This is a genomic window from Rhodoblastus acidophilus, from assembly GCF_009720655.1.
GTDB lineage: Bacteria > Pseudomonadota > Alphaproteobacteria > Rhizobiales > Beijerinckiaceae > Rhodoblastus > Rhodoblastus acidophilus_A.
Genome location: NZ_WNKS01000001.1, coordinates 394361 through 449406 on the forward strand (window position 1 = coordinate 394361; position 55046 = coordinate 449406).

Annotated in this window: 57 protein-coding genes (1 of these 57 cut by a window edge); 29 read left to right on the forward strand and 28 right to left on the reverse strand. The window is 63.2% G+C overall.

The genetic code is table 11. The annotated features are described in order from the left end of the window. The first annotated feature begins 345 nt into the window (after positions 1-345). Positions 346-1158 (forward strand): uridine kinase, encoded by an 813-nt coding sequence (locus tag GJ654_RS01835; protein ID WP_155444378.1) that lies wholly within the window; start codon positions 346-348, stop codon positions 1156-1158. A gap of 12 nt (positions 1159-1170) precedes the next feature. Beyond that, complete coding sequence (locus GJ654_RS01840) at positions 1171-1992, forward strand: molybdenum storage protein subunit alpha (RefSeq protein ID WP_155444379.1); 822 nt, start codon at positions 1171-1173, stop codon at positions 1990-1992. Positions 1993-2362: 370 nt separating this feature from the next. Here GJ654_RS01840 and GJ654_RS01845 read toward each other — a convergent pair whose 3' ends face one another. From GJ654_RS01845 to GJ654_RS01860, 4 genes are all read right to left on the reverse strand, one after another. Continuing rightward, the gene (locus GJ654_RS01845) at positions 2363-3109 is read right to left on the reverse strand and encodes a M15 family metallopeptidase (RefSeq protein WP_155444380.1); all 747 of its coding nucleotides are present in this window, start codon (positions 3107-3109) and stop codon (positions 2363-2365) included. A gap of 88 nt (positions 3110-3197) precedes the next feature. After that, complete coding sequence (locus GJ654_RS01850) at positions 3198-3731, reverse strand: cytochrome b (RefSeq protein ID WP_155444381.1); 534 nt, start codon at positions 3729-3731, stop codon at positions 3198-3200. Between the two features lie 28 nt (positions 3732-3759). Beyond that, the gene (locus tag GJ654_RS01855) at positions 3760-4212 is read right to left on the reverse strand and encodes a hypothetical protein (protein WP_155444382.1); all 453 of its coding nucleotides are present in this window, start codon (positions 4210-4212) and stop codon (positions 3760-3762) included. After that, positions 4209-4676 (reverse strand): MarR family winged helix-turn-helix transcriptional regulator, encoded by a 468-nt coding sequence (locus GJ654_RS01860; protein ID WP_246664529.1) that lies wholly within the window; start codon positions 4674-4676, stop codon positions 4209-4211. The genes GJ654_RS01855 and GJ654_RS01860 overlap by 4 nt, the downstream gene beginning before the upstream one ends. A gap of 309 nt (positions 4677-4985) precedes the next feature. On the opposite strand from GJ654_RS01860, the gene greA reads away from it, so the two are divergent. After that, positions 4986-5468 (forward strand): transcription elongation factor GreA, encoded by a 483-nt coding sequence (gene greA / locus GJ654_RS01865; RefSeq protein WP_155444384.1) that lies wholly within the window; start codon positions 4986-4988, stop codon positions 5466-5468. Positions 5469-5778: 310 nt separating this feature from the next. Beyond that, positions 5779-10608, forward strand: coding sequence for a PAS domain-containing hybrid sensor histidine kinase/response regulator (locus GJ654_RS01870; protein ID WP_155444385.1), 4830 nt, complete (start codon positions 5779-5781; stop codon positions 10606-10608). Between the two features lie 24 nt (positions 10609-10632). Here the strand turns inward: GJ654_RS01870 and GJ654_RS01875 are convergent, their stop codons facing one another. After that, a complete protein-coding gene (locus tag GJ654_RS01875) occupies positions 10633-11838 on the reverse strand; it encodes an alpha/beta fold hydrolase (protein WP_155444386.1) in 1206 nt (401 codons plus the stop codon). Between the two features lie 207 nt (positions 11839-12045). On the opposite strand from GJ654_RS01875, the gene panE reads away from it, so the two are divergent. Next, positions 12046-12966: a 2-dehydropantoate 2-reductase gene (panE, locus tag GJ654_RS01880; RefSeq protein WP_155444387.1), complete on the forward strand. Its 921-nt coding sequence runs from the start codon at positions 12046-12048 to the stop codon at positions 12964-12966. A 10-nt stretch (positions 12967-12976) separates the two neighbouring features. Here panE and GJ654_RS01885 read toward each other — a convergent pair whose 3' ends face one another. Further along, on the reverse strand, positions 12977-13246 hold the full coding sequence (locus GJ654_RS01885; protein WP_155444388.1) for an usg protein: 270 nt from the start codon (positions 13244-13246) through the stop codon (positions 12977-12979). 577 nt (positions 13247-13823) lie between these two features. Next, positions 13824-14648, reverse strand: a complete 825-nt coding sequence (locus GJ654_RS01890) for a class I SAM-dependent methyltransferase (protein WP_155444389.1) — start codon at positions 14646-14648, stop codon at positions 13824-13826. Positions 14649-14820: 172 nt separating this feature from the next. Here GJ654_RS01890 and GJ654_RS01895 point away from each other — a divergent pair, with 172 nt between their 5' ends. Next, positions 14821-15816 carry an AraC family transcriptional regulator gene (locus tag GJ654_RS01895; RefSeq protein WP_155444390.1) on the forward strand — a complete coding sequence of 332 codons (996 nt, stop codon included), beginning with the start codon at positions 14821-14823 and terminating at the stop codon, positions 15814-15816. Positions 15817-16301: 485 nt separating this feature from the next. Here the strand turns inward: GJ654_RS01895 and GJ654_RS01900 are convergent, their stop codons facing one another. The 9 genes from GJ654_RS01900 to GJ654_RS01940 form a co-directional block, all read right to left on the reverse strand. Further along, a complete protein-coding gene (locus GJ654_RS01900) occupies positions 16302-16610 on the reverse strand; it encodes a hypothetical protein (RefSeq protein ID WP_155444391.1) in 309 nt (102 codons plus the stop codon). Further along, positions 16597-17670: a YeeE/YedE family protein gene (locus GJ654_RS01905; RefSeq protein WP_155444392.1), complete on the reverse strand. Its 1074-nt coding sequence runs from the start codon at positions 17668-17670 to the stop codon at positions 16597-16599. The genes GJ654_RS01900 and GJ654_RS01905 overlap by 14 nt, the downstream gene beginning before the upstream one ends. Beyond that, positions 17667-19388: a thiosulfohydrolase SoxB gene (soxB, locus tag GJ654_RS01910; protein WP_155444393.1), complete on the reverse strand. Its 1722-nt coding sequence runs from the start codon at positions 19386-19388 to the stop codon at positions 17667-17669. Before soxB ends, GJ654_RS01905 begins: the two co-directional genes overlap by 4 nt. A 7-nt stretch (positions 19389-19395) precedes the next feature. Continuing rightward, a complete protein-coding gene (soxX, locus tag GJ654_RS01915) occupies positions 19396-20037 on the reverse strand; it encodes a sulfur oxidation c-type cytochrome SoxX (protein ID WP_155444394.1) in 642 nt (213 codons plus the stop codon). Between the two features lie 135 nt (positions 20038-20172). Then, positions 20173-20976, reverse strand: coding sequence for a sulfur oxidation c-type cytochrome SoxA (soxA, locus tag GJ654_RS01920; protein ID WP_155444395.1), 804 nt, complete (start codon positions 20974-20976; stop codon positions 20173-20175). Between the two features lie 23 nt (positions 20977-20999). After that, entirely contained in the window at positions 21000-21311 is a 312-nt protein-coding gene (gene soxZ / locus GJ654_RS01925; RefSeq protein ID WP_155444396.1) for a thiosulfate oxidation carrier complex protein SoxZ, read from the reverse strand. A gap of 39 nt (positions 21312-21350) precedes the next feature. After that, positions 21351-21818 (reverse strand): thiosulfate oxidation carrier protein SoxY, encoded by a 468-nt coding sequence (gene soxY, locus GJ654_RS01930; RefSeq protein ID WP_155444397.1) that lies wholly within the window; start codon positions 21816-21818, stop codon positions 21351-21353. A 25-nt stretch (positions 21819-21843) separates the two neighbouring features. Continuing rightward, positions 21844-22545 (reverse strand): DsbA family protein, encoded by a 702-nt coding sequence (locus GJ654_RS01935; protein ID WP_196305395.1) that lies wholly within the window; start codon positions 22543-22545, stop codon positions 21844-21846. A 41-nt stretch (positions 22546-22586) separates the two neighbouring features. Continuing rightward, a complete protein-coding gene (locus GJ654_RS01940) occupies positions 22587-23168 on the reverse strand; it encodes a rhodanese-like domain-containing protein (protein ID WP_246664530.1) in 582 nt (193 codons plus the stop codon). 179 nt (positions 23169-23347) lie between these two features. Here GJ654_RS01940 and GJ654_RS01945 point away from each other — a divergent pair, with 179 nt between their 5' ends. Together GJ654_RS01945 and GJ654_RS01950 are read left to right on the forward strand one after the other, a co-directional pair. Continuing rightward, entirely contained in the window at positions 23348-24145 is a 798-nt protein-coding gene (locus tag GJ654_RS01945) for a sulfite exporter TauE/SafE family protein (RefSeq protein ID WP_264586085.1), read from the forward strand. A 110-nt stretch (positions 24146-24255) separates the two neighbouring features. Beyond that, complete coding sequence (locus GJ654_RS01950; RefSeq protein WP_155444400.1) at positions 24256-24579, forward strand: ArsR/SmtB family transcription factor; 324 nt, start codon at positions 24256-24258, stop codon at positions 24577-24579. A 129-nt stretch (positions 24580-24708) separates the two neighbouring features. Here GJ654_RS01950 and GJ654_RS01955 read toward each other — a convergent pair whose 3' ends face one another. The 6 genes from GJ654_RS01955 to GJ654_RS01980 all read right to left on the reverse strand — a co-directional run bounded on the left by GJ654_RS01955 (position 24709) and on the right by GJ654_RS01980 (position 28102). After that, a complete protein-coding gene (locus GJ654_RS01955) occupies positions 24709-24936 on the reverse strand; it encodes a sulfurtransferase TusA family protein (RefSeq protein WP_155444401.1) in 228 nt (75 codons plus the stop codon). Between the two features lie 25 nt (positions 24937-24961). After that, a complete protein-coding gene (dsrE2, locus tag GJ654_RS01960; RefSeq protein ID WP_155444402.1) occupies positions 24962-25456 on the reverse strand; it encodes a sulfur carrier protein DsrE2 in 495 nt (164 codons plus the stop codon). 157 nt (positions 25457-25613) lie between these two features. Then, positions 25614-26639 carry a YeiH family protein gene (locus GJ654_RS01965; protein WP_155444403.1) on the reverse strand — a complete coding sequence of 342 codons (1026 nt, stop codon included), beginning with the start codon at positions 26637-26639 and terminating at the stop codon, positions 25614-25616. Positions 26640-26735: 96 nt separating this feature from the next. After that, entirely contained in the window at positions 26736-26945 is a 210-nt protein-coding gene (locus tag GJ654_RS01970; protein WP_155444404.1) for a DUF6967 family protein, read from the reverse strand. Continuing rightward, on the reverse strand, positions 26942-27142 hold the full coding sequence (locus tag GJ654_RS01975; protein ID WP_155444405.1) for a sulfur relay protein DsrC: 201 nt from the start codon (positions 27140-27142) through the stop codon (positions 26942-26944). Before GJ654_RS01975 ends, GJ654_RS01970 begins: the two co-directional genes overlap by 4 nt. Beyond that, entirely contained in the window at positions 27143-28102 is a 960-nt protein-coding gene (locus GJ654_RS01980) for a TauD/TfdA family dioxygenase (protein WP_196305396.1), read from the reverse strand. Positions 28103-28249: 147 nt separating this feature from the next. Here GJ654_RS01980 and dsrA point away from each other — a divergent pair, with 147 nt between their 5' ends. The 15 genes from dsrA (at position 28250) to GJ654_RS02055 (ending at position 41467) form a co-directional block, all read left to right on the forward strand. Beyond that, positions 28250-29551 carry a dissimilatory-type sulfite reductase subunit alpha gene (dsrA, locus tag GJ654_RS01985; RefSeq protein WP_155444407.1) on the forward strand — a complete coding sequence of 434 codons (1302 nt, stop codon included), beginning with the start codon at positions 28250-28252 and terminating at the stop codon, positions 29549-29551. 24 nt (positions 29552-29575) lie between these two features. Further along, positions 29576-30655 (forward strand): dissimilatory-type sulfite reductase subunit beta, encoded by a 1080-nt coding sequence (gene dsrB, locus GJ654_RS01990; protein WP_155444408.1) that lies wholly within the window; start codon positions 29576-29578, stop codon positions 30653-30655. Between the two features lie 6 nt (positions 30656-30661). After that, positions 30662-31054: a sulfurtransferase complex subunit TusD gene (tusD, locus tag GJ654_RS01995; protein WP_155444409.1), complete on the forward strand. Its 393-nt coding sequence runs from the start codon at positions 30662-30664 to the stop codon at positions 31052-31054. 1 nt (position 31055) lies between these two features. Then, complete coding sequence (gene tusC, locus GJ654_RS02000; RefSeq protein WP_155444410.1) at positions 31056-31463, forward strand: sulfurtransferase complex subunit TusC; 408 nt, start codon at positions 31056-31058, stop codon at positions 31461-31463. Positions 31464-31470: 7 nt separating this feature from the next. After that, a complete protein-coding gene (tusB, locus tag GJ654_RS02005) occupies positions 31471-31770 on the forward strand; it encodes a sulfurtransferase complex subunit TusB (protein WP_155444411.1) in 300 nt (99 codons plus the stop codon). 20 nt (positions 31771-31790) lie between these two features. Next, positions 31791-32126, forward strand: a complete 336-nt coding sequence (locus tag GJ654_RS02010; RefSeq protein WP_155444412.1) for a TusE/DsrC/DsvC family sulfur relay protein — start codon at positions 31791-31793, stop codon at positions 32124-32126. A 199-nt stretch (positions 32127-32325) separates the two neighbouring features. Beyond that, entirely contained in the window at positions 32326-33054 is a 729-nt protein-coding gene (locus tag GJ654_RS02015) for a respiratory nitrate reductase subunit gamma (protein ID WP_155444413.1), read from the forward strand. A 7-nt stretch (positions 33055-33061) separates the two neighbouring features. Next, on the forward strand, positions 33062-34597 hold the full coding sequence (dsrK, locus tag GJ654_RS02020) for a sulfate reduction electron transfer complex DsrMKJOP subunit DsrK (protein WP_155444414.1): 1536 nt from the start codon (positions 33062-33064) through the stop codon (positions 34595-34597). After that, positions 34590-36548 (forward strand): NAD(P)-binding protein, encoded by a 1959-nt coding sequence (locus tag GJ654_RS02025; protein ID WP_155444415.1) that lies wholly within the window; start codon positions 34590-34592, stop codon positions 36546-36548. Before dsrK ends, GJ654_RS02025 begins: the two co-directional genes overlap by 8 nt. A gap of 137 nt (positions 36549-36685) precedes the next feature. Continuing rightward, a complete protein-coding gene (locus GJ654_RS02030) occupies positions 36686-37105 on the forward strand; it encodes an Hdr-like menaquinol oxidoreductase cytochrome c subunit (RefSeq protein WP_196305397.1) in 420 nt (139 codons plus the stop codon). Between the two features lie 89 nt (positions 37106-37194). Then, the gene (gene dsrO, locus GJ654_RS02035; RefSeq protein ID WP_155444416.1) at positions 37195-37914 is read left to right on the forward strand and encodes a sulfate reduction electron transfer complex DsrMKJOP subunit DsrO; all 720 of its coding nucleotides are present in this window, start codon (positions 37195-37197) and stop codon (positions 37912-37914) included. Positions 37915-37925: 11 nt separating this feature from the next. After that, a complete protein-coding gene (gene nrfD, locus GJ654_RS02040; protein WP_155444417.1) occupies positions 37926-39134 on the forward strand; it encodes an NrfD/PsrC family molybdoenzyme membrane anchor subunit in 1209 nt (402 codons plus the stop codon). Then, a complete protein-coding gene (locus tag GJ654_RS02045) occupies positions 39131-40534 on the forward strand; it encodes a cobyrinate a,c-diamide synthase (protein WP_155444418.1) in 1404 nt (467 codons plus the stop codon). Before nrfD ends, GJ654_RS02045 begins: the two co-directional genes overlap by 4 nt. Positions 40535-40546: 12 nt before the next feature. Then, on the forward strand, positions 40547-40885 hold the full coding sequence (locus tag GJ654_RS02050; RefSeq protein WP_155444419.1) for a TusE/DsrC/DsvC family sulfur relay protein: 339 nt from the start codon (positions 40547-40549) through the stop codon (positions 40883-40885). Between the two features lie 102 nt (positions 40886-40987). Next, positions 40988-41467, forward strand: coding sequence for a GNAT family N-acetyltransferase (locus GJ654_RS02055; RefSeq protein ID WP_155444420.1), 480 nt, complete (start codon positions 40988-40990; stop codon positions 41465-41467). Here the strand turns inward: GJ654_RS02055 and GJ654_RS02060 are convergent. After that, entirely contained in the window at positions 41454-42737 is a 1284-nt protein-coding gene (locus GJ654_RS02060; protein WP_155444421.1) for an NAD(P)/FAD-dependent oxidoreductase, read from the reverse strand. The two genes, GJ654_RS02055 and GJ654_RS02060, sit on opposite strands and share 14 nt — an antisense overlap. 80 nt (positions 42738-42817) lie before the next feature. After that, on the reverse strand, positions 42818-43264 hold the full coding sequence (gene trxA / locus GJ654_RS02065) for a thioredoxin (protein WP_155444422.1): 447 nt from the start codon (positions 43262-43264) through the stop codon (positions 42818-42820). A gap of 143 nt (positions 43265-43407) precedes the next feature. Between trxA and GJ654_RS02070 the strand changes: the two genes are divergently transcribed. Then, the gene (locus tag GJ654_RS02070) at positions 43408-43611 is read left to right on the forward strand and encodes a hypothetical protein (RefSeq protein ID WP_155444423.1); all 204 of its coding nucleotides are present in this window, start codon (positions 43408-43410) and stop codon (positions 43609-43611) included. Between the two features lie 54 nt (positions 43612-43665). Next, positions 43666-44580, forward strand: a complete 915-nt coding sequence (locus tag GJ654_RS02075) for a LysR family transcriptional regulator (protein WP_155444424.1) — start codon at positions 43666-43668, stop codon at positions 44578-44580. Between the two features lie 110 nt (positions 44581-44690). Here the strand turns inward: GJ654_RS02075 and GJ654_RS02080 are convergent, their stop codons facing one another. The 3 genes from GJ654_RS02080 to GJ654_RS02090 form a co-directional block, all read right to left on the reverse strand. Next, positions 44691-45701, reverse strand: a complete 1011-nt coding sequence (locus GJ654_RS02080; protein ID WP_155444425.1) for a DUF2497 domain-containing protein — start codon at positions 45699-45701, stop codon at positions 44691-44693. Between the two features lie 181 nt (positions 45702-45882). After that, positions 45883-47274 (reverse strand): TolC family outer membrane protein, encoded by a 1392-nt coding sequence (locus GJ654_RS02085; RefSeq protein WP_264586086.1) that lies wholly within the window; start codon positions 47272-47274, stop codon positions 45883-45885. A 218-nt stretch (positions 47275-47492) separates the two neighbouring features. Next, positions 47493-48185, reverse strand: a complete 693-nt coding sequence (locus GJ654_RS02090; protein ID WP_196305398.1) for a protein-L-isoaspartate O-methyltransferase family protein — start codon at positions 48183-48185, stop codon at positions 47493-47495. 257 nt (positions 48186-48442) lie between these two features. On the opposite strand from GJ654_RS02090, the gene GJ654_RS02095 reads away from it, so the two are divergent. The 3 genes from GJ654_RS02095 to GJ654_RS02105 all read left to right on the forward strand — a co-directional run bounded on the left by GJ654_RS02095 (position 48443) and on the right by GJ654_RS02105 (position 52771). After that, positions 48443-49000, forward strand: a complete 558-nt coding sequence (locus GJ654_RS02095) for a DUF4337 family protein (protein ID WP_155444427.1) — start codon at positions 48443-48445, stop codon at positions 48998-49000. A 134-nt stretch (positions 49001-49134) separates the two neighbouring features. Further along, positions 49135-50889, forward strand: a complete 1755-nt coding sequence (locus tag GJ654_RS02100; RefSeq protein ID WP_155444428.1) for a B12-binding domain-containing radical SAM protein — start codon at positions 49135-49137, stop codon at positions 50887-50889. Positions 50890-51010: 121 nt separating this feature from the next. After that, positions 51011-52771 (forward strand): B12-binding domain-containing radical SAM protein, encoded by a 1761-nt coding sequence (locus GJ654_RS02105; RefSeq protein ID WP_155444429.1) that lies wholly within the window; start codon positions 51011-51013, stop codon positions 52769-52771. A gap of 163 nt (positions 52772-52934) precedes the next feature. Here GJ654_RS02105 and GJ654_RS02110 read toward each other — a convergent pair whose 3' ends face one another. Further along, complete coding sequence (locus GJ654_RS02110) at positions 52935-54689, reverse strand: reverse transcriptase family protein (RefSeq protein WP_155444430.1); 1755 nt, start codon at positions 54687-54689, stop codon at positions 52935-52937. 83 nt (positions 54690-54772) lie between these two features. Between GJ654_RS02110 and GJ654_RS02115 the strand changes: the two genes are divergently transcribed. Further along, positions 54773-55046, forward strand: the 5' portion of a protein-coding gene (locus tag GJ654_RS02115) for a hypothetical protein (protein ID WP_155444431.1). It continues 224 nt past the right edge of the window; the window shows 274 of its 498 coding nt (coding positions 1-274); it begins with the start codon at positions 54773-54775; its stop codon lies off the right edge, out of view.

Sequence of the window (55046 nt, forward strand, 5' to 3'; positions counted from 1 at the left end):
GTCCATGGAGCGGAGAATGGCGCCGCGCGGCGTAAGGCTTCCATGTGGAAGGCGCCTCCCGCGAATAAGGAAAACGTAAAGATCGAGGCGGGCGCGTTAAAGTCGGCGGCCCGCGGGCTGGTCTGCGCCTGCGAGCGGTTGGCGTGATCCTGTTCCGGCGTCGGGTTCAGGTCGACGCCGGGCGTCTTTCTCCGCTGCCGCCGTCGCAATCGCAGCCTGGACTGTCATTCCTTCCGAAACCGGGAAAAAATACATGGATTTCGCGAATTGAGCGCAGCCCTCTTGAGCTGTACCCATTCGCCCAGCCAAACGCGACTTGAACGGAACACAATGAAAGGCGCAACAATGAGCAACACCAATTCGGAGCTTGAAACGCTCCTGATGCAGCGGTCGCTGACCGACGTCGAACTGCTGGCCGCGGCCAGCGCAGCGTCGAATTATCGCATCCTGCCCGACGCCACCGTGATCAAGATCGGCGGCCAGAGCGTGATCGATCGGGGGCGCTCCGCCGTCTATCCGCTGGTCGACGAGATCGTCGCCGTGCGCAAGAACCACAAGCTGCTGATCGGCACCGGCGCCGGCACCCGCGCCCGCCACCTCTATTCGATCGCGGCCGGCTTGAACCTGCCGGCGGGCGTGCTGTCGCAGCTCGGCTCGTCCGTCGCCGACCAGAACGCCGTCATGCTCGGCCAGCTCCTCGCCAAATACGGGATCACGGTTGTCTCGGGCGCGGGACTGTCGGCCATGCCGCTTTCGCTCGCCGAGGTCAACGCGGTCGTGTTCAGCGGCATGCCGCCCTACGCGATGTGGATGCGGCCGGCCGCCGAGGGTGTGATTCCGCCCTACCGCACCGACGCCGGCTGCTACCTGCTGGCCGAACAGTTCGGCTGCAAGCAGATGATTTTCGTCAAGGACGAAAACGGCCTCTACACCGCCAATCCCAAGACCGACAAGACCGCGACGTTCATTCCGAAAATCTCGGTCGACGAGATGAAGGCGAAGGGCCTGCACGATTCCATCCTGGAATTCCCCGTGCTCGACCTCATCCAGCAGGCGACGCATGTGCGCGAGGTCCAGGTGATCAACGGCCTCGTGCCCGGCAATCTCACCCGCGCGCTCGCCGGCGAGCACGTCGGCACCATCATCACCGCGAATTGAGAGACTGAGACCATGACCGACGCCATCAAGCACGTCTCTTCCGCGCTGGCGCGCCAGACCCTTCAGGACGCCAGCCTGACCCGCCCCGTCGCCGGGGTGCTCCCCATCCGCCTGCTGCCCTGGCTGCAAGTGGTCAAGATCGGCGGCCGCATCATGGATCGCGGCGCAAGCGCGATCCTGCCGCTGGTCGAGGAAATCCGAAAGCTGCTGCCGGAGCACCGGCTGCTGATTCTGACCGGCGCTGGCGTGCGTGCGCGCCACCTCTACGGCGTCGGCCTCGACCTCGGCCTGCCCGTGGGGTCGTTGTCCCCGCTCGCCGCCAGCGAAGCCGGCCAGAACGGCCACATCCTCGCCTCGATGCTGGCGCCGGAGGGCGTGTCCTATATCGAGCATCCGACCGTCGCCAGCCAGTTGGCGATCCATCTCGCCGCCGCCCGGGCCGTGGTGGGCAGCGCCTTCCCGCCCTATCACCACCATGAATTCCCGGGCTCGCGCATTCCCACCCACCGCGCCGATACCGGCGCCTTCCTGGTCGCCGACGCGCTCGGCGCGGCCGGCCTGACCATCGTCGAGGATGTGGACGGGATTTTCGACGCCGACCCGAACGGGGCGGACAGCGCCAAGGCGAAGCTGGTCAAGGACGTCAGCTTCGCCGAACTGGCCAAGGTTTCGGGCACGCTGCCGGTCGACCGCGCGATGCTCGATGTGATGGCGACGGCGCGCAACATCGACCGGGTGCAGGTGGTGAACGGCCTGATTCCCGGCCGCCTGACCGCCGCGCTGCGCGGCGACCACGTCGGCACCATCGTCCGCACCGGCGCGCGCGGCGCGTGAGCGCGGGGACTATGACGCCAAATTGGCCCCGCCGCGCTGGCGGGGCCAAGAAGGTCAGAACTTGACCGTCATGCCGCCATAAACCGTGCGCCCCAGGGCGGCGAGCGGCGTGTGCAGCAACGGGTTTGCGCCGGCCATCCAATCCGCGATGTCCACGCCGCCCAGCGGCGCGTAATAGAGCTGGTCGGCCAGGTTTTCGACGCCGACGTCGAAGCGCAGGTTTTGATATTCATAGGAGCTTGCGCATGTTGACGATGGCGTAGGCGGGCGTTTCCGGCTCCAGGCGCAGGCTTTGGACCTCGGTCTTGGCGATGGAGGCGCGCAACTCCACCGCGCTGGCGAGCCTGCCGCCTCGGCGATCAGCCGTGACTCATCGCGGCGGGATTTCGAAATCGAATTCCGACGCGAAGGGCGCATCGCGCAATTCGAAGTGCCACCATTCCATGGCGTAGGGCTTGAAACCGACCGACGCCATCAGCTCGCTCAGGAAGCGCCGATTGTCCGAAGCCGTCCGCGCGACCTCCGCATTGCCGACATTCGCCACGGGATCGAAACAGTCGTAACCCGAGCCGAAATCGATCGTCCCGTCGTCGAGTCGCTCCCCCTTGGGCAGAATGCAGGAGACGGATTTTTTCGCGGTCGAATCGAATGCGGCGCCAACGGCAATGATGCCGACATCCACCGTGCCGCCGAGCGAATGTCTTGATCGCGCGGCGATGTAGCCGAGCGGGACCAGTCGCGTCTTTTCGATGCGGGGGAAGAACTCGGCCTTCATCCGCTGGTCCGGGTCCGTGGTCCATCGCACGAAATCCCGGACGGCGCGCGCGGGCCGATAGCAATCCCAGACGATGAGAGACAGGTTTTGTCCGGCGAGCTTTTCCTGCGCCTTCTTCAGCGCGGCGGCGGCGGGTTCGGCGAGGACGCATTCCGCCGCGTGATAGCCATCGGCGGGACGCGCAAGAAAATTGTGCGAGCCGGCATATCGGATGTCCTGAACGATGCTCGGGTCGACATCGCGCAGATAGACAAAACCTTTTGGCAGGGGGGCGGCGCATCCGGCATCGCCAGCCAGCAGGCCGAACGCCAGTGTCCAGACGAAAGGGTTCTTGGTTTGCATGGAAGGCGCGACCTCAAGCGTCGATCATGGACAAACGCTATCCAACATTTGATCGCGCGCCAAGAAGGGGCGGCGCGCGACCAAAAACTCACCGCGCGAACCAGATGCGCCGGAAGGCGGCGTCGCGGCGAACAAAATGGTGGTAGAGCGCGGCGGCGACGTGGAGGCCGAGAAGCGCGACCAGGAGACGCGCGCCCAATCCATGCGGAACGCGCGGAGGGACGCGCCAGAAGTCGGGCAGGGCGGACACGTCCGTCGAAAAAATTTGCGACGCCGCGCCGGTGGCGACGGTCATGCCGACGCCGCTCGCGACCATGCCGAGAATAACCACATACAGCAGGACATGGACGATGCGCGCCAGTCGCTCCTGCAAGGGGGGGAAGCCAAGCGCCGCCGGCTTGGCGTCGAAGCTCAGCCACCACAGAATTCGAAACGCCGTCAGCGCAAGGACAACAAGGGCGACGGGCAGATGCAGGCGCAGCAGCGCGGCCTTGGCGGCGGGGTCGTGGAGGCCGGCGGCGCGGAACCCTGAATAGAGCAAGACCAGGATCAGCAGCGCGGAGAGCCAATGGATCGAAACCGCGACGGCGCCGTATCGGTCGGACGAACTTTTGATCGCCATGACAAAGATCCTTTGCGTTTGGAGACAATCATTTCACTTGACCCGGCGCGCCGAAGCGCCGGGTCAGCGCAAGACCGTCGCGGATGTTGAGGCCGAGCAGGGTGAGGTTGATCGCGCCGGCCAAGAGTTCGACGCCCTGAACAAGGGCAAAGGTTTGATCGAACACGCCCGCGCTCGCCCGCTGTTGCAGGAAAATCGCGCAGGGAACCAGCACGAGCAGGCCGTTCAAGGCGATGAAGGGCATCCGCCGCCGCTTCCCCGCAATGGTCGGATTCGCCGACGCGCCGCCGAGTTTGAAACCGCTGGCGCCGGCGAAGGCGATGGACGGGATCAGCAAGGCCAGGCCCCAGAGGATGGCGAGCTTGACCGCGGCGATCCTGGCGTGATCGCCGCCGAATTCGACGATGACCGTTGAGGTCCAGAACGCGAGGATGGTGATGAAGGCGATGATTCCGGCGATGGGGTGCAGTTTCCTGATCATTCGGAGCTCCTGTCATGGTCTTCCAGCCGCGCGCGCAGCGCGGCCAGGTTTTCCGTGGTTTGCTGAAGCCGATGCGCATCGAGCCAGGTCAGCAAGGCGTCGGCGACCGGAAGCCAGAGCGCGCTGGCTTTTTCGAAAACGTCCTCGCCGCGCGGCGTCATCACCACCAGCTTGGCGCGCTTGTGGGCGGGATTGGGTGCGAAGCCGACGAGGCCGGAGTCCGCGAGTTCATCGACAATTCGCTGCACGGACTGGCGCGCCAGCCCCATATTGTCGGCGAGGCGGGCGACGGGAAAGGTTCCGCCGCCGTGTGCGATCGACCCCAGGACCTGCCAGCGGGCGCTGGTCAGGCCGAGCGGCTTGACCAGGGCGTCGCCGAATTTGATCAGGGCGCCGTTGAGCCGGAAAATTTCCAGCGCAAGGGCGTTGGCGGGGTGGTCGAAGGGAGGTTTTGTCTCGATCATGACAGCGTACTGCCAAAATGGTAACATGCTGTCAATATGCGCGGCCGCGGATCATGCAGGCGCGGAGCCTCTTCCGCCGCGGCGACGGTCAGACGTGGTCGATGATGTCCGCAATGAATTGCCGCGCGATCGAGACGATCCGCCAATCGCCGGCGGGGCCGAGGACGCGGTCGTCACCGCTGGCGCGGCGCGCAGATTGTGGATCGCAAATCGCGGTGGCAATGAATAGATTGGCTGGAGGAAGCCCATCGAATTTTCTCTGGACCGCTGAAGCCCCATCCGGTTCGGCTGTCCTGAAAGGAGCCTGAGTTGAGCGTCGCCTTCACCAAGGAAGACAGTGCGGAAACCGCCTCGGAAACTTTGCTGCCCGACCGCCCGATTTCACCTCATCCCAACCTCGTCACGGCAAGGGGCTTGGCGGCGCTTGAGGCGCAACTCGAACAGGCGCGCGCGGCTTACGACGCCGCGCAGCAGATCGAGGATGTGAACGAGCGGCGGCGGCAGGCGGCCATCCCCTTGCGCGACATGCGCTATTTCGCGGCGAGAGTGCGGACCGCTCAGGTCGGGGCCGATCCCGTTTCGAGCGAGACCGTCGCCTTTGGCGGCACGGTGACGTTCCGACGCGAGGACGGCCGCGTGCAGACCTATCGCATCGTCGGCGAGGATGAAGCCGACCCCAAGTCCGGCTCCATGTCCTTTGTCGCCCCGGTGGCGAAGGTTTTGCTCGGCAAGAGCGTGGGCGACGAGGTCGGCGCGTCCGGTCAGGAGCTCGAAATCATCAAGATTTCCTAAGCAAACATGCGTTGATCGCCCAACGAATGTTTGCTTGGATTCCTTTGTTTTTGCAGGATTTTCATCCGAAAACCGGGGGCTGCTTTTCGGAAATCCTGCTTAGGGGCGGCGTTTCCGCGCGGCGAGGCCTCTCTTGCCTGTGGCGACAGGTCGCAGGATGGTTGCGGGGGAGACTTATTTCTTCGGTCCCGGAATCGGGTCAAGCTCATGCTGGCGACGCACGCGGGTATAAGGTCCAAATGAATGGAAGCCCGGCCAAGCGCTGCGACCGGTTGCGTTTCAGCAGCCGGGGAGCGGAGGTCCGACGTCCATGACGCTGCGGGAAAGCGGTTTCGAATCGTACTTCGAAGGCGCGCCGACGGGCTTCGCCATCGTGCTGGAGGCGTCGGGGTTCGTCGCCGTCAATGACGCCCTGCGGCGGATGCTCGGCTATGGGCCGGATGAACTCCTCGGCAAGACGTTCGCCGACATCATCCACCCCGACGATTTTGCGGGCGAACCCTGGTGCGGGCTTTTTGCCCCGGACGCGCCTCCCGTCAGGCGGGAGCTGCGCTGCGTCACGAAAAACCGTGAAACGCTGTGGGTCGCTCTGACCGCCTGGACGCTGAGCGGCTCCGCCGGCGCGCGGGGGCGCGCCATGGTCTCCATCGAGGACATAGGCGCGCGCAAGCAAAGCGAGGCTGAACTTGAAACAACGATCCAGCGCCTGAATGAAGCGCAACGGGTCGCCGGCGTCGGCCATTGGGCCGTAAATCTGCAAACCGGTCTGGCCTGCTGGTCGGACGAGGTTTTTCGAATCTTCGGCCGCGACCCCTCGCTCGGCGCGCCGGGAAATTACCGGGATTGCCGCGGCAATTTCGCGCCCGACGACTGGGCGAAGATCGAGAACGCCATTCAGCGCCTCCAGCAAACGGGCGTCCTTTACGAACTCGACGTCGAACTCCTTCGCGCGGACGGCGAAAGACGGTGGGTGACGCTGCGGGGCGAAAGCGACGTCGATGCGGCGGGCCGCTGCATCATGATCCGCGGCGCCGTGAAGGACATCACCCGTAGCAAGCAGGCCGAGCGGTCGCTTTATGAAAGCAGGGAGTTGCTGAAACTGTTCATCGAACATGCGCCGGCCGCCCTGGTGATGTTCGACAAGGAGATGCGCTTTCTCGCCGCCAGTCGCCGCTGGATCGACATCCACGACCTGCGGGGACGGGAAATCGTCGGTTGCGGACTTTACGAGATCATACCCGACATCCCGGAGCGCTGGAGGGCGATCAACGTCCGATGTCTCGCCGGCGAGGTCATGAGGGCGGACCACGATCGCTTCGATCGCGCGGATGGATCCGTTCTGTTCCTGCGCTGGGAGGTCCGGCCCTGGCGTGACGCCGCCGGCGAAATCGGCGGCCTCATCCTGTTCATGGAGGACCTCACCGAGCGCACGCGCTCGCAGGTGCGGCTCAAGCAAAGCGAAGAGCGGCTGGACGCCATACTGGATGCGGTCGACGCCTGCATCTACCTGAAGGACAGGCAGGGGCGCTATCTGTTCGCCAACGCAGCCGTGCGCCGGATCTGGAGCGCTGAACTCGAGGAGATCGTCGGGTTCACGGACGAAAAATTCTTCGATGCGGAGACGGTCGCCCGCGTTCGCGAAATCGACCGCCGTGTGCTGGAAAACGGGGAGACCCTGCGGCAGGAGGAGCCTGTCGCCGTCCTCGGGACCGGCGAATCGGCGACTTATCTTTCGTTCAAGCTCCCGCTGCGCGACCCCGATGGCGCCGTCTGCGCCCTGTGCGGCATTTCCACCGACATCACCGAGCGCGTGCGCGCCGAAGAGCGCCTGGCCGATTCCGAGCGGCGATATCGCTCGTTGTTCGAAAACATGAACAGCGCGCTCGCGGTGTTCGAGGTCGTTCAGGGCGAAGATGGCCGGCCCGTCGATCTGGTTTACGTTGCGTGCAACAAGCACGTGGAGTCCGTGACCAAGCTCAAGGCTTCGGACGTCGTCGGCAAGCGTCTGACCCAGGTCTTGCCGGGCATCGAGAACGATTCCGTCGATTGGATCGGAAGTCTCGGCGAGGTCGCCTTGAGCGGTGCGCCGGTCCAACTCGAGGGCTATTCGGACTCCCTGGGCGCGCACTTCCTGGTCGCCGCCCATCAGTCCGCCCCGCGGCAATGCGCGGCGAACTTCCAGGACATTTCGAAACGTGTCCAGCACGAAGCGGAAATCCGGCGCCTCAATGCCGACCTCGAGCGCCGCGTCGCCGAGCGCACCGCCGAAGTGCAGGCCAAGGAACGTTTCCTGAGGATGATCACCGATGCGGCGCCCGGCATTCTCGGCTACTGGGACGCCGGATTGCGCAACAGGTTCGCCAACCGCCGCTATCTCGAATGGTTTGGCGTCACGCCCGAGTGGGTCGAGGGACGCGACATGGTCGAAGTGCTCGGCCCCGAGTTATGCGCGGCCGCCGAGCCGCATGTGCGCGCGGTCTTGAGAGGCGAACCGCAGCGGTTTGAGCGTCGCATCGCCAGACTCAACGGCGCGGATGTCTATGTCCTGACCCATTACGTTCCGGACGTTGTCGACGGAGAGGTGCGCGGCTTCGTCGTCGAGATTTCCGACATCACCGACTTCAAGCGGGCGCAGGCCAAATTGGGCGAGCAGGTGAGGGAGTACGAAGACCTCTACAACAACGCGCCTTGCGGCTATCATTCGCTCGATCGCGATGGCGTCATCGTCGGGATCAACGATACCGAATTGTCCTGGCTTGGGGTCACGCGCGAGGAGGTCGTCGGCAAGCGGCGCTTGTCCGAATTTCTTTCGGAAAAATCGAAGGAGGTTTTCAGGCGGACATTTCCTTCCCTGATCGCCACCGGCCGTCTCGACGAACTTGAGATCGAGTTGCGGAAGGCAAACGGCGACCTGTCGCCCGTCCTTGTCTCGGCGACCGCGTTGAAGGGACCGGATGGCGAATTCCAGAACACCCGATCCGTGATGCTGGATTTTTCCCGCCTGCGCAGGGAGCAGGAGACCTTGCGCCAGGTGATGAGGGCCGCGCCCATGGCGGTGCGTGTGGCGTCGCTGGCGGACAACAAACTGTTGTTTGTGAATCGCGCCTTTGCGGAGCTTGTTTGTCGCGCGGAGGAAGACGCGTTGGGGTGGGACATCCGCAGCGGATATCGCGACCCCGCGGTTTTCGACGAAATTTGCGAACGTCTCGCCCGTGGCGAGGTTGTGCTGAATCGGTTGGTGGAGTTCTATCGTCCCGACCAGCCTGAGCGTCCGTCAGTTTGGGCGTTGGCTTCGTTCATGACCATCCCTTACGAAGGACAACCCGCTTCGCTGGCGTGGCTCTACGATGTGACCGCGCTCCACGACGCCAGATTGGTCGCTGAACGCGCGACGGCGGCGCGATCGCAGTTCCTGGCCAACATGAGCCACGAAATCCGCACCCCGATGAACGCCATCCTCGGCTTCACCCGCCTGCTCGACATCGACAATCCGACCCCCGCACAGGCCGACCGTCTCGCCAAGATCAATGTGGCCGCGCAACATCTCCTGGTGCTGATCGACGACATCCTCGATCTCGCGCGGATCGAGGCCGGCGGCCTGAAACTCGAGGAGCGCGACTTTGACCTCGGCCAGTTGTTCGACGATGTCGCCTCGCTGATCGGTTCCGGCGCGCGCGAAAAAGGGCTGCAGCTCAATATCGACATGGACAGCATGCCCGAACGTCTGTCCGGCGATGTCACGCGGTTGCGTCAGGCGCTGCTCAATTACGCCAATAACGCGCTGAAATTCACCGAACGCGGATTCATCACCTTGCGCGCCTCGGCGCTTGAAGAAGGCGACGGCGCGATCCTTGTCCGCTTCGAGGTCGAGGATTCCGGCATCGGCGTCGCGCCCGACGTGTTGCCGCGCCTGTTCAGCTCGTTCGAACAGGCGGATGCTTCGATCAAACGCCGTTACGGCGGAACCGGACTCGGGCTCGCGATCACGCGGCGGCTCGCCGAAGCCATGGGAGGTCAGGCCGGGGTGGACAGCACCCCCGGCGTCGGCAGCACGTTCTGGTTCACGGCGCGGCTGAAGTCCAGCGCCGGCGTAGCGGAGAAAAACGTCGGGAAGCGGAACTTCGCCGCGCATTTCCGCGGCCGGGCGACGCGCATCCTGCTGGTCGAGGACAATGAAATCAATCGGGAAGTGGCCGTCGAACTTTTGCGGGTGGTGGGGCTGAACGCCTCGACCGCCACCAACGGCCTGGAAGCCCTGGACAAGGCGAGGACGGAGCCGTTCGACCTCATCCTGATGGATGTGCAGATGCCCGTCATGGACGGCATCGAGGCCGCAAGGGAAATCCGCAAGCTGGCCGGTTGGGAGACGAAGCCGATTGTGGCGCTGACGGCCAATGTCCTCACCGAGGACCGGCGCGCCTGCCTCGACGCGGGCATGAACGATTTTGTCGCCAAGCCGGTCGATCCGGTCCAGCTCTATGCGACTCTGGCGCGCCTTCTGCCCCGGGAGTCGAGCGTCCATGCTGCGACGCCCATCGAAAAATCGAACGAGGGGTTTGCGGCGATCCGAGGCTTGGACGTCGCATCCGGCGTCAGGCGAATGAACGGCGATGTCGAGGCCTACCAGCGTCTGGCCAGACGTTTCGCCGAACTGCACGAAGGGGATATTGGGCAAATCCGAACGTGTCTGATTCGCGGCGACGCTGAAGGCGCGCGGCTGATCGCTCATACCTTGACGGGCGCCGCCGGAAACGTCGCCGCGATCCTTGTGGCGGACGCGGCCGGTCGCCTTGAGGGCGCTTTGCGACGCCGGGACGAGGCGGCCGAGATCGAGCGCGCCGCGCGCGAGACGCAGGCGCGCTTGGCGGCGGTGGTCGCGTCCATCCTTGCCTCGTTCGCGCCAGCAAAACCCACGACCGAGGCGCGCGTCGCCGTGAACGTTCGCGACGTGAAGCGCGCGCTGGACGAACTCGAGGCGGCGCTCGCCATGAGCGATATTCAAGCTCGGGAGATCGTGGAGGCTTCGGCCTCCACACTCCGAATCGCCTTGGGAAACGCATACGATTCCTTGAGACGACAGGTCGCGGAGTACCGGTTTCCGCAAGCCCTCGAGACCCTGCGGCGCGCACGAAAATCCTGAATGGGCGGAGGCGTCCAAAAATGGTTATTTTTCAATCCAGGCGGCGATCCGCTTGTAGACCTCGGGGCGGCTGAGCAAATCGAAGTGTCCGGTCTCGCAGGCGATCCATTGCCGATCCGGCGGAAAATCCAGGGCGAAGTCCCGGTGGCGTCCCAGCGCGCTCATCACCGGGACGAGGCCGTCTCCGATCAGCAGGTCATTCAAGGCTCCGGGCGACGAAGCCGTCGTCGCCGCAATGGCGTAGCAGGCGACGTCTTCCGGCAGGGGCGCGTGACGCCGCGCATCCGGCTCGCGCGCAAAGCGGTCACGGCCGAGCCAGTCCTCGTCCGCGATGAAGCCGTAGCGGAGATCGGTGACGCCGGCGCTGCGGATTTTTCCCAGAGGCGCGAGGGCGCCCGCGTAGGGAATCTGGCCCAAAATGTCTTCCGCCCAATTGCCGATCCGCTCAAGCGGCGCGCCGTGGTGGGGCGTCCCGAGAAACACAAGTTTTGAGACCTTCTTCCGCCAGGCGTGGGCGGAGGCTTCTCCCGCCAGACAGGCGCTGCGCGCGACGAGCCCGCCCATGCTGTGGCCGACGATCAGCAGATCCTCGATCTCCACGGGCCAGGCGGCGACCAGCTCTTCCAGCGCCGCCGCGAAGGCGCGCCCGTTGGTCGAAACATGGAGGCCGGTGTTGTAGGAGAGCGAAACGGGGGTATAGCCGAAGTCGCGCGCCAGCGCCGCGCCGTGGTCGTGGCTCCCGCGCCTCCAGTGCAGGTCGCTCATGCAGAGACCGTGGACCAGAACGACGAGCTTGCCGGTGACGTTGGGAAACGCGTGCGACAGGGCCTCGCTTTTCAGCGCGAGGGTTTGGCCGCCGGAGCGGAAACGCATGGTCAGCGCAAGCGGATTGCCGGTTTCCGCGAGATGGTCGCCCAAAACCCCGTTCAGCGCCGCAAGCGTCTTTTCCCGCCCCGGCGCGGGCGGCCGCGCCTGCGTCGCCTCGTCCAGCAGCGCCGAGGCGACGCCGGCGCCTTTGGCGGTCAATCGGAACGATGCGCCGAGGCCGCGATAGACCAGTCTCGGAATGCCGCGCGCAAGGCCGGGCGCGAGGCGGGCGAGACCCGGCGTGTCGAGGACCGCATGGTGCATGCGCTCGACGATCCCGGTGATCCCCTCGGCGCCCTCGGCGGCGAGACGCGCGAAACCGAGCGCCTCGGAAAGCGAGAAGGTTTTGGGCTTGGGGGCCATGGGCATTCGATCCAATGCAGGACGCGCGCCGCCTGACGCTGTATTCAAGATTAGCCTGGAACGACTGGGCTTCACAACCTAAGCTGTTTCGTCAAGGCGAGACGCGATATCCGATCCATGCTGCGTTGGCTCCTCCAAGCGTGTAATCATTCTGGTGGTCGAGGGCGGGCTGCGCCGCGTCGACTCCGAAGGCAAAAGGGTCTCATCATGCGGATACTCGTTGTCGGCGCCGGGGCGCTGGGCGGCTATTTCGGCGGCAGGCTGGCGCAGGCCGGCCGCGACGTCACGTTTCTGCTGCGGCCGCGCCGCGCCGCGCTTCTGCAAAGGAACGGCCTCTCCATCCTCAGCCCTTGTGGCGATTTTCATCTGGCTAAGCCTCGCATTGTGACGGCGGAGCAGCTGAAAGACCCGTTCGATCTCATCCTGCTGAGCTGCAAGGCCTATGACCTCGAAGACGCCATGGCTGCTTTCGCCGCCGGCGTCGGCTCCAAAACCGCGATTCTGCCCATGCTCAACGGCATGAGCCATCTTGACGCGCTGGCCGCGCGATTCGGCGCGGACACATGCCTGGGAGGCCTGTGCCAGATTTCCGCCGGGCTCGACGGCGAAGGCCGCATCCAACATTTCAATGATCTTCACTCTCTGGTGTTCGGCGAGTTGGACGGGGCGCCGAGCGCGCGCATGGCGGCGATCGCCTCGGCCCTGACCAATGCGGGGTTTGAAGCGCAGCCGTGTGAAAAAATCCGCCAGGAAATGTGGGAGAAGTGGATTTTCATCGCCGCGCTGGCCGGGATCACCTGTTTGATGCGCGCCGCCGTCGGCGACATTGTCGCGGCGGGCGGCGCCGATCTCGCCCTCGCTTTGTTCGACGAAAACGCCGCGATCGCCGCCGCGAACGGTTTTGCGCCGAGGCCCGCCTCTGTCGAGCGCTCCAAGGGAATCCTGACCGCTAAGGGATCGCCGATCAAGGCGTCGATGTTGCGCGACATCGAGGCGAACAACCCGATCGAGGGCGAACACATTTTTGGCGATCTGCTGCGCCGCGCTCAAGGGCCCTCTTCCTTGCTGCGCATCGCTGACCTGCACGCCAGGGCCTATGAAGCGCAACGGGCGCGCGTATCGGCATGAACCGCGCGGGTCAGTGCAGCCGGAATTCCGCGCCGACCAGTTTGATCTCGGCCGGCTTGATCAGGCCGGAATGGGCGACGATGACCTGATGGATCGCGCCCTCGATTTTTTCGGCCCAAAAATTCAGGAATTTTCGCAATTCGGGGAATTCGGGCTGAAGGTCGTAATTCTGCCAGACGAATTCCTGGATGATCGCCGGATGATCCGGCATCCGGTAGAGGATATTGGCTGTGGTCATGCCATAGCCCTGCAATTGCTTCACGAAGTCCTTCGACACCATCGAAACGCCTCCAATCCAGCCGGGACATTACGGGGCTGTTTTGAAAATATGTCAAGAATCTCAGTTTGTTAGCACTCGATGCGGGCGAGTGCTGATTTTCCTGCTTTCGCCCTCTTGAACGCAGGAATTCCGCTTCCCAACTCTCGCCCGGAGCCGCAAGGCGCCAGGTGACACGTTCATTCGCATCGCAGGGTTTTGATGAAATTTCGTCCCGTCTGATACGGTTTCCGCAAGATCGCTTCGCGATCCGCGAAAACGAAATCGCGCGGAAATCCTTCAGGCGAAGGGCGGATTTCCGCGCGAGCGGAATACGATTTCCGAACTGGTCCTTCGGAAATCGTATGACTTGCGAGTCGGCCGACGCGCCGATCAACCCCGGCGGCGCGCTGGTGACGCTCGACCGCCATTCTCTCCAAGACAGGCGCGAATATCGGCATCGGCTTCGCCGCGCCGATCAATCGCGCGCGACGGGTTTTGGCGCGGCTGGCCGGCTGAGCAGGCGAATCCAGCGGCTTCGCGACCGCCGGGCGCGCGCGGCGCCAGCTTTGACCGCCGCCGGGAGGGCGGCGGTGTCTTGCTATTGCCGGCTGACGACCACTTCGAGATAGTCACTGGGAACCACCATGCTGTCGTCGCCGGAAATGTTGAAGCGGCCGATCAGCTCGATGATGTCGCCCGCCAGCGCTTCGCGTCCGGAGGCGTCGAGCGCTTCAAAGGCCTTCAGCGCCGGGCCGTAGAAGGCGCGGAACGTGTCGACAAAATGCTGCGCCGAGAGATAGCGGAACACGAAGGCGCGTTTTCGCGCGACGACCTGTGACGGAGCGAAGCTCGCCTCCAGCCAGTCGCGGGTTCCCCAGATCGCCGGCGATTTTACCCCTGCTGGCGGCGGAAGATGCTTTCCGATCGTCTTGAACAACTGGCCGACAAAACCGTCGGGCGTCCAGTTGGCGAGGCCAATCTTCCCGCCGCGTTTGCACACCCGCGCCAGTTCGGCGGCGGCGCGGCTCTGGTCCGGGCTGAACATCACGCCGAAGGTCGAGACGACCGCGTCAAAAGTTTCGTTGGGGAAGGGAAGGTCCTCGGCGTCGGCGGTCCTGAAATCGATGTCGAAACCGTCCGCTTCGGCCCGCGCGCGTCCCCGGTCGAGAAGGGTTTGCACGTAATCGGTGGAGGTGACCTTGCACCAGCGCCGGGCCGCCGCCAGAGTGACATTGCCGTTGCCGGCGGCGACGTCGAGAATTTTTTGGCCGGCGCGCAGGTCCAAGGCTTCCGCGAGGTTTTCGCCGACGATCTGCAAGGTTGCGCCAATCACGGCATAGTCGCCGGACGACCAGGCGGCCTGTTGCCGCGCCTTGACGGCCTTGAGGTTGGCGGAGGGATGGCATTCGATCACGGTGTTCATGGCGGTCTCCCTTGTTTCGAGGCCTCGGCGGCCTCTGCACAAAACCCTACGTCTTCAGGCGCTTGCGCTGAATGACCGGCCTGCCGGCTTTCTTGCCCGCGCGTCCAGACTTGAAGCCAAAACGTCGCCCTGTGCGTTTGATGCCCGAATGCGGATCAAGGAGATCATGCCAATGGGCGCGGACGCGCTTTCCGACCTCCTCTCGGCCGTGCATTTGTCCGGCTCGGTGTTTTTCGACGTGACCGCGCAATCGCCGTGGGTGGCGGAGGCGCCGCCCGCGGCTCAGATCGCGCAGGAGATTACGCCGGGCGCGGACTATGCTTTGGAGTATCATGTGGTTACGCGCGGCTCGTGCTGGATCTCCTTGCTCGGAGGCGCGAAATTCGAGCCGGTCAGGCTTGGCGAAGGCGATATCGCGGTTATTCCCCGGGGCGATGCGCATGTGGTGTCCAGCGCGCCGGGCATGCGCGCCGAACCGGACTGGGCGGTTCTTCGCAAGGCGCAGGACGCCGACGCCTTGCCCTTCGCGCTGCGCACCGGTGGCGACGGTCCCGGCGACGCGCAACTGATCTGCGGCTTTTTCACTTGCGACGCGCGTCCGTTCAATCCACTGCTGGACTGCCTGCCGCGTTTCATCCGCTTCGGGCGCGACGCCCCTGGCGCGTCGCATCACCTGCTCGACCAGTTCATCCGTTTCGCCGCCGGTGAAATGGGGAATAAGCGGCCTGGCGGCCAGATCGTCCTCAATCGGTTATCGGAACTGCTGTTCGTCGAGATCATCCGCTGGCATATGGATCAACGCACGCAGAACGGAGGGTGGCTCGCCGGCTTGCGCGATCCCATGGTCGGCCGCACCCTCACCCTGCTGCACGCGCGGCCCGCCCACGCCTGGACCCTGGAGGAATTGGCCTCCCGCGCGGGCGCCTCGCGCTCGGCTTTGGCGGAACGGTTTTCAAGTCTGGTGGGCTGTGCGCCGATCCAATACTTGACCCAATGGCGCATGCAGCTTGCCGCGAAGCGACTCACCGATCCTTGCACGAAGATTTCCGTGGTCGCCAATGAGGTCGGGTATGATTCCGAAGCGGCCTTCAGCCGCGCCTTCAAGAAACTGGTCGGACAGTCGCCGGGACAATGGCGTTGCGCGCGCGGCGTGGAGGCGCAGCGGTGAGCAAGCCTCAGAATGGAAATTCAAGCCCGACCAGGCCGCCGACCGGCTTTTTCTTCATGGGAGAGAGATCGTTTTGGAAGGGAAGGGAATTTTGAGGCGGACCTTGAAAAATCCACTGGGTCTTGGCGTCTTCCGCTTTCCCTCGCGCGTCATTCAATTGAACGGACTGCGTCACATTGGGGGAGGGGACGCAGGTTCCCTGTTCCAGCGCGCAGTGTGGCTTCACGGCCTTCGCCTTTGCCGGCTTGCGCGTTGACGACACAGCGTCGCGCGCCTCATCCTGCGCCGCTGTCGCATGAGCGGCGTTGAGAACAGCCGCGATCAAAAGGACAAACGGGGTTGCGCGCCTCGAAACCATATCACTCCAGTTCACTTGCCTTTCAAGCGAGCGTCATTGTGCCTGCGCGAGAGGCAAAAGTCACGCGGCGCACCGCCGGGCATCTGTGAAGGACGCAGTGCGCGCGCTCGTTATTGCGCGCGTCCCCTTACTTGAACTTGTAGTAATCGGTGTTGAGCGCGGCGACGATGGCGGCGATGTCGTCGGGGTTGAGCTGCGCGCCGGCGCCCGCCACGCAGCGCGCCACTTGCCGCTTCAACCCGTCCATCGAGGTCACCTTGAGATTGGGGCGCGTGAAGAATTTCGCGGGATCGCCGTCCGGCGCCCGGGAGGTGTGGCAGTCGCCATTGCAGCCGTTCTCCGCCATCAGCTTGCGGCCGAGCGCGACCTCGTCGCCGGCGTAGGCGGGGACGGATGCGACGAGCAGGCTCAAAAACACCAGATTACGCGACCACATGTCCAACTCCCCAAAATCTCTTCTGATCGACGAGGCGATCGGTCAGGACGGCGCCGATCCACATCGACCATAGCACGATCCAGGCGGTGGAGGCGAAGACCGAGGCGCCGGACACGCCAGCGCCCACCGCGCAGCCGCCGGCGAGCACGCCGCCGAAGCCCATCAGGCAGCCGCCGGCGATGTAGCGCCGCATCGACGACCCGTCATGAAAACCTTCCAGCTTGAGGTCGCCGCCATAGAGGCCCGCCAAAAAGCTGCCGACGAACACGCCGGGGATCAGCCCGTGGTCGAAACTCAAACCCCCGCCCGGTGGTTGCAGAACATACATCAGGACGTCGGCCGAGGGCGACGTGAAACTCAGCGCATGCACCGGCGTCATCTCGAACGAGCTGAGCGACATGGCGTAATTGAAGGCCCAGGCGGCGGCGACCATCAGCCCGACGCCGGCCGCGGTGAGCCCGTTTGACAACGACAGCTTGTTGCGCCGCGCCAAAAAGATCGCCAAGGCCAGCCAGCACAGGCTGAACAGGATGGCGCCGACATGGCTCATGTGAAAAATCACCAGCAGGTCGCGCGCCGAGGCGTCCACCGTCCAAAGACCGTTGATCGCGGCGCGCAGCGGCGACAGCGCCCCGTCGCGCGACATCTGCGCGACGACCGCAAAGACGAGTCCCGCGAGCAAGGCGCGTAAATTGCCGGTGGCGGAAAGCACCAGCATGCGGCTGCCGCAGGCGCGTGTAAACGTCATGCCGCAGCCGAACATCAGGCCGCCGATGATGGCGCCGGACAGGCTGCCGCGATTGTTGAGCGCGCGCACCGTGCCGGTGTCGAACAGGTCGAACACGATCAGCGCCTGGGTGGCGATCAGCGCGGTGGAGAACACGAACAGCCAGATCGCCAGCCGCTCGCCCATCTGGCCGTGCGCCACCTCCAGGGTCGCGGCGCGCAGGCAGAAGCGCGATCTTTGCGCCAGCGCCCCGAACAGCAGGCCGAGAACGGCGCCGCCGAGGGCCAGGGCGTTGCGGTCGCCGAAGCGGTCGATGAGCGCGTCGAGACTCATGTGGCGAGGCCGGGATTGCCTTCGACGTTTTTCAACCGCGGCAGGTTGAGTGTTGGCGGCGCCACCGTTTTTTTCGCCCGCAGGTGGCGCGCGACCAGCTCCCAGATCGGCTCGCCGCCGGCGTCGCGCGCCGCTTCCGAGACGGCGGCCCAGCCCGCCACTTTATACGTTTTGGTCGCGTCGATCGGCTTGCCGTTGATCGCCATGTCGGCGATGCGGGCGCCCATGGCGGCGGTGGGGTCGCACGAAAAAGTCATGCCGCCGACGCGCACCATGTCGCCGCCCTGCTGGTAATAGGGATCGGGATTAAACAGGTTGTCGCAGACATCCTCCAGCACCGTCTTGATCTGCGCGCCCGTCATGTTGGTGAGCGTCGCGGAGGGGTAGGTGATCGCGGTCTGGTCGAGGACGTTTTCCATGGTGATGGAATCGCCCGGCAGCAGGGTTGTTCCCCATCGGAATCCGGGCGACAGCGCGATTTCCGCATCCTTTTCGGCGATCAGGGCGTCGAGGATGAGCTGGTCGAAACTGCCGTTGAAATTGCCGCGCCGGTAAAGCAGGCCCTCGCTCACCGCCAGTTTTTCATTGAGCTTGCTTTCGAACGGCGCGCGCGTTTTCGTGATCAGCGCGTCCATCTCGAGGTCGGGCGCCAACAGGTTGGCGAACACCGGGAGCAGGCGGTAGCGATAATCCGAGACTTTTCCCGCCTTCACGTCGAAGTCGAGCACGCCCAAAAACTTGCCGTTCGAGCCGGCGTTGGTCACCAGCGTCCTGCCGCCCGCGTTTTCGACGAGGCTTGGAACGGGAATGCCGTCATGCGTGTGGCCGCCCAGAATGGCGTCGATGCCGCGCACCCGCGACGCCATTTTCAAATCGACGTCCATGCCATTGTGCGAGAGCACGACAACCACCTGCGCGCCCTCGGCGCGGGCGGCGTCAACGCTTTGCTGCATGGCGTCTTCCTGGATGCCAAACGTCCAGTCGGCGACCATGTAGCGCGGGTTGGCGATGGGGGTATAGGGAAAAGCCTGGCCGATCACCGCCACTTTTATCCCGTTCACCGCACGGATCACATAGGGTTTGAACACGGGATCGCCGAAATCGGCGGTCTTGATGTTTTGCGCGACAATGTCGATGGCGCCGGCGAAATCTTTTTCGGCGACCTCCTTCACGCGCTCCTGGCCGTAGGTGCATTCCCAGTGCAGGGTCATGATGTCGACGCCCAGCAGCTTGGCCGCATCGACCATGTCCTGGCCCTTGGTCCACAGCGCGGCGCCCGAGCCTTGCCAGGTGTCGCCGCCGTCGAGCAGCAGCGCCCCTGGGCGCGTCGCGCGCAGCCGCTTCACCAGAGTGGCGAGGTGAGAAAAACCGCCGACTTTCCCGTACAGCGGGGCGTAGCGTTCGAAATCGAGATAGGTGAACGCATGGGCGAGGCGCGTCTTCGGCGCGATGCCGAATTGTTGCAGGAACGCCTCGCCGACCAGATGCGGGGGGCGTCCGGCCATGCCGCCGACGCCGATATTGACGCTGGGCTCGCGGTAATGGATGGGCCGCAATTGCGCGTGGCAATCGGTGATGTGCAGCAGCGACACATTGCCGAAACCGGGCGCATCATAAAGCGCGTCAGCGGCCTGCTCCGCGCGAGAAGAGTCGAGCGGCAGCGCCATGCCCGCCGCGCCGGCGGCCGAGAGAAGATGAAAGAATTCGCGACGGTTCATGGCGCGCCTACTGGTTGACGGGCGATTGCGGGTGGAGCAGCAGGGCCATCAGGTCGCGAATCTGGTCCTCGGACAGGATGCCCATATGGCCACCGCGCGGCATGTTGGAGCAGGCGTTATACGCCTTGGAATTGTAGATCTTGCCCCAGGTGTAACGCAGGGTTTCCGGCGCATCGCCCTTGATCTTGCCGTAGTTCCAAAGACTCGGGCCGATCGTGCCATAGGCGATTTCCTGCTTGGAAATCTGATGGCAATTGTAGCAATTGCCGCCACGGACGCCGTCGGCCTTGTCGCTGGAGGTCAGGCCGCGTCCGCTTTGCGCGACCGCCTCGCCCTTCTTCCAGTCGCCGAGCCATGTGTTGTCGGCGGGCCATTTGATCGTGGCGAGATTTTCGGCTTCTATTTTTTCACGCGCCTCGACGGCTTCCTTGCTCGCGCCCGTGGCGCGCGCCGGATCGGAGCAGAAGGCCTGCGTCGAATCCTGGTCGAGGCGGGCCAATGTGGCGATGCCCTTGTCGTGGAAACTGCTCTTGATCATGGCGGCGAAAGCCGCGTCGTCGGCGCCCTGGCCCCAGTCGGTTTTCGGCCCGGATTCGGCGAGGGCGGGCGTGGCCGCGAGCAGCAGCGGCAGGATGAAAAAAGTCTTCATGGCGGCCTCTCATACGGTTTCCGCAAGATCGCTTCGCGATCCGCGATAACGAAATCGCGCGGAAATCCTCCAGGCGAGGGGCGGATTTTCGCGCGAGCGGAATACGGTTTCCGAACGGATCGTTCGGAAACCGCATCAGCGCTTGATGCCGGGCGTGTCGAGCTTCGCGTCATTGGCCATGGCGGCCATGAACATCGAAAGCGCGACGGTCACATCGGAGGTGTAGTTCGGTTCGGGAAAACGCTGTTGGCGAAAACAATCCGCGAGGCGCCATTGCATGCTCCACATTTGGCCGGAGGAGACGCGATAGGCGGGCCAGCTCGTCCAGGCCACGCCCGCGCCCTTGCCGATGGTCAGGTCCGGCAATTCCTGCAAGCGAATGCGCGCGCCGCTCTGGCCGTGACAGGTGGCGCAGGAGAAATCGTGCGGTCCGGCCTCGAAATAGAACATGCGCCGCCCCAGATTGAACATCGCCTGCTCCTTGGGATGGGCGAGACTCACCTTCACCGGCATGTCCTTCGACGCGCCCGAAATGTAGGTGACGAGCGCGTTCATCTCGTCCTTTTCCGGCGAGCCGAACGGGGCTTTGATGATCGCCTTGATGTCAACGCCCTGAAGCTTTTCCTTGCAGGTCAGCAGGCGCGATTCCGTGTCCTGAACCCTGTCGGTGTCCTTGAACCAGCGTGGCAGTTGCGCAAAGGCCCCCTTGACCACGCCGGCGCCGAGGCCGAGGTCGCATTGCTCCAGCGAAACATTTTTCGGGCCCGCCGGCGTCTTCCAGATCTCCTCGCCTTGCGCCTCGAACAGCTCGGCGGGATTGCCGTCGCGCAGGGCCTCGCGATATTGCTCGATGCTTTGCAGCGACGAATCCGTTTCCGCGCGCGCCGCGCCGGCGGAGATGACCGCCGCGAACGCGATGCACAGGTGATGGCGTTTCATAGGCTCCCCCTCCCGTTCGCGCTTCAGCTCACCGTGGCTTCGTCGGTGCGCGTTTCGCCCTTGCTGTCGGTCCAGGTCACCGAGACCTTGTCGCCGGCCGCGCCGCCCTTGATCTTGAAGGCCAGATAGGGGTTTTTCGACACCGAGGCGCCCCATTGCGCCTGCATCACTTCCTTGCCGTTGAGCTTGGCGACGACGTCGGTGATGAACCAGGCGGGGATGGGCGCGCCGGACGAATCTTTGCGAAAACCGGTCTCCATTTCGTGGTTCATGAGCACTTTCACTTCGGTGACGCCGTCCTTGCTTGCGGCCCGTATTTTCATCGGGTTCGGCATGAAAAAAATCCTCCCTGAACGTGAGTGTCGTGCGAAAAATCAGCCGCCGCAGCCGCCGAGGGTCACCTTGATCTCCTTGGCCGCGGTGAAATATTTGCCGTCGGCCTTCACCAACGCGATGACGTTCGAGGTCTGGCCCATTTTTATACGCGTGGTGACGTCGGCGAGCATGTCCGGGCCGATGTCGAAGGCCGCCGCGAGCATGTTGGGATTTTTTTCGACCAGGAACGAAATCTGCGTGGTGTTGGGAATCTTGCTGATCGCCTGCACCGGGACGACAGCGCCGTTTTCCGCGATGTCGGAGGCGACCAGGGTGACGTCGGCGCTGGCGGTCGGGTTTTCGACGCCCATGGCCTTGTAGGCGTCGGCCATGGTTTTGGCGTCAAAGGCGGGCTTGTTCCACGCCGCATGCGCCATGCGTGGTAGGAAGGTGAGGGCCGAGATGGCCAGGCCGAACAGGCCGGTGTGTCGCAGGAAACCGCGACGGTCTTGGGATGCGAGCATCATGAAATCTCCCTGAGTGTTAACCAAATCATCGCGTCGCCTCCGGGCAGGCGAGACCGCCGCAGCGCTGGACCGCCGCAACGAAGGCCTGAACCGCCTCCGGCCCCGGCCAGCCAACGAAGGCGTAGTCGCCCAGCACGAAGGAAGGCGTCCGCGTCAGTCCCAGCACGCGCGCGCGTCCCGCATGGGCGTCGAGGATCGCGCGCGTTTCCGCGCCATCGGCCTCGGTGTTCAGCCGCGCGGCGTCGAGGTCCAGCGCCGCCGCCAGCGCCACAACCTTGTCGGCGCCAACCCGGCCCGGCGTTTCGAACAGGCGGGTGTGCAGCCGCAGCGCGGCGTCGTCGCCAAAGAGCGTCTTCGTCGCCAGGACGGCGCGCGCGGCTTGCGCCGAGCCCTCGCCGAGCACGGGATGATGCAGCAAACCGAGCCGCATCCCGGAGTCCGGCCCGAGCAGCAGATCCACCTCCTGCGAAGCCAGCCGGCAATAGGGACAGGCGTAGTCGAAGAATTCGTAGAGCACCGGCCCCGTCTTCGCCGCGCCCGTCACCAGCACGCCCGGCAGATCGGCGGGCGCCAGCTCAGGCGGGATGGCGAAATTGCTGATGACCCCTTCGGGGGTCTCCAGCGCGAATTTTGCTTTTTCGCGCGCGGCCTCCGCCGACGCCTCGCGCGCGCCGCCGAGCGCCGCCAATGCAGCGAGCGCAAGCCTCCGGGTGACGCGATGCGACACGCCTTCCTCCCTCGCGAAGATGCGCCGGATGGCCGGCGCGATCAGCGGATGTAAGCTTGTCCTTCGGAAATCTTGTAGGACCAGGGCAGGTCGGCGTTCTTCCAGCCATTGACGTCGCGGCGGCCGGCGGGGCTCATGTCGCCCTCGACGCCATCCACCACCGAATAGACTTTTGTGTAGCCGGCGTCCTGAAGGAGATTGGCGGCGCGGGACGAGCGGTCGCCGGAGCGGCAGATCAGGATCACCGGGTCGGTCTTGCCGATGGTCATGCGCTTGGCGAGCGCGTCGATCGCGCCGACGAAATCCGAGTTCGGCGACATCTGGTAGCGGTTGTTCTTCTTGTCCCAGCTCGCGGGATCGTCGATCTCCATATAGGGGATGTTCTGGTCCGTCACTTGCGGCGTTCCGACGAACTGGAATTCGCCCTTGGTGCGGATATCGACGAACATCACCTTGGCGCCGCCCTCCGACTTCATCTTGAACGCCTCGGGCGCCGAGAGATAGAGGCCGAGCTTGCTCTGCTTGACCTCGGGCAGTTTCGAGACATCGACGGGTTGATAGTTGCCGGCGAAGGCAGGCGTCAGGAACAAGGCCAGCGTGAGGCCGAGCAGAGCGGTCTTCAAGGTTTCCTCCCGAATCGGGCGTGTCGTGACGCCCCGTTCATGCGCGGCTGTTTCGCCGCTTTTTTGCCCTTGCATCGCATCGCGACCTGGGCGCGACGATGATAGCCGAAGGCGATTTGATATTTCAATATGCGTATTTTCAAATATGATGTTTTTCTTTGCCTCAGTGGAGTCGGAGCGTGGTCCTGTCCTTCATCGACGTCGCTTCCGTCATATCCGGCGTCATCGTCGGTTTCGTTCTCGGCCTGATCGGGGGCGGCGGCTCGGTGTTCGCCACGCCGCTGCTGGTCTATTTTGTTGGCGTGAGCGATCCGCATATCGCCATTGGCACGGGCGCGGCGGCGGTCGCGGTCAACGCGCTGGTCAATCTCGTCCCGCGCGCGCGGGCCGGTCAGGTCAAATGGCGCTGCGCGGCGGTGTTCGCCGCCGCCGGCTTTTTCGGGTCCGTCGCCGGCTCCACACTTGGAAAGGTTTTTGATGGGCAAAAACTGCTGCTGCTGTTTGGGATCGTCATGCTGGTGATCGCCGCGCAAATGGGTTTGACCAAGGGCGCGCCGCTGGAAAAGGATGTGCGGCTTACGTCGGAAAACGCGCGAAAAATGGCGCCGCTGCTGATCTCCTTCGGCTTTGGCGTGGGCGCGCTGGCGGGGTTTTTCGGCATAGGCGGCGGCTTTCTCGCTGTGCCCGGCATACTCGCGGCCACGGGCATGCCGATGATTTACGCGGTCGGATCGTCGCTGGTCTCCGTCGCCGTGTTCGGGGCGACGACGGCGGTGAATTACATGATCTCCGGCCTGATCGACTGGCGCATTTCCGCGCTCGTGCTGCTCGGCGGCGCCATTGGCGGCCTGTTCGGCGGCGCGCTGGCGACAAGGCTCGCCGGCCACAAGCAGGCGCTGCGGCAGATTTTTGCGGTGATGATCGCCGGCGTGGGGTTTTACGTCATCTATCGCGGGGTGCTGGCGCTGATGGCTTGAACCGGAGACGCTTGGAAACCCGGGCTTCAGGCCCAAAGTCCACTTTACGCGCCCTTGTAAAATCACTATTGCGATATATTTGAAATTGTGCACATGCGAAGGGCATCGAAATGGCATTGGCGCGAAGGCGGGCGGCGGCCGACGATATGACGGAAATCATGGCGAATGCGCGCGACGCCGCCGATTTTTTAAAAGCGTTGGCGCATGAATCGCGTCTGGCGATCCTGTGTCTGCTGTCGCGGGGAGAGAAATCGGTCGGCGAGCTGGAAACGGCGCTGGACCTGAGGCAATCCACGGTGTCGCAGCAATTGGCGCGGCTGCGCTTGGAAGGTCTGGTTTCCACCCGACGCGACGGCAAGTCGATCTATTACAGCCTCGCCAATGCCGATGTCGAAACCATTTTGGGCGCGGTTCACAAGGTTTTCTGCAAGTAGGCGGCGCCTGGTTCAGCTCGGCAGGCTGCTGAAAAATCCGTGGACCGCCCCCGCCCGTCGAGACAGCCGCTGCGCGGCTTCCTCAGGGTGAGGGCTACTATTTTTGTTATATTACCAGAAATCGCTCTGTCAGGCGACGTGCTTGATGATGAAACGATAGACCCCGTCGGCGGCGGTGGACTCGACGAGTTCGTTGCCGGTGGTGCGGCAGAAGGCGCCGAAATCCGCGACCGATCCGGGGTCGGTGGCGAGCACTTCGAGCGTGCCGCCGGTCGGCACTTCCTTGAGCATCTTTTTCGCGCGCAGAATCGGCAGCGGGCAATTCAAACCCTTGGCGTCGAGCGTCTTGTCGGCCATGTTTCCCCTCCAGTGTTCTTATTTGTCAGATGAACAGGTTGATGTCGGATTTCAGCGCCTTTTCCATATAGGTGGCGGCGCCGCCGATCTCGACGCCGTCGATGAGGTCGTCCTTCGAGTATTCGAACAGGTCGAGCGTCATCTGGCAGGCGATCATTTTGATGTCGGATTCGATCGCGGCTTCGCGCAAATCCTCGATGGAGGCCACGCCTTTCTTGGCGATGAGATTCTTCATCATCGCGGTCGCGCCGGCGTCGACGCCCGGAATCATGTTGACGATGTTCGGCATGGTCAAGTGCATGCCGCCGAGCGGCATCTTCATCGCCGCATTGCCCAGGGCGGTGATTTGCAGGTCGAGCTTCTTCTTCAGGATCTCAAGACCGTAGAACGTGAAGAACAGGGTGACGTCCACCCCCATGGCCGCCGCCGTGGTCCCAAGGATCAGGGGCGGATAGGCCCAGTCCAGCGACCCCTTGGTGACGATGATCGTCATGGTCTTTGTGTTATTCTCTTCGGTCATGAGCCCTCCCGCTGCTGTCGCGGTTTTGCATCCGCAAAGGGGAGGGGGCACCGCCCGGTGGCGGCGCGCAAGCCTCCCATGTTCGCCCGCATTGTTTTTCTCGAGCTTGACGTGATGATATTCTGCTATTCGTATTTATGCAAATGTAAGCGCAAGCTCACAGCGCGAATTTGATGAGGATCAGCGCGGTGACGCTGATGAAAGCGGAGGCGAACAGGCCGAGCGCCAGCGGCCGCAAGCCCGCCTTGAACACGTGGCGCAGATTGGTGTGCAGGCCCATCGCCGCCATGGCCATCGACAGCAGGAAGACGGTGGTCGCGCGGATTGGTCCGCTCACTTCGGCGGGGATGGCGATCACGCTGTTGAGCGCGGCCATCGCCAAAAAGCCGACCAGGAACCAGGGGAAGGGGGGCTTGCCGCGTTCGCCGCCGCCGACCAGGCCGAGCCGAAAATAGATTTCGCCGAGCAGGATGATCACCGGCGCCATCATGGCGACGCGGGTGAGTTTTGCAATTGTGCCGATCTGCAAGGCTTCCGGGCCGCCCTGGCCCGAGGCGAACACCGCCTGCGCGACCTCGTGCACCGAGGCGCCCGCCCACAGGCCGAACTGCGCCTGCGACAGGTGCAGCACGCCGGCGAGGGCGGGATAGAGGAACATGGCGATGGTGCCGAACAGGGTGATGCCGGCGACGGCATAGGCCGCGTCGTCGTCCTCGCCGCCGGTCGCCGCTTTCGCCGCGACAATCGCCGAGGCGCCGCAAATCGACGTGCCCACGCCGATGAGCAGCGCGACGCCGCGCGAAACCCCCAGCATGCGCCCGACCAGAATGGTGGCGGCGAGCGTGGAGACCAGGGCGAAGGCGATCACGGAGACGCCGCCGACGCCGACCTCCATCGCCTGCTGTGCGGTGATCTGCAAGCCGATCAGGACGATGGAGAGGCGCAGGATGCGGCGCAGCGAGAAATTCACGCCTTCGCCGGTTCCGGCGATATGGCCCATGGTGTTGTGGATCAGCGCGCCGATCAGCACCGAAATGATCATCGGGCTGAGCGTGGCCACTCCGGGGATGAGCCGCAGCGCATAGGCGCTGATGGCGATGCCGGCCGTCAACGCGAGGCCGGGCGCCAGGCCGAGCAGCGGGTGTTTCTGGCTGACGGCGGGAGTCGTCGCTGTTGCGGTCATCGCATGTCCATTCGAATAACCATTTGGAATCTGACCGCACTATCGGCCAGGACATTCATTCAATCTAACGAATATTATCTTTCGGAACGTTCGATTCTATTGATGAGTGGCGGCCCAGTCGCGCATGAGGCCGCCCCATTGCGCGGCGGTGGCCGCGTCGAGTTCGAGGATCGTATAGCGCCCGCCCTCGCGGATGGTGACGCGCAGAAGGGTCATGCCGCTGTCATAGGCGACCTCGTCCAGCTTGATTCGCCGGCCGTAGGGCGCGGCGATTTCGGCGATTTGCTGTTTCGGCGTCGCGCTCATGATTTTGGGATCTCCGCGTTGTAGAAAATCAATTCGAGACGCTGCTCCCACTTGCGCGGCGTATCCGGATATTCCGGCTTGATGTCCATGTAGAGATGGATTTCGCCCTCGCGCGCCACCTCCACCACCTTGCGCTCCAGTTCGGCGAAAGAGGTCATTTCGGGGTGGGCGATCATGATTTCGCTGATGTGCGCCATCTAAAACTCCGAGTCGATGCGGGTGTGAAATCGCACGCGGCACAGCAGGCGCGGCGCCGCGCCGTTGGCGAACGCCGCGCGGTCGTGCAGGATGTTGTTGCACAAGACGCCTTGTCCGGGCCGCAGCTTTTCCCGTCGGACCAGCGGTTCCGACTCGATCACGGCGAGCAGGGCGGCGGCCGCCGCGCGCGTCGCGTCGTCGCGCCAGACGATGTTTTTTTTCCGCGCGGTGTAGCGCATCGACAGCGCGCCGGCGTTGCTCAGGAAGAACACCGGGCCGCGGTTTTCGGCGCGGACGCGCCCGGCTTCGTCACGCGCCTCGGGGATGATCATGGCTTCCGGATGAAGCAGCAGGCGCAGTGCGGAAACGTCGAATTCGGCGAGACGCAGGAAGGCGAGTTCGGGGTCGAGCAGGCGATTCTCGCCGCCTTCGTCGGCGGCTTCAGCGCAATGCAGGATCATCGCCTGAACGTTTTTCGCGGGGCCATGATAATTGTAATAGCCGTCGGTGTGCCAGGCGATCGGCTTGTCGGTGTAGGGGATGTAAAAGCCGCGCGCGCTGTTCACCTCGATTCGCACTACGCCGTTGCGGTTGGCGGAGCGATGATCTTCAAAAGCGTTTAGGCCGAAGGCGGTGGAGAATTCGAGCAGCGCGCGGTCGAGGTCTTCCGCTTGAGACGGCGGCGCCTCCCACTCATAGAGCGCGGCGTTGGCGAGCGCGATCTGCGCGCGCACGGCGACTTTTTCGGCTGCTGAAACATGGCGCGGATCGGCGACGCGGACCGGCGCGCATTGCAAAAAGCGCGCGGCGGCGTCGAGCTTGGCCGCGCGCCAGACCCGCCAGTCCGCGCCTGCGGGATCGGTCAAAAACTCCGGCCGCCAGAATGCGCGCCGCAGGGGCGGCGTTCGAAAATCCCATTTGACCTCAGCGCTTTGTCGCGCCTGTTCGAAAAGTTTCATTTTTCCTCCCGGAACTATTCTCATATTCGCATTTTCTGTTATGGTGGCAAGATCAAAAGAATTTTTCGGCGCCGGCTCGATCCGGAGGACCGGAGACGCAAAGAGCGTTGGCGGGACCGCACAGCGGGCCGCGAGGGAGGGATATAGATGCAGGACGATTCCGTTCGCAAGGAAGGCGAAGGCGCGCCGAAAAAACACCCGACGCCGCTGCTCGACGAGCTTGAATCCGGGCCGTGGCCGAGCTTTGTCAGCGGGTTGAAGCGTCTGCGCGACAATGCGGACGCGCGCTATGCGCCGATGATGAACGACCTGCTCGGCCAGCTTGAACATTCCTACGAAAACCGCCTTGGCTACTGGAAGGGCGGCACGGTTTCGGTGTTTGGCTATGGTGGCGGCGTCATTCCGCGCTTCTCCGAAGTGGCCGACAAATATCCGGCGTCGAAAGAGTTTCACACGCTGCGCATCCAGCCGCCGGCCGGCATGCATTACACCACCGATCTGCTGCGAAAAATGTGCGACGTGTGGGAGAAACATGGCTCCGGCCTGATCGCTTTTCACGGACAATCCGGCGACATCATGTTCCAGGGCTGCTCGACGGAAAGCGTGCAGCCGGCGTTTGACGAGTTCAACGAAATGGGTCTCGATCTCGGCGGCGCCGGGCCGGCCTTGCGCACGTCGATGAGTTGCGTTGGCCATGCGCGTTGCGAGATGTCGTGTTATGACGAGGTCAAGGCGCATCGCACCGTCATTAACGAGTTTCTGGACGAGATGCACCGTCCGGCGCTTCCCTACAAATTCAAGTTCAAGTTTTCCGGCTGCGGCAACGATTGCGTCAACGCCATCCATCGCGCGGATTTCGCGGTGATCGGCACCTGGCGCGACGCCATGAAGGTCAACCAGGACGAGGTGAAGGCCTATGTCGAAAAGGTCGGCCGCAAATACATGATCGACTCGGTGATCACGCGCTGTCCGACCCGTGCGCTGTCGCTCAACGACGATGACACGCTCGACGTCGACAACAAGAGCTGCGTGCGCTGCATGCACTGCCTGAACGTGATGACGAAAGCGCTTTCGCCCGGTGACGATCGCGGCGCCTCGATCCTGATCGGCGGCAAGCGGGCGCTTAAAGTCGGCGACCTCATGGGCACGATGATCATTCCGTTCTTCAAGCTCGACACCGACGAGGATTTCGAAAAGCTTGTCGCCTTCGCGCGCAACCTGCTCGAATTCTTTGCCGACAACGCGCTGGAGCATGAGCGCATCGGCGAGACGCTCGACCGCATCGGTCTGCCGGCGTTTCTCGAGGCCATCGGCGTCGATCCCGACCCCAACATGGTCAATCATCCGCGCACCTCCTGCTATGTGCGCACGGACGATTTCACCGACGAAGCCGAAAAATATTTCGAGCGCAAGGCGCGCGAAGCCGGTCTGACCGTCGCCAGCGAATAAACGCAGAATCATCGGAGGACATTCATGAGCAGCGCTCCCGCTCTGCGTCGGCCTGACGAAACCGGCGTGCCCGATCCCTTTCCCTTCATGCATCCGCTGCTGAAGAAGAATTATGGAAACTGGGACTGGCATGACCGCCTGCGCCCCGGCGTGCTCCACCACGTCGCCAAAAGCGGCGACGAAGTGTGGACGGTGCGCGCCGGCACGCAGCGCCAGATGGACGTTTTTACCGTCCGCAAACTCTGCGACATCGCCGATGCTTTCGCTGAGGGGCATGTGCGTTTCACCACGCGCTCCAACATCGAGTTCATGCTGTCCGATGTCGCCAAGGTCGAGCCGCTGATCGCCGAACTCAACCGGCACGGTTTTCCCGTCGGCGGCACCGGCAATTCCGTGTCGATGATTTCGCACACTCAAGGGTGGCTGCACTGCGACATTCCCGGCACCGATGCGTCCGGCGTCGTCAAAAGCCTGATGGACATGATGCATCAGGAATTTGTGCGCGAGGAGATGCCCAATCGCGTCCGCATCACCACGTCGTGCTGCCAGATCAATTGCGGCGGCCAGGGCGATATTTCCATCAACGTGCAATATACAAAACCGCCGAAGATCAACCACGACCTCGTTTCAAAAGTGTGCGAGCGCCCGGCCGTCGTTGCGCGCTGCCCGGTCGCGGCGATCCGTCCGGCGCTGGTGGATGGCAAGCCGTCGCTGGAAGTGGACGAGCAAAAATGCGTGTGCTGCGGCGCCTGCTATCCGCCGTGTCCGCCCATGCAGATCAATGGTGCGGATTCGACCAAGATCGCCGTGTGGGTTGGCGGCAAGCACGCCAACGCCCGTTCAAAACCCAGTTTTCATAAACTGGTGGTCGCCAATCTGCCGAACAATCCGCCGCGCTGGCCGGAGGTGGAAGAGGTCGTGAAAAAAATCCTCTACGCCTACAAGGACAACGCCAAGGACTGGGAGCGCATGGGCGAGTGGATCGAACGCATCGGCTGGCCGCGTTTTTTTGAACTGACCGGCTTCGCCTTCACCAAGCATCATTTGGACACCTGGGCTGGAGCGCGGAAAACGATGAACATGTCCGCCCACGTGCATTTCTGAGGTCTTATGCGCTTCGCTCTTCAAATCAACGAAGGCCCGTATACGCATCAGGCGTCTGATACGGCCTACCAGTTCGCCAAGGCCGCCTTGGCGCGGGGACACGAGATTTTCCGCGTGTTCTTCTACCACGACGGCGTCAACAACGGCACGCGCTACACCGTGCCGCCGCAGGACGACCGCAACCTGCAAAAGCTGTGGAGCGACCTCGCCGAACAGCACAACGTCGATCTCGTCGTCTGCATCGCGGCGGCGCAGCGGCGCGGCATTTTGGACGCCAACGAGGCCAAGAGGCAGGGCAAGGACGGGGATAATATCGCGCCGGGTTTTCGCATCTCCGGGCTCGGCCAATTGATCGAAGCGGGCATTCAGGCCGACCGTCTGATCGTGTTTGGAGATTGAGATGAGCGAGATGAAAAAATTTCTCTATCTCAACCGTAAGGCGCCTTACGGCACCATCTACGCGCTGGAATCGCTGGAAGTGGTGTTGATTGGCGCCGCCTTCGAACAGGAGGTGAGTCTCGCCTTTCTCGATGACGGCGTGTTCCAGTTGATGAACAACCAGGACGCCTCGGGAACCGGCATGAAGGGGTTTTCCAAGACGTATCGCGCTCTGGGCGACTACGAGGTTCGAAAGCTTTATGTCGAGACGGAATCGCTCGCATTGCGCGGCCTCGCCGTGGACGATCTCATGCCGATCACCTGGGAGGATGAGGACGAGGATTACGCCGAAAAACCGTCGATCATTCCGGTGTCCAAGGCGGAGCTGGCGGAGCTGATCGCCGGGCACGACGTCGTCCTGAGTTTCTGAGGCTCACATGTCCACGCTGCACACCGTCAACAAATCCCCCTACGAGCGCAATGCGCTGAAAAGCTGCCTCGACCATGTCTCGTCTGGCGACACCGTCCTGTTGATCGAGGACGGGGTTTTGGCCGCGCGCAAAGGCGGCGCCTTTGTGTCGGCGCTCAGGGACGCCGGCTGCTTGGTCTGCGCGCTGGGTCCGGACCTTTCCGCGCGGGGCGTCGCGGCTGATGTGGCCGAGGGAATTCACGTCATCGATTACGGCGGTTTTGTTGATCTGGCCGCCGCCGCCAAGCGCGTTTGCGCCTGGCTCTAACAGAAAACGGGAGAGGAACAATGTCGGGTTATCAGCTTAACGGCGCTGTCATCGCGCATGACGAGGAAGGCTATCTCACGGATATCGGCCAGTGGACGAAGGACCTCGCCAGCGTCATCGCCAAGGCCGAGAATATCGACATGAACGAGAGCCACTGGGAGGTCGTGAATTTTTTGCGCGACTATTACGAGGAGTACCAGATCGCGCCGGCGGTCCGCATTCTCGTGAAGGAAATGACCAAGAAATACGGCAAAGAAAAGGGCGACCAGAAGGCGCTTTATGAACTGTTTCCCTACGGCCCGGCCAAGCAGGCGTGCAAAATCGCGGGCCTGCCGAAGCCGACCGGTTGCGTGTGACGCGAGACGTCATGGCCGGGCTTGTCTCGGCCATCCATGTCGGGATTCAGCGCGCAATTACAGGCGCTTTGGTCTCCCGGCTTGGCGTGGATGCCCGGGACAAGCCCGGGCATGACGGTGATTTCTGAATGAGCGTCGCGACTGTGACGATCCGCTGACTTGATCCCATAAACAAAACAATCCGGGATCGGGAGGAAACATGGTGACGTTGGTTTATGCGACCGCGTTTTACGCGGCGACGGCTTTGCTCGTCCTCGGTTTGGCGCGAAAGATTTGGCTTTACGCCAGGACGCCGGCGCCGTTGAAGATTCCGACCACGCCCGCGCCCCTCACACGGAGTGGGGCGGGTTTTCGCGTTGCGCGCGAAGTCGTGTTTTTCGAGAGCCTGTTCCGCTCCAACAAATGGATTTGGCTGTTCGGCTGGATTTTCCATGTGTCGTTGGCGGTGGTCGTGCTGCGCCATTTGCGCTATTTTTTGCAGCCCGCGCCAGCGGTCATCGCACTGATCCAGCCGCTCGCCGTGATCGGCGGACTTGGCATGGTCGCCGGTCTTGGCGCGCTGTGGGCCCGGCGCGTTTTTGTCGCGCGCATCCGCTATATCAGCGGGCCGTCGGACCATCTGATGCTGGCGCTGCTGATCGCCATCGGCGCTTCGGGTTTGGCGATGAAGTTTTTCGCGCACACCGACATCGTGGCGGTCAAAGCTTTCTTCCTCGGCCTGATGCGGTTTGATGTGCAAACGCTTCCGGACGATCCGGCGCTGCTCGTCCATTTGACGCTGGTGCTGGCGCTGATGGTCATCTTCCCGTTTTCAAAACTGCTGCATGCGCCGGGTGTGTTCTTCAGTCCCACGCGCAACCAGGCCGACGATTCGCGCGAACGCCGCCACGTCTCGTCCCGGCTTGACGCCGCGCCGCGCCGCGCCTGAGGGTCCCATGGCCGAAGCGACAAAATTCGATCCCAGGCAGCACGTCCACGGCGATCCGCTCGACATGCCGGCGCTGTGCCCCGGCGCGATGCAGGCGTCAAAGCCCTATCCCGCCGCGCCGAACCACAACCAGGCGCTCGGTTTTCCCGGCGAACTGGCGCCGGACTGGAAAGAAAAGGCCATCGCGCGCCTCGGCGAACTGCTGGAGAGCAATCGTGCGCTGCGGGTCTATCTGGACTCCTGCGTGAAATGCGGGGCGTGCACGGACAAGTGCCATTACTTCCTCGGAACGGGCGACCCGAAAAACATGCCGGTCGCGCGCCAGGACCTGCTTCGAAAGATCTACCGCCGCTATTTTACACTTTCCGGAAAATTGTTTCCGAAACTGGTCGGCGCCGAGGACCTCACCAAAGAGGTGTTGGACGATTGGTATTCCTATTTTCACCAGTGCTCGCAGTGCCGCCGCTGCTCGCTCTATTGCCCCTATGGAATCGACACCGCCGAAATCTCCATGGCCGCGCGCGACATCATGGACACGATCGGCATGGGGCAAAAATATTCCAACGAGATCATCGGCAAGGTCTTTTCCATCGGCAACAATCTGGGCCTGCCGCCCAAGGCCCTGCGCAACACGCTCGAAGGCCTTGAGGACGACATCGAGGAAGAGACCGGCGTGCGCGTGCGCCTGCCGGTGGACGAGCAGGGTGCCGATATTTTGCTGGTCACCCCCAGCGCCGATTTCTTCGCCTCGCCGCACATGGAAGGCTTGATCGGCTACGCCAAGGTTTTGCATGAATCCGGCGTCTCCTGGACGCTCTCCACCCATGCCTCCGAAGCCGCCAATTTCGGCATGTTCATCGGTTCGCACGAAAACATGCAGAAGATCGCGCTGCGCATCCGGCAGGCGGCGCAGGACCTCGGCGTCAAGCGCATCGTCATCGGCGAATGCGGCCATGCCTGGCGCGTCGCCTACAGTTTTTTGAACACGCTCGCCGGTCCCTTCGAATTTCTTGACCCCAACTATCCCGTTCCGCAGCACATCTGCGAATTCACCTACGATCTCATCCAGCAGGGTCAGCTGAAATTCGACAAGTCGAAAAACGATGCGTTTCGGTTGACTTTTCACGATAGCTGCAACGTCGCGCGCGCCTCGCGCATGGGCGATTGGGCCGGCGGGCAGTTCGACATTCCCCGCGCGATCTTGCGAGCCGTTTGCAACCATTATTTCGACATGGCGCCCGAGGTCATCCGCGAGCACACTTTGTGTTGCGGCGGCGGCGGCGGTCTGCTCACCGACGAACTCATGGACCTGCGCGCCAAGGGCGCGATGCCGCGCATGCGCGCCTTGCAGGAGGCGGCGGACGAGCACGGCGTCACCCACATGGCTGCGATCTGCGCGATCTGCAAGGCGCAGTTCTCAAAAGTTCTGCCGATGTATGGTTTTGATCGCGAAGCGATCGTCAGCGTCCATCAAATGGTTTCGAACGCCATCGTTCTGACGGGTTCCAAGCCACCAGAAGATCAGGAGAGCGGCGATGAATGAATCCGCCAAGACGAAAAACCTCACCTTCCGCCGCTTCAAGAACGGCGAGACGATGTGGAACTGGCCGGACCTGACGCAAAAAATCTTCCAGCAGGATAAGAGCTACAAGTGTCCGACCTATGTGCATCGCACGCCGCCTTGCCAGGGTTCCTGTCCGTCGGGCCATGACATCCGGGGCTGGCTCGCCATCGCGCGCGGCATGGACAAGCCGCCGGTCGAGGGCATGGTCTGGCAGGAATACGCTTTTCTGCGCATGGTCGAGGCGAACCCGTTCCCGGCGACCATGGGCCGCGTCTGCCCGGCGCCCTGCGAGGACGGGTGCAATCGCAACGAGGTCGACGATTTCATCGGCATCAACGGCGTTGAGCAATATGTCGGCGACTGGGCCATCGAGCACAAGCTTGCCTTGCCGACGCCGCCGGCGCTGAGCGGCAAAAGGGTCGCGGTGGTTGGCGGGGGGCCGGGCGGATTGTCCGCCGCGTGGTTCCTGCGCCGTGAGGGCCATGCGGTGACCATTTTTGAAGCGCACGAAAAACTCGGCGGCATGATGCGCTATGGCATCCCCGGCTACCGCACGCCGCGCGACATGCTTGATGCGGAGATCGGCCGCATCCTGGCGCTCGATGGCGTCGAGGCGCGCACAAACGTTCGCGTCGGCGCGGATGTGACGATTGAAGAGCTTGAGCGCGATTACGACGCGATTTTTTGGGCCATCGGCGCGCAAAAGGGGCGGCCGCTTCCGGTGCCCGGCGCCGACGCCGACAATTGCATGACCGGCGTCGAATTTCTGGACGCCTTCAACCAGGGCTGGGTGCTTTCGACCGCGAAGCGCATCGTGGTCGTCGGCGGCGGCGACACTTCTATTGACGTCGCCTCGGTAGCACGCCGCATTGGCCATATTTCGAAAAGCCATCGCCACGATACCGACGCCGATTCCGGCGCGTTTGGCCATACCGCGCATGATGTCGCGGGCGCCTTGAGCCGCGAGGGCGTCAGCGCCGTGCTGACTTCACTGTTCCCCCTGGAACAGATGACCGCCGACGAGCGCGAGCGCCAGGACGCGCTGCGCGAGGGCGTGGACATCATGGGCGGGGTGATGCCGCTCGAAGTGCTCAAGGACGAACGCGGTCTGGCCACGGGCCTGCGCATGTGCGCCTGCACGATGAAGGGCGCCGTGCCCATTCCGGTCGATGGCGCGGAATTCGAAATCAAGTGCGACCTGATCATTTCCGCCATCGGCCAGATGGCCGATCTCGCCGAGGGCCTTGAAGCCCTGGACAGCGGACGTGGGGCGCTGGCCATCGATGCGGTTTACCGCGTCAAGGGCAAGGACAAGCATTTTGCCGGCGGTGACGCCGTGCGCCCGCATCTGCTCACCACGGCGGTGGGGCATGGTCGCGTCGCCGCGCAGACCATCTCGCATTTCCTCGCGGGCGCACTCGAGGACAAGCGGCCAAGGGTGGACGTTCACCAGTTCAACCTGCTGGAGGAGCTGCACCAGCGCAAGCTCGATCCCGCGCCTTACGATCACGTTCCGTCGCGTGGCGCGTTCTCCAGCACGTTCGCCGTGCACAATTTTGAAGATCGCGGCGCCAGCGCCATCATCTCCCACAAGGCACTCTTCAAGGGGCATTTTTCTTACGTCGCGCGCAATGTCCGCGGCGAGCGTGCCGTCGAGGGTGACAAGGTGATCGGCGATTTCGAGGAGCGGATCGTCGGCTTCACCGAGGCGCAGGCGGTGGAGGAGGGCAAGCGTTGCATGTCCTGCGGCCTGTGCTTCGAGTGCGACAATTGCGTGATCTATTGCCCGCAGACGGCGGTGTCGCGCCTGCCGAAGAAGGAGCGCGCGGTCGGGCGCTACGTGCAGACCGACTACAAGAAATGCGTGGGTTGCCACATCTGCGCCGATGTCTGTCCGACCGGATATATCCAGATGGGGCTGGGCGAGTGATGAGCCGCCGCCGTGGAAGGAAAGTCATTGCGAGCCAAAAGATACGGTGTGCTGCCGGTCCGATGACAGGCGTCGCGAAGCAATTCGCGCTGCGGCTTGCACGAACCGTGGATTGCTTCGTCGCTTCGCTCCTCGCAATGACGGCATTTTGCTTGCTGGCCTTACCGGCTCTTGCCGAGGACGCGCGCACGCTGGCGCCACAGCCGCCGCGCGGGCAGGGCGAGCATTGCGTCGCCGACACTGATTTTATGCGCCGCAATCACATGCTGATGATGATGGACCATCGCCGCGAGGTTTTGCACGATGGCGTGCGCGAGAAGAAATACAGTCTGGCCGGTTGCGTGTCGTGCCATGCGGTGAAGGGCGCGGACGGCGCGCCGGTCTCCTTCGCCGACGAAAAACATTTTTGTCGGTCCTGTCATTCCTACGTGGCGGTGCGCATCGATTGCTTTGAATGTCACAAGTCCACGCCGGACGCGCCGCAAAAATCCGCCGTGCGCGAGCAGGGGAATGATGCCAAAAAACTCGCGGCCTATCTGCGGGAGGTCAAGCCATGAGCCACGCGGATGACGAGCACGAAGCGAATATCCCCGCGACGACCGCGTGGATGCCCGGGACAATCCCCGGGTCAAGCCCGGGGACGGGCATGACGGGTGGAAACAGGCGGAATTTTTTACGGGGCGCTCTCGCAGCGACCTTGATCGCACCGGGCGTAACCCTGAACGTCTTCGGCGCGAATGCGCGCCCGGCCGGCGAGCCGGCCTCGACAAAAGTGCGGTGGGGCCTGCTGGTCGATGTCAACAAATGTTCGATCTCTTGCGACGCCTGCGTGCGCGCCTGCAATGCCGAGAATGGTTTGACAGGTCGCTCCGAAACCGATGCGCAATGGATCCGCAAGGTCACGCTCAATAATTCGGCGACGGAAGAAATTCGCTCGGCGCCGGTGATGTGCCAGCATTGCGCGTCGCCGCCCTGCGTCGATGTCTGCCCGACCGGCGCCTCGTTCAAGCGCGCCGATGGTATCGTGCTCGTCGACAAGCACATTTGTATTGGTTGCCGCTATTGCATGATGGCGTGTCCGTTCAAGGCGCGCTCCTTCGTTCATGAAGATCACGACGACCAGGCGACGCATGCGCCGCGCGGAAAGGGGACTGTCGAGGGCTGCACGCTTTGCGTCACGCGCGTGGACGCCGGCCAAAAACCTGCTTGCGTCGAGGCCTGCGCGAAGGAGGGCGGGGCGCTTGTGTTTGGCGATCTCAACGACCCCGGCAGCGAGATTTCGAAAGCGTTGCGCCAATATCCGGCGGCGCAGCTGCGCGCCGATCTCGGCGTCGATCCGGGCGTGTTTTACGCCCATCTGAAATGACGGAGAGGTCGATGGCGAAGCAGCGATATCACCGGCTCAGCGATCACAGCCTGCCGTTCTGGACGCTGATCCTGCTGCATGGGTTGGCCGTCGCGGCGGGCGTTGCGTCCGCCCTTTATATCGAAAGCCACGGCCATGGCGTGACCGGCATGAACAACCAGATTGTCTGGGGCCTTCCGCATGTGTTCGCCGTGTTCCTTATCGTCGCGGCTTCGGGCGCGCTGAACGTGGCGTCCGTCTCGTCCGTGTTTCACCGTCTGGTCTACAAACCCTTTGCGCGGCTTTCCGGCGTTTTGGCGATCGCTTTGCTGATCGGCGGGCTCGCCATTCTCGTGCTCGATCTCGGACGGCCCGAGAGGGTGTTCTTGACCCTGTTCCATCGCAATCTGACGTCGATCTTCGCCTGGAACATTTATCTTTATGGCGGCTTCGTCGCGCTGGTCGCCGGCTATCTCTACGCCATGATGGACCGGCGCCTTTCCAACGATCCGCGCGCGACGGCGGTCTTTGGCTGGGCCGCCTTCATTTGGCGCCTGATCCTCACCACTGGCACCGGCTCGATCTTCGGTTTTTTGATCGCGCGCGACGCGGTGTCCGGCGCGATCATGGCGCCCATCTTCATTGCCTCGTCGCTGCTTTATGGGCTCGCCTTCACCGTGCTGGTGCTGCTGACGATGTCGATCGAGACAAGCGATATTCTTTGCACCAAGGAGCTGATCGGCAAGTTCCGGGGTCTCTTGGCTTTGTTCGCGGCGACCACTTTGGCGCTCACCCTCATCGCCCATCTGACAAAACTTTATGCCGCGCCGACGGTGGCCGTCGAACTGTTCCTGCTGCGCGATGGCGGCATTTATCCGATCGTCTTCTGGATCGGCCAGATCGGGCTCGGGCTGCTGGCGCCGCTTCTGCTGCTCGCCGTGATGAAGAGCGAAGCCAGCAATGTCGCCGAACTCGCCGGCGCCTCCATTCTGTTCCTGTTCGGGGGGCTGGCGCAGATGTATGTGGTGATCATCGGCGCGCAGGCCTGGCCGCTGAACATTTTTCCCGGATTTGAAGCCTCCAGCTCCTTCGGCGACGGCGCTGTGGCGACTTACGCGCCGACCGCGCCGGAATTTTTTCTCGGTATCTCCGGTGTGTCCATCGCCATGCTGATCGCGGCGCTGGCTTTTCGTTTGCTGCCTGTCATCCCGCAAATCCTAGCCAATGAGGCGAAAGCATGAGCCGGTTGTTCGTCTCCGCCATTTCAAAATCCTGCGGCAAGACCACGCTGTCCCTGGGCATGGCCGCCGCTTTTGTCGAGCGCGGCTTGCGGGTCCAGCCCTTCAAGAAGGGGCCGGATTACATCGACCCGATGTGGCACGCGCGCGCGGCGGGACGCACCTGCTACAATCTCGATTTCAACACCCAGACGCCGGACGAAATTGTTTCGCTGTGCGCTTCCGCCTCGCTCGACGCCGATCTGGCGCTGGTCGAGGGCAACAAGGGTTTGCATGATGGCGTCGACACGCTGGGAAACGATTCCAGCGCCGCTTTGGCGAAACTGCTGGGCGCGCCTGTTGTGCTCGTCGTCGATACGCAGGGCATGGCGCGCGGCGTGGCGCCGCTGCTGCTCGGCTATCAACATTTCGATTCCGACGTTTCGATCGCCGGTGTGATCCTCAACAAGGTGGGCAGCGCGCGGCAGGAGTCAAAACTGCGTCACGCCATCGAGACCTACACCAATTTGAAGATCGTTGGCGTGGTGGGGCGAGATTGCGACTTGTCCGTGGACGAGCGCCATCTCGGCCTGACCACCCCGCAGGAATTTTTCAACGCCGCGCCGGTGATCGCCCGTGCTCGTGACGCGGTTCGCGCCGGAGTCGATCTCGACGCGCTGTTGAAGGCGGCGGAGGGTTCGAGGCCGCTATGGGCGGCGCCCCGGCTGCGCGTCCACCGCGCGCCGGATGTCACACTCGCCGTGGCGCGCGACGCGGCCTTTGGCTTTTATTATGCCGACGATCTCGACGCGTTTGCGCAAGCCGGCGCGAAACTGATTTTTTTCGACGCACTGCGCGACCAAAGCCTGCCTCGGTGCGATGGCCTTTTCATTGGCGGCGGCTTTCCCGAGACGCAGGCGGCGGCGCTGTCGGCGAACACGAGTCTGCGGGAGGACATTCGCGGCGGGCTGGCCGCTGGTCTGCCGTGCTACGCCGAATGCGGCGGCATGATGTATCTGTCGCGCTCCATCACGTTTGCAGGCGAGACACACCAAATGGTTGGGGCGCTGCCGGCCGACGCCGTGATGGGCCCGCGCCCGCAGGGCAAGGGGCTCATGCGCGTCGAGCCGACCCTGGAATTCCCGTGGCCGGGGAATTTTCCGGGGCAGACTGTCGCCGCGCACGAATTCCATTACGCGCGCATGGAGAATATCGATCCCGGTTTGCGTTACGCGTGGAAGGTCAGGCGCGGCCACGGGATCGACGGTTTTCGCGATGGAATGGTGGTCGGCAATACGCTCGCCGGTTTTGCTCACTTGCGCGACACCTCGCGGCTGCGCTGGGCGGAAAGTTTTGTTGGATTTGTCCGCGCGCAAAAACAATCCGCGCTGGGCGCGCCGGCGCTGCTGCGCGCCGCCGTTTGAAGGGAGGAAGCTTTGGGCATTGAATTTGACGGACGCGAGATCGCGACCACCGCAAGCGGCTATCTGGTCGATCGCGATGACTGGAGCCGGGAATTGGCTGCGCATTTGGCCAGGCTTGATGGCATTGAGCTGACTGAAAAACACTGGCACGTGATCGAATATCTGCGCGAGGAATTTTTCGAAAACAACGAGAGCACGCCCAACACCCGCACCATTATCAAAGCCATGTCGGACAAGTGGGGCGAACGCGTCGATCAGAAGACGCTGTACGATCTGTTTCCGCTCGATCCCTCCAAACAGGGTGGCCGCATCGCCGGCGTGGCCGAGAGCCGGCGCAAGGGCGGCTACTGACCCCGCTCGCGCTCGCGGTGCGTGAATAGCGGCGCTGTGACACATTTGCGAAATGCGCGTCGGCGTGCGATCAGTTGAGCCCCTTTTCACCGGAGGCTCGATGTGATCGGCCGCGAGCAATTCTTTCGATTGACGCCCGGCGACGCCGACCGTTACGCCGATCATTTGTTGCGGCTGGAGGAAGAGGACCGGCGCTTGCGCTTCTTTAAGGACGCGCCGGAATTCATGATCGTCATGCATGCCGGGGCGGCCGCCTGCGATGGCCGCATTGCTTTCGGATGGGAGGAGGACGGGGAGATTCGCGCCGCTGGCGAGCTGGTCGCGGACCCCGACCGACCCCATGTCGGAGAGCTTGCCTTCAGCGTTGAAAAGGGGTGGAGACGACGGGGGCTCGGCGCCGCGCTGATGGACGCACTGATCGATGCGGGCGCGCGGGCCGGATTTACCACGCTGAACCTGGAATTTTTGGCGGAAAACCACGCCATGGAGGCGCTGGCGCGCGGGTTTTCAGATTGCGTCGTCGATCGCGACGGACGCCTTGCGGCGACCGTCGCGATGAAACGCATCGTCAATCCTGGATAATGTTTTTCAGCTTGCCGATGCCGAGCATGTTGAGCGCGGCGGATTCATAAAACGGCTCGCTCTCGCCCTTGCGCATCTTGCGCAAAAAGTATTTTTCGAAGCCGATTTTGGCCGCATGCACCCAGCGGCCCGACGCCGACCAGTTGACGTTGCGCGGCGGGATTTGCGGCTGGGCGACAAAGGCGACGCCGGTGTCGCCGAAATCGGCGAGACAGACGGCGTTCCACGTTCCCTGAAATCTTGGCGTGCGTCCGCGCAAAATTTCGCCGATGTTGCGGGCCGTTGCGGTGACCATGCTCTCGATCATGAAGCCGGTTTTCGGCACGCCGCAGGGCACCGGCGTCGGGCCCATCGGTGGAATGGCGACGCAGACGCCGACCGCGAACACTTCCGGATATTTCGGGTTCTGCTGGTGCTTGTCGACGATGACAAAACCGCGCGGATTGACCAATCCGTCAATGCCGCGCAGCGGCTTGATGCCGCGAAACGCCGGGATCATCATCGAATAGGCGAAGGGCAGTTCGTGGGTCTTCTTGATCGAGCCGTCCTCGGCGATTTCCTCGACGGTCATCTTGCCGCTTTCGACGCATTTGACGCGTGAACTCGTCATCCATTTGATGTGCTTTTCGCGCAATTCGCTTTCCAACAACCCCTTGGTGTCGCCGACGCCGTCGAGGCCGATATGGCCGATATAGGGCTCGGAGGTCACGAAGGTCATCGGCACGCGGTCGCGGATTTTGCGGCGGCGCAGTTCGGTTTCGAGAATGAAGGTGAACTCATAGGCGGGGCCATAGCAGGACGCGCCCTGAACGGCGCCGGTGATGATCGGGCCTGGTTTCTTGCAGAATTCCTCGAAATCGACCTGCGCCTTTTCCGCGTGCTCGATGTGGCAGATGGATTCGGTAAAACCTTGCGGTCCAAAACCCTCGATCTCGTCGAAGGCGAGTTCGGGGCCGGTGGCGATGACGAGGTAATCGTAGTTGAGCGAGGAGCCGTCCTCGAGGTCGACCCTCTTCGCTTCGGGATCGACGCCGGAGACGGGAATCGGCTTGAAATTGATGCCGCGCCGCGAAAATGTCGGCGCGAGATCGATCTCGACGGATTCGCGGGTGCGCCAGCCTACGGCCACCCACGGGTTTGACGGCACGAAATGATAAATCGGGTCCCTGGTGACCACGGTCAGCCGGTCTTCCGGCCGCATCTGGTCTTTCATTTCATAGGCCATGATGACGCCGCCGAGGCCAGCGCCCATGATCACGATTTCAGCCATGTTTTCCTCCCCTGGCCGCGGCGCTTTCGCCGTCTTGCCACGCATCAGTTTATTCGAATTCGTGTTTATGTCGAGAGGGGTCAGGCGACGCCGTGACCGTTGAGCCAAAGTTCGAGGGTTCGCGCGTCCATCGCGCCGGCCTGGCGGGCGATTTCTCGGCCGTCGCGGAACAGGATCAGCGTCGGAATCGATTTTATGGCGAACCGCGCCGACGTGTTTTGCAATTTCTCGGTGTCGGCCTTGAGGAAGCGCGCGCGCGTTTCCAGCCTGCTTGCGGCCGTGGCGAATTGCGGCGCCATCATCTTGCAGGGGCCACACCAATCCGCCCAGAAATCGACCACGACGGGGAGGGTGGTGCGCGACACATGCCGGTCGAAATCGGCGTCGTCGCGGACGTCGATGGGGCCTGCGAACAGGGGCGCGCCGCAGGCGCCGCAGTCGGGCCGGCCGCCGTCCCGCAGTTTGGCTGCGGCGGCGCGATTCACGCCGCCGCAGCGTGGGCAGACAATGCGAATCTCGTCGTCCATCGCGCTTCTCCTGTCATCAAGGGGAAGTTGGGTGTTTGCAGGCGCGCACACAAGGATAAAAAATCATATATTCAGTTATGTTGTTTTATTTCGGAAACAGGATATGACAGGTCTGTGCGATTGATGGGATCATGGAGGGCGGAATGAAGATCGTTGCAGCTTTGATCTGGATCATCCTGGGCGCCACGCTGGCCGGCGTCGGCCTCGCCATCGTCGTCGCGACGCCGCAGCTCGCCGCGCAATCGATGAAATTCATCCCCTGGGCGGCGCTCGCGGGTTTTGTCATCGCCATACCCTTCTCGATCCTGCTGGCGTCGAGGATCAAGGGGCGGCTGCCCAAGGCGTGAGCGTTTGGCGCCGGGGCGGTTTTTTGGCTATGGTCGCTGGCAAAGGACCTCCCCATGACGCTGGAGCAGTTGCGCATCTTCGTCGCTGTCGCCGAGCGTGAGCACGTCACCCAGGCTGCCGCGGCCCTGCATCTCACGCAATCGGCGGTCTCCTCCGCCATCAGCGCGCTGGAGGCGCGTCACGACGTCATCCTGTTCAAGCGGATCGGCCGCCGGGTCGCCCTGACGGAAGCGGGAAAACTGTTTCTCTGCGAAGCGCAGGCCCTCCTTCGCGCCGGCCTGCGCGCCGAAAAATTTCTGGCTGATCTGGGCGGCGTCGCGGCGGGCGCCGTTGCCGTCGCCGCCAGCCAGACCGTCGGCAATTATTGGCTGCCCGCGCGGATCGCGCGGTTCAAGGCGGCTCACCCGGGTGTGGCTGTGCGCCTGTCCATCGGCAACACCGAGGAAGTGGCGAAGCTGACCGCCTCCGGCGATATCGATTTCGGCCTCGTCGAAGGCGAGGTCGTCAATGATGTGCTCAATGCCGAGATGATCGACCACGACGATCCCGTGGTGGTGGCCGCGCCCGAAATGGCCGCTCGTGTCGAGTCGGGCGCGCTTTCGCTCGCCTGCGCGGACTGGGTGGCGCGCGAAAAAGGTTCGGGCACCCGCGCCGCCTTCGAACAGGCGTTGCGCCTGTTGGCGCCTGAGATCGCGCTTGCCGCGCCGGCGCTGGAATTGCCGTCCAATGAGGCGGTGCTGTCGGCGGTCGCCGCCGGGGCCGGGATCACTGTGGTGTCGCGTCTGGTCGCCGCGCCCTATCTGCAATCCGGCGCGCTGCGCCAGTTGCCCGGCGCGCTGCCGCGCCGGCCGTTTTTCGCGCTGACGCACAAGCAGGTTTATCAATCGCGCCCGGCGCTCGCCCTGCTCGCGGAATGTCGACCCGTGTCAGCCGAGATGAAGAACGTCGCCGCTCTGACAGGCTGCTGAACAACCCGTGGACCGCCCCCGCCCTTCGAGACGGCTCCTGCGGAGCCTCCTCAGGGTGAGGGCTACTCATATATCGAGAAATCCCACATCGTGCGGAGGGTGCGAAGCGCCTAAATCTTCGGGCCGCGCGCCACGCGTTCGATCTCGGCGCGGACCAGACGCTCCACCACATTGGGCAGATTGTCGTCGAGCCAGGTCTTGATCAGCGGGCGTAAAATTTCGCGGGTCATGCGCTCGACCAGTTCGGGATCGCGCAGCAGCGCCGATTCGGCCAGGGCTTCGAAGGCCGCGCCGACCTTCAGTTCGCTGCGCTCCGAGAGCATGGTGGGCTCGACGCGGTCGAGGCGGGCCGGCGGAAGGATGGCGCGCGGCGACGTCAGGACGGGCCTGACGGGCTCGACGGGGGGAATGTCGACGGTGCGGGCGGCCGGCTCGACCACCGGCTCCGGCGCCGGCGAGTCCGCGGGCTCGGTCGAAGGGGGCGCGGCGACGGCGGGACCGGCCGCAAAGCTCGCCGGCGGCGCGACGCTGGCGGTAAAACTCAGCGGCGGGGCCTTGAAGCCTCCGGTTTCAAAACTGATGGAGGTTTTTGGCGCGGGCGCCTCGGGTGCGCTCTCGGCCGCAGGCTCGGCGGGCGGGACGAAAAAAACCGGCGGGGGCTGGACAGGGGGGGGCGCGTGGGGCTCGGGGCTGTGGGGCGGTTCGCCGAGCGAGGGCCGCAATTCCAACGGCGCGGGCGCGGGCTCGATCCTCGCCCGGGCGGGCGCCAGGCTCGAGGGCAATTCATCGAGCCTTTGGGCGAGTTCGCGCAGACTGGGAATCGGCGGCGGCTTCAGCGGCGCGCGCGCCGCGACGGCGGACGTGGGAACGGGCGCGGCCGGAACGGGATGGACCACCGGGGCGAGCGGCGGGACGGCCGGCGGCGGAGCGAGCGGCTCGGCGTGGGCGGGTTCGGAGGGCTCAGGGGCCTCGGTCTTGGCGGGCGCGGCCCTGCGGCTGAGCGGCAGGGCGTCGTCGTCCGCGATGATTTTTCGGATGGAGGCGAGAATGTCCTCCATCGAGGGCTCATGGGCCTTCTGTTCGGCTTGCAGGCTGGTCTGATTGGCGTTGTTTGCGTTCATGGGGGTTCAGACGCTCGCAAGGCTCCGATGGCCGCGCCGGACGCGGCGCACATGGAATTTCGCCCCGTCCTGGCGGGGGCGCGCGACTCGATTTAAGAGCCGCGCCTCTAAAATGCGCCGCCGTTTTTTTCGGCGCAAGACCAATCCCGAGGCCGTCCTCAGTTTTCCGGGCGAAGGCGGCTCAGCTGCCGTCGGAGGCGGTAAGGCCGATGAAGCGGTTCTTGGTGCGCTCGTAATGATCGCCCGGATCGTAGGCGGGCGTGTTCAAGCCGAGCGTGTCGGCCGACAATTTGCCGATCGCCGCGAGCACCGCGTAGGAATACACGACGCGGTCGCGCTGCGCCGTCACCAGTTGCACACGGGTGTTGAGCAGCGTCTGCTGGGCGTTGAGCACGTCGAGCGTGGTGCGCTGGCCGACCTTGGCCTCTTCACGCACGCCGTTGAGCGCGACTTCCGCCGCCTTGACGGCGGCCTGGAAGGCGATGATCGCCGCTTTCGCCGACTGGAGCTGGCCCCAGGTCGTCGAAATGCCGGCGCGCACGTTGATGCGCTGCGTATCCGCGAACAGCCGCGTCTGCCCGAGCTTCTCCTTGAACTGGCGCACCGTGGCGTATTCCTGCCCGCCCTGATAGATCGGGACATTGAGCACGCCCACCACGGAGGCCGTGTTGATGTTGTAGTTGGGAACGCCGCCGCTATCGACCTGGCGCGACACGCTCCCCTGAACGCCGATGGTCGGCAGCAGGGCGCCCTCGGCGGTCTTGACCGCCGATTCCGCGGCGTCGACCTGATGGAGCGCTGACGTAATGCTGGGGTTCTCGTCGAGACCGATCGCGATCGCCGCCGCCACGGTTTTGGGCAGCAGGCGCTCGACCGGCTGCGCCGGGGCGAGATTCTTCGGGTCGATGCCGATCTGCTGGCGGAACGAGGCGATGCTTCTTTCCAGGTTCGCCTGGGCGACGGCGTAGTCGGCGCGTCCGGTGGCGAGTGAGGATTCGGCTTGCGCGACGTCGGTGCGCGTCACCTCGCCGACCTGGAAGCGGTCGCGCGTCTGTTGCAATTGGACCTGAAGCACCTTGATGTTGTTGCGCCGCAAGTCGAGCACCGCGGTGTCGCGCAACACGTCCATATAAGCGGTCGCGGCGGCTTGCAGCGTGGTGATCTCCTGCCCGCGCAAGGCTTCGCGCTGCGCCAGCACGTTGGATTCGGCCTGGCTGACCTTGTTTACGGTCTGGTTGCCGTCGAACAGCGTCTGGCTCACCGTGGCGCCGATCTGACCGGGATTGGTCGTCGCTCGTTGCCTTTGGGTTAAGGCGCCGGGATAACCCGTGCTCTCGGTGAACTGGTGGCCCCCTTGCCCGGAGACCGCCGCCTTGGGCAGCCAACCCGCCTTGGCGATCGGCACGGTTTCGTCGACGGCGCGGGTGGCTGCGCGCTGCTGGTTGATGTCAGGGTTGTTGCGGTAGGCCCGCGCCAAGGCGCTGGACATGGTCTCCGCCGCCGCCGGGCCGGCTTGCATCAACGCAAACAGCGCGACACCCGCCAACAAGCGCGAATAAGAAACGCCAATCACCAGCACACTCCTAAATTTTCCCGCATCCAAGACCGCGAACGCAAAGAAAGCGAGCGCAAGCGCCAAGGGTGCGACATATTCGAATTCGCGAATAATCTCAAGCCGGCCATAGTTTATGGTCGTCCAGATGGCGAAAAGAGGCAAGCCTCAGCGGGCCCTTGCGCGGTCCGCAGATCGCGATTTCGCGATCCTGCGTCCGAAATGCCACAGGCGCCCGTTCAGAAAACGAAGGCCGGCCGCGCCGCAAGCGTCGGCAGCGGCGCGGCAGAGGCGGAAAACAGGCCGCGCGACGACACCACGGCGCCGGTGCGGACGAACAGGGTGGCCATGCCGGTGCGCGCGCCGGGCGCGTCGCCGACGATCGCCACCATGCGGCCGCCCTCGGCGAGCTGGTCGCCGAGCGCGTCGAGCGGGCCGGTGACGACGCCGTCGACCACGATCAGGTTGAAGGGTTTTTGCGCCGGCGCGCCCGCCCCAAGCGGGCCGGTCACGCTTTTCGCATTGGCGAGGCCCAGCCGGGCGAAATTCGCCTGCGCCTTGGCCGTCAGCGCCGCATCCTCGTCCAGGCTGACCACTTCGGCGGCAAGGCCGGCGACCAGGGCCGCGGCATAGCCGGAGGCGCCGCCGACGATCAGCGCGCGATCGGAGTCGCGCACGACGGCCTCCTTGAGCAGGCGGCCCAAAATCAGCGGCGCGGTGAGTTCGCGTGGCGCGGCGCCGGTCACGAGCACGCGGGCGTCCGAATAGGCCAGCGAGGCATAGGCGCCATCGACGAAAATCTCGCGGGGAACAGCTTTCATCCGCGCCTGCACGGCGAGATCGCTGACGTCGAAGGTGCGGATCTGGCGCTCGACCATGGTTTCGCGCAGGGCGGCGAAAGAATCGGCCGGAGTCGCAAGCGTTTCGGACATGCGCGTTTCGGACATGCTCGTTTCGGACATGGAGCGCCCTCGGAACGGCCGGCGTCTTCCCGGCGCAAGGAATTGAACACGCGGACCTTATAGTTGCCCCGCCCGCGCCTGTCCAGAATCGCCGAGGGGCCGGCGAGATTGCCGCCGCGCCGCCGCGCGGCTAAGCTTGCGCCCGTGCGCGCGATGCTGTCCCGCGTGTCGCGAAAACATTGCAAAAACCCCTGAACATCGCCTTGGAATAGCTGGAGCAAGCCGGAATGAACGATTCGCCGACCGAACATCTCGAACACGCCGAACACGCCCAGCACGTCGCGCATCTGGGCGACGACTTCCTGACCACCGTTTCGATCTCCATCGCCATTCTCGCCGTGATCGCCGCGACCGTCGGCAGCCTGGAGACCATGGAGACGGCAAAAGCCTTCGCCGAGAAGAACGCGGCGGTGCTGGAGCAGAGCAAGGCTTCGGACTCCTGGGCGTTTTACCAGGCGAAAAGCGTCAAGCAGAACATTTACGCCTTGGCCGCCGAACAGTCCGGGAAGCCCGAATATGCCGACAAGGCGCGCCGCTACGACGGCGAACAGAAGGAAATCGAGAAGACCGCGCGCGAGCACGAGCACAAGTCCCAGGAGGCGCTGGAGTCCAGTGACCACCACGAGCATCGCCATCACGTCCTCACCGTCGCCGTGACCCTGCTGCATGTCTCGATCGCCATCGCCACCATCGCCATCATCGTGCGCGGCCGCCGCTGGCCCTGGTATTGCGCGCTGGCGCTTGGCGCGGTCGGGGCGCTTGGGGCTTTTTACGCTTATATTTGAGTGTGTTGGGCGCGCCGGCGCGAAATGACGTGTGGTTCGGCGCAATTTACCTTAAAAGGTGGGGCTCCGGGCTGCGCCTCCGTGAAGGCGCGCCCGGGCCCTGGGCGCCGTGGCGTCACCAACCGAGAGGCCGAATGTCCGTCTTCCAACTGCATCTGGTGAAACCCTCGCATTACGACGACGATGGCTATGTGGTGCAATGGCTGCGCTCGGCCATTCCCTCCAATTCGCTGGCGGCGCTCCACGCCATCGCCCAGGATTGCGCAAGTCGGCGCGCGCTGGGGACGGATGTCGACATCCAGGTCTTTGTTTACGACGAGACCAACATGCGGATCGTCCCGGAAGACATTTCCGCACGGATTGCGGCGGCCGGGAGCGGGCTGGTCTGCCTGACGGGCGTGCAATCCAACCAGTTTCCGCGCGCGCTCGATCTCGCGCGCCGTTTTCGCGCCGCCGGGGCCGAGGTGGCCATCGGCGGTTTCCACGTCTCCGGCTGCATCGCCATGCTGCCGGAGCTGACGCCCGAACTGCGCGAGGCGCAGGCGCTCGGCTGCGCCCTTTACGCCGGCGAGGTCGAGGGGCGGTTCGACCAACTGCTTCAGGACTCGTTTTCCGGGCAGATGAAGCCGCTCTATGATTTCCTCAAGGATTTGCCCGCGCTGGAGGGCGCGCCCTTTCCGCTGCTGCCGGCGGAAATCATCGCCGGCACCACCGGCGCCGTCACCTCGTTCGACGCCGGGCGCGGCTGCCCGTTCCAGTGCTCGTTCTGCACTATCATCAATGTCCAGGGTCGCAAGTCGCGCCACCGCTCAGCCGACGACGTCGAAGCGATCATACGCGCCAATCTGGCCCAGGGCGTCGATTCTTTCTTCATCACCGACGACAATTTCGCCCGCAACCGCAACTGGGAAACGATCTTCGACCGGCTGATCAGCCTGCGCGAAGGCGAGGGGCTGCATTTCACCTTCATCATCCAGGTCGATACGATGTCCCACCGTATCGAGAATTTCATCTCCAAGGCTGGCCGGGCCGGGGTGAGGCGCGTGTTCATCGGCCTGGAAAACATCAATCCCGACAATCTCGCCGAGGTGAAGAAGAAGCAGAACCGCATCGCGGAATATCGGGACATGCTGCTCGCCTGGAAGCGCGCGGGCTGCTTCACCTATGCCGGCTATATTCTGGGCTTCCCCAACGACACGCCCGAAACCATCCGTCGCGACATCGCCATCATCCAGCGGGAGCTGCCGCTGGACATTCTGGAATTCTTCTGCCTGACGCCGCTGCCGGGGTCGGAGGACCATCAGCGCCTCGTGGCAAAGGGCGTCTGGATCGACCCCGACCTCAACAAATACGATCTCGAGCATGTGCTGACCGAGCATCCCCGCATGTCCCGGGCGGAATGGGAGGGGATCTACCAGGAAGCCTGGGATCTCTATTACACGCCGAAGCACATGCGCACGATCATGCGTCGCGCCGCCGCCACCGGCGTTTCGGCGGGGCACGCCATGTTCCTGGCGCTGTGGTTCTGGGGCTGCGTCAAGCTCGAAAAGGTCCATCCGCTGCAAGGAGGCTACTTCAGGCGCAAGCGTCGCCGGGATCGCCGGCCTGGGATGCCGCTGGAAAACCCGCTGGTTTTCTACCCGCGCTATGCCGCCGAACTCGTTGGCAATCATCTCCGCCTCGGCGCGATGGCGGCTCGGCTCGGCGTGTTCCGCCTCTGGCTCAAGCGCAACAAGCCGAAAGCCGCCGCCTATATGGACCAGGCGCTGACGCCGCCGACCCAGACCGACGTCGACGACCTCGACCTGTTCCAGCACAACGAGTCCTCGCGCGCGGCGGGGGAGAAGGCCAAGGAAAAGGCGGCGCGCAAGGCGGCGCACGCGCATTGATCGGCGGGGGGGCGCTGCGGCGCCCTCCGTAAATGCCGAAATCGATCAAGGTTAAGAATTGGTTTAACGTTGGATTTCCTTCAAAATGGAGCGCCTTGCTCTTTCCTTCGGAAGTCCGATCATGGTCGAGCGTGTGTTCCAACTGCATTTGATCAAGCCGTCTCATTATGACGATGACGGTTATGTCATCCAGTGGAAGCTCTCGGCCATTCCCTCGAACAGTCTCGCCGCGCTCCACGGGATCGCCGCCGATTGCGCCGAGCGGGGGATGCTCGGGGAGGACGTGCGGCTCGAAACCCACGCCTATGACGAGACCAACACGCGGATCATGCCGGAGACGATCGCCGCCGTCCTCAAGACCGCCGATTTCGGCCTGGTCTGCCTGGTGGGGGTGCAATCCAACCAGTTTCCGCGCGCGCTCGACCTGACGCGCCGGTTCCGCGCCGCCGGGGTCCAGGTGGCGATCGGCGGCTTCCATGTGTCGGGGTGTCTGGCCATGCTGCCGGAGCTTCCGCCTGAGCTGAAGGAGGCGCAGGCGCTGGGCGCCAGCCTGTTCGCCGGCGAGGTGGAGGGGCGGCTGGATATCGTCCTGAAGGACGCCATGAAGGGCGCGCTCGCGCCGCTCTACAATTACATGGACGACCTGCCGTCAGTCGAATCCGCGCCGCCGCCGCTGCTGCCCGCCGAGATCATCGCCCGCACCAGCGGGGCCGTGACGTCGTTCGACGCCGGGCGCGGCTGCCCGTTTCAGTGCTCGTTCTGCACCATCATCAATGTTCAGGGCAGAAAATCGCGGTTTCGCGGCGCCGATGACGTCGAAGCCATCATCCGCCGGAATTACGCGCAGGGCATCAAATCCTTCTTCGTCACCGACGACAATTTCGCGCGCAACAGCAATTGGGAGGCGATCCTCGACCGGATCGGCGAGTTGCGCTGGACACACGGCATCTGGTGCGTGTTCTTCATCCAGGTGGACACGCTTTGTCACCGCATCCCCCGGTTCATCGAGAAATGCGGACGCGCCGGCGTCAAGCGCGTCTATATCGGACTCGAAAACATCAATCCGGCCAACCTGCTCGAAATCAAGAAGAAGCAGAACCGGATCGAAGAATACCGCGAGATGCTGCTGGCCTGGAAGAAGATCGGTTGCCTCACCTATGCCGGTTTCATCATGGGGTTTCCCGGGGATACGCCGGAGACGATCCGTCGCGATATCCAGATCATTCAGCGTGAATTGCCGCTCGATATTTTGGAATTCTTTTATTTGACGCCGCTGCCGGGCTCGGAGGATCACCAGCGTCTGAGCCGCGACGGCGTCTGGATGGACCCGGACCTCAACAAGTTCGATCTCGAACATGCGGTCACCCGGCATCCCGTGATGTCCAAGGAGCAATGGGAGGCGGCCTACCACGACGCCTGGGACACGTATTATACGCCCGCGCACATCCGCACCATCATGCGCCGCGCCACGGCGATGAACATGTCGGCGGGCGCGACGCTGTTCCTGATCCTGTGGTTCTGGGCCTGCCTGAAGCTCGAAAACGTTCATCCGCTCCAGGGCGGTTATGTGCGCGTCAAAGTGCGGCGCGACCGCAGGCCCGGGCTGCCGTTGGAAAATCCGCTGGTTTTCTATCCGCGCTATTACGGCGGGCTGGTCGTCAAGCACCTGCAACTCGCGGCGATCGCCGCGCCGCTGGGCCTGTTCCGGCTCTGGCTCAAGATCGACAAGAAGAGGGCCGCGGCCTACATGGACCAGGCGCTGACCCCGCCGACGCAGGCCGACCTCGACGACCTCGACCTGTTCCAGAACTCCGAGTCGTCGCGGGCGACCCGGGATAAAGCCAAGGAAAAGGCGCGCAAGGCGGCGGCGAATGTTTCGTGAGAGCGAGGCGGATGGGAAGGAGGGGCCAGGGGCTCGAAGCGGTCTTACGACACAAAGCTCCGACCGGCTGGAGTCAACTAGTCAACGGACGACGAGCCTGATCGACGAACTACGGTTTGCCGCGATGGCGTGTCCCGCTGACGCCTGCGACCGCAGATTCGAGTCACTGCCATGGTTCGATTGGGTGCCGCCGCGTGTATTCAGTCCAACTGGGAAGTTCAAGGATCAATCGGTATTTATCCCGTAAACGGTCAAACATCAGGCGGTCTCTAGGTTCGGGCCTCCCTGCATTCGCTGGCTTTGATTGAAGATATTTTCCAAGTACGCCGAGCAGAAAATCAGGAACACTGATGCCGAGGTTCGGTTTCGAGACAAACTGCACAACACACGAGATGGGGTGTCGGTTATTTACACGCTTAAGCTCATCGTGAGCAAATTGAACCAATTCTTTGATCGATTTCTGTGAAACCTTGCTGTTCTCTTCAAAGCAAATAACAACGAGCTGACTTTCGGCCGCAATTAATCGACGAGAAATCATTGATCCTAACAGGCGCAAATAGGTGCTTTGGTAATTGCACGGATCGTCGCAAGGATGGAACGCAACATAGCCTTCGAACGGCAGCGCGGCCAAACGCTTGACATAACTTTGGCGAAGGTCAGGTGTAGCATCAGCAAAGTGCAGCCCCTTCTTGCGCAGGGCATTTATGTCCCCTGCGGCCCAAAAGTCACCTAACTCGGCCTCAAGCACCTCGTTCGTTTCTTGGAAAATTTGCTCCTCATGTTGGCTGACTGACATGGCCAGCGCCAGCACCTTTGTGCCGGCTCGTTCGAATTCCGCTTCATCAACAAAAATATAAAATGGCTTCCGATCTTGCCTTTTTGGGGTGAAACTCGGCTTCTCACCGTTCACGCGCAAAATCTCGTTCCACAGGGACTTGAGCGGCGCGGCGATACGCGGTTCGTGATGAGCTACGAACTTCACCATGCCATCAATGCTGTTGATGGCTTGTTGGGCCACTTTGGGATCATTGATCCCGAGCCGGCGGAAGTGATCATCAACCCCGAATTTCGTCATGTAGTAGAGCTGCTGCCGGAGCGCCCGCTTACGATCTCGCGGCACATGGGGCTGGACAGGATCGCTGACGCTGAGGCCCGTCACATAGTGGGACTGCCCACGCTTAGAGAAGCGAGTTTTACCAGGCGCCAATTGAAAGCCGTGCCGGCAAAGACAATCTTCGACGGCTTCAAGGCTAGGTAGATCACCGTTTCCTGAAACTGTGATGTCGTCGGCGTATCGAGAGTACCGCGCGTCGAATTGCCTAGCGACGCTGCTAAGCTCAAGATCAATGGGCAATGAAATGGCGTTCGACAAAACCGGACTGGTCGGAAATCCAAGCGTCAGTGTTCCTTCTATGGTGAGAAATCGACTGAGCAAATCGGAAATGGCAGCGTTCATCCCCATTCCAAGGAAAAGCTGTTCGATGCGCTCTTTGGATATGCTTGGAAAGAAATCGGCGATGTCCAAAGACAGAATGCGAGCGCTTCCAACGTGGACCTGCGCGTTCTCCCGGATGTTTCGTCCTGGCCGATAGCCATATGCGCTCTCATGCGGATACCCCGCAAGGTGATGACGAAAAAATACGTCGAGCTTTCTTGAAAGCCCCTTATACGTGCTCTTAAGGAGTATTGGCTCCCATACGGTCCGAAACCCGCGTGCTCTATTCTTTTTAGGAACGCGATGGCGCAAGAACACCGGGATTTGGAGCGTGCTGATCACATCAGGAATTATCGTGACTGTCGGCGGATCTATTGGGGGTTGAAATGAGAGTACGAGATCGAGCATCGTCTCGTCGATTCCCAGTACCGCCAGCAAGGCTTCACGAGTCCTTATATCGCTGAAATTATAAGTGTATGCCATCGAAAAGACCGTGAAGTGGGGCGACATAACACAGGGAAAGCAAGTGGTCCTGTGAACAGCAGACGCGACTCGCGCCTTAAGCCATGAAGTTACGCCGCCCCGCGAAAAAATATCAACTCAATGGCCAAAAGCAAATGAAAGATACAATGACGTCTTTGGCGATGAGATTGGCTGCCGTAAACTTTTGTTATGATTACAAAAAAACGGTTACTCATAATGCTCATATCAGCATCGAAGCCAGAAGGCGTTTGCCCGTCGACCGCTGCTTTCTCGCGACCAGTCCTGCGCGTTATGTCCGCTCCCCGCCGATTCCGGCCGATGTCGCCTTGCTTCGGTGGTCTTTTTTTGGTTCTGCCT

Excerpts from the sequence above, each read along its gene's own strand:
- GJ654_RS01835 (WP_155444378.1), top strand. The coding sequence starts at position 346 with ATGAGCAACACCAATTCGGAGCTTGAAACGCTCCTGATGCAGCGGTCG.
- GJ654_RS01840 (WP_155444379.1), top strand. The coding sequence starts at position 1,171 with ATGACCGACGCCATCAAGCACGTCTCTTCCGCGCTGGCGCGCCAGACC.
- GJ654_RS01845 (WP_155444380.1), bottom strand. The coding sequence starts at position 3,109 with ATGCAAACCAAGAACCCTTTCGTCTGGACACTGGCGTTCGGCCTGCTG.
- GJ654_RS01850 (WP_155444381.1), bottom strand. The coding sequence starts at position 3,731 with ATGGCGATCAAAAGTTCGTCCGACCGATACGGCGCCGTCGCGGTTTCG.
- GJ654_RS01855 (WP_155444382.1), bottom strand. The coding sequence starts at position 4,212 with ATGATCAGGAAACTGCACCCCATCGCCGGAATCATCGCCTTCATCACC.
- GJ654_RS01860 (WP_246664529.1), bottom strand. The coding sequence starts at position 4,676 with ATGATCGAGACAAAACCTCCCTTCGACCACCCCGCCAACGCCCTTGCG.
- GJ654_RS01870 (WP_155444385.1), top strand. The coding sequence starts at position 5,779 with ATGACGCTGCGGGAAAGCGGTTTCGAATCGTACTTCGAAGGCGCGCCG.
- GJ654_RS01875 (WP_155444386.1), bottom strand. The coding sequence starts at position 11,838 with ATGGCCCCCAAGCCCAAAACCTTCTCGCTTTCCGAGGCGCTCGGTTTC.
- panE (WP_155444387.1), top strand. The coding sequence starts at position 12,046 with ATGCGGATACTCGTTGTCGGCGCCGGGGCGCTGGGCGGCTATTTCGGC.
- GJ654_RS01885 (WP_155444388.1), bottom strand. The coding sequence starts at position 13,246 with ATGGTGTCGAAGGACTTCGTGAAGCAATTGCAGGGCTATGGCATGACC.
- GJ654_RS01890 (WP_155444389.1), bottom strand. The coding sequence starts at position 14,648 with ATGAACACCGTGATCGAATGCCATCCCTCCGCCAACCTCAAGGCCGTC.
- GJ654_RS01895 (WP_155444390.1), top strand. The coding sequence starts at position 14,821 with ATGGGCGCGGACGCGCTTTCCGACCTCCTCTCGGCCGTGCATTTGTCC.
- GJ654_RS01900 (WP_155444391.1), bottom strand. The coding sequence starts at position 16,610 with ATGTGGTCGCGTAATCTGGTGTTTTTGAGCCTGCTCGTCGCATCCGTC.
- GJ654_RS01905 (WP_155444392.1), bottom strand. The coding sequence starts at position 17,670 with ATGAGTCTCGACGCGCTCATCGACCGCTTCGGCGACCGCAACGCCCTG.
- soxB (WP_155444393.1), bottom strand. The coding sequence starts at position 19,388 with ATGAACCGTCGCGAATTCTTTCATCTTCTCTCGGCCGCCGGCGCGGCG.
- soxX (WP_155444394.1), bottom strand. The coding sequence starts at position 20,037 with ATGAAGACTTTTTTCATCCTGCCGCTGCTGCTCGCGGCCACGCCCGCC.
- soxA (WP_155444395.1), bottom strand. The coding sequence starts at position 20,976 with ATGAAACGCCATCACCTGTGCATCGCGTTCGCGGCGGTCATCTCCGCC.
- soxZ (WP_155444396.1), bottom strand. The coding sequence starts at position 21,311 with ATGCCGAACCCGATGAAAATACGGGCCGCAAGCAAGGACGGCGTCACC.
- soxY (WP_155444397.1), bottom strand. The coding sequence starts at position 21,818 with ATGATGCTCGCATCCCAAGACCGTCGCGGTTTCCTGCGACACACCGGC.
- GJ654_RS01950 (WP_155444400.1), top strand. The coding sequence starts at position 24,256 with ATGGCATTGGCGCGAAGGCGGGCGGCGGCCGACGATATGACGGAAATC.
- GJ654_RS01955 (WP_155444401.1), bottom strand. The coding sequence starts at position 24,936 with ATGGCCGACAAGACGCTCGACGCCAAGGGTTTGAATTGCCCGCTGCCG.
- dsrE2 (WP_155444402.1), bottom strand. The coding sequence starts at position 25,456 with ATGACCGAAGAGAATAACACAAAGACCATGACGATCATCGTCACCAAG.
- GJ654_RS01965 (WP_155444403.1), bottom strand. The coding sequence starts at position 26,639 with ATGACCGCAACAGCGACGACTCCCGCCGTCAGCCAGAAACACCCGCTG.
- GJ654_RS01970 (WP_155444404.1), bottom strand. The coding sequence starts at position 26,945 with ATGAGCGCGACGCCGAAACAGCAAATCGCCGAAATCGCCGCGCCCTAC.
- GJ654_RS01975 (WP_155444405.1), bottom strand. The coding sequence starts at position 27,142 with ATGGCGCACATCAGCGAAATCATGATCGCCCACCCCGAAATGACCTCT.
- GJ654_RS01980 (WP_196305396.1), bottom strand. The coding sequence starts at position 28,102 with ATGAAACTTTTCGAACAGGCGCGACAAAGCGCTGAGGTCAAATGGGAT.
- dsrA (WP_155444407.1), top strand. The coding sequence starts at position 28,250 with ATGCAGGACGATTCCGTTCGCAAGGAAGGCGAAGGCGCGCCGAAAAAA.
- dsrB (WP_155444408.1), top strand. The coding sequence starts at position 29,576 with ATGAGCAGCGCTCCCGCTCTGCGTCGGCCTGACGAAACCGGCGTGCCC.
- tusD (WP_155444409.1), top strand. The coding sequence starts at position 30,662 with ATGCGCTTCGCTCTTCAAATCAACGAAGGCCCGTATACGCATCAGGCG.
- tusC (WP_155444410.1), top strand. The coding sequence starts at position 31,056 with ATGAGCGAGATGAAAAAATTTCTCTATCTCAACCGTAAGGCGCCTTAC.
- tusB (WP_155444411.1), top strand. The coding sequence starts at position 31,471 with ATGTCCACGCTGCACACCGTCAACAAATCCCCCTACGAGCGCAATGCG.
- GJ654_RS02010 (WP_155444412.1), top strand. The coding sequence starts at position 31,791 with ATGTCGGGTTATCAGCTTAACGGCGCTGTCATCGCGCATGACGAGGAA.
- GJ654_RS02015 (WP_155444413.1), top strand. The coding sequence starts at position 32,326 with ATGGTGACGTTGGTTTATGCGACCGCGTTTTACGCGGCGACGGCTTTG.
- dsrK (WP_155444414.1), top strand. The coding sequence starts at position 33,062 with ATGGCCGAAGCGACAAAATTCGATCCCAGGCAGCACGTCCACGGCGAT.
- GJ654_RS02025 (WP_155444415.1), top strand. The coding sequence starts at position 34,590 with ATGAATGAATCCGCCAAGACGAAAAACCTCACCTTCCGCCGCTTCAAG.
- GJ654_RS02030 (WP_196305397.1), top strand. The coding sequence starts at position 36,686 with ATGACGGCATTTTGCTTGCTGGCCTTACCGGCTCTTGCCGAGGACGCG.
- dsrO (WP_155444416.1), top strand. The coding sequence starts at position 37,195 with ATGACGGGTGGAAACAGGCGGAATTTTTTACGGGGCGCTCTCGCAGCG.
- nrfD (WP_155444417.1), top strand. The coding sequence starts at position 37,926 with ATGGCGAAGCAGCGATATCACCGGCTCAGCGATCACAGCCTGCCGTTC.
- GJ654_RS02045 (WP_155444418.1), top strand. The coding sequence starts at position 39,131 with ATGAGCCGGTTGTTCGTCTCCGCCATTTCAAAATCCTGCGGCAAGACC.
- GJ654_RS02060 (WP_155444421.1), bottom strand. The coding sequence starts at position 42,737 with ATGGCTGAAATCGTGATCATGGGCGCTGGCCTCGGCGGCGTCATCATG.
- trxA (WP_155444422.1), bottom strand. The coding sequence starts at position 43,264 with ATGGACGACGAGATTCGCATTGTCTGCCCACGCTGCGGCGGCGTGAAT.
- GJ654_RS02070 (WP_155444423.1), top strand. The coding sequence starts at position 43,408 with ATGAAGATCGTTGCAGCTTTGATCTGGATCATCCTGGGCGCCACGCTG.
- GJ654_RS02075 (WP_155444424.1), top strand. The coding sequence starts at position 43,666 with ATGACGCTGGAGCAGTTGCGCATCTTCGTCGCTGTCGCCGAGCGTGAG.
- GJ654_RS02080 (WP_155444425.1), bottom strand. The coding sequence starts at position 45,701 with ATGAACGCAAACAACGCCAATCAGACCAGCCTGCAAGCCGAACAGAAG.
- GJ654_RS02090 (WP_196305398.1), bottom strand. The coding sequence starts at position 48,185 with ATGTCCGAAACGCTTGCGACTCCGGCCGATTCTTTCGCCGCCCTGCGC.
- GJ654_RS02095 (WP_155444427.1), top strand. The coding sequence starts at position 48,443 with ATGAACGATTCGCCGACCGAACATCTCGAACACGCCGAACACGCCCAG.
- GJ654_RS02100 (WP_155444428.1), top strand. The coding sequence starts at position 49,135 with ATGTCCGTCTTCCAACTGCATCTGGTGAAACCCTCGCATTACGACGAC.
- GJ654_RS02105 (WP_155444429.1), top strand. The coding sequence starts at position 51,011 with ATGGTCGAGCGTGTGTTCCAACTGCATTTGATCAAGCCGTCTCATTAT.
- GJ654_RS02110 (WP_155444430.1), bottom strand. The coding sequence starts at position 54,689 with ATGGCATACACTTATAATTTCAGCGATATAAGGACTCGTGAAGCCTTG.